The 57,671-nt window shown below is 41.8% G+C and carries 46 protein-coding genes (1 of these 46 running past the window's edge); 31 read left to right on the forward strand and 15 right to left on the reverse strand.

All coding sequences use genetic code 11. The annotated features are described in order from the left end of the window. On the forward strand, positions 1 to 209 hold a 209-nt coding region (locus RHS_RS15320), incomplete at its 5' end, for a hypothetical protein (RefSeq protein WP_047833670.1). A 91-nt stretch (positions 210 to 300) separates the two neighbouring features. On the opposite strand, the gene RHS_RS31120 is transcribed toward RHS_RS15320, so the two are convergent. Together RHS_RS31120 and RHS_RS15325 are read right to left on the reverse strand one after the other, a co-directional pair. After that, the gene (locus RHS_RS31120) at positions 301 to 423 is read right to left on the reverse strand and encodes a hypothetical protein (RefSeq protein WP_255348045.1); all 123 of its coding nucleotides are present in this window, start codon (positions 421 to 423) and stop codon (positions 301 to 303) included. 217 nt (positions 424 to 640) lie between these two features. After that, positions 641 to 1,855 carry a DNA polymerase IV gene (locus RHS_RS15325; RefSeq protein WP_395022608.1) on the reverse strand — a complete coding sequence of 405 codons (1,215 nt, stop codon included), beginning with the start codon at positions 1,853 to 1,855 and terminating at the stop codon, positions 641 to 643. 275 nt (positions 1,856 to 2,130) lie between these two features. Here RHS_RS15325 and RHS_RS15330 point away from each other — a divergent pair, with 275 nt between their 5' ends. Beyond that, complete coding sequence (locus RHS_RS15330; RefSeq protein WP_395022533.1) at positions 2,131 to 4,251, forward strand: subtype A tannase; 2,121 nt, start codon at positions 2,131 to 2,133, stop codon at positions 4,249 to 4,251. A gap of 178 nt (positions 4,252 to 4,429) precedes the next feature. Here the strand turns inward: RHS_RS15330 and RHS_RS15335 are convergent, their stop codons facing one another. Together RHS_RS15335 and RHS_RS15340 are read right to left on the reverse strand one after the other, a co-directional pair. Further along, positions 4,430 to 4,837 (reverse strand): PH domain-containing protein, encoded by a 408-nt coding sequence (locus RHS_RS15335; protein WP_044293404.1) that lies wholly within the window; start codon positions 4,835 to 4,837, stop codon positions 4,430 to 4,432. An 86-nt stretch (positions 4,838 to 4,923) separates the two neighbouring features. Next, positions 4,924 to 5,673: a GNAT family N-acetyltransferase gene (locus RHS_RS15340; RefSeq protein ID WP_047833672.1), complete on the reverse strand. Its 750-nt coding sequence runs from the start codon at positions 5,671 to 5,673 to the stop codon at positions 4,924 to 4,926. A 285-nt stretch (positions 5,674 to 5,958) separates the two neighbouring features. Between RHS_RS15340 and RHS_RS15345 the strand changes: the two genes are divergently transcribed. Beyond that, positions 5,959 to 6,162: a cold-shock protein gene (locus tag RHS_RS15345; RefSeq protein WP_027292085.1), complete on the forward strand. Its 204-nt coding sequence runs from the start codon at positions 5,959 to 5,961 to the stop codon at positions 6,160 to 6,162. Between the two features lie 86 nt (positions 6,163 to 6,248). On the opposite strand, the gene RHS_RS15350 is transcribed toward RHS_RS15345, so the two are convergent. Next, positions 6,249 to 8,738 (reverse strand): glycoside hydrolase family 2, encoded by a 2,490-nt coding sequence (locus tag RHS_RS15350; RefSeq protein WP_047833673.1) that lies wholly within the window; start codon positions 8,736 to 8,738, stop codon positions 6,249 to 6,251. A 321-nt stretch (positions 8,739 to 9,059) separates the two neighbouring features. On the opposite strand from RHS_RS15350, the gene RHS_RS15355 reads away from it, so the two are divergent. Further along, positions 9,060 to 10,142, forward strand: a complete 1,083-nt coding sequence (locus RHS_RS15355) for a helix-turn-helix domain-containing protein (protein ID WP_047833674.1) — start codon at positions 9,060 to 9,062, stop codon at positions 10,140 to 10,142. Here the strand turns inward: RHS_RS15355 and RHS_RS15360 are convergent. Both RHS_RS15360 and RHS_RS15365 read right to left on the reverse strand, forming a co-directional pair. Next, positions 10,135 to 11,325: a response regulator gene (locus RHS_RS15360; RefSeq protein ID WP_027292082.1), complete on the reverse strand. Its 1,191-nt coding sequence runs from the start codon at positions 11,323 to 11,325 to the stop codon at positions 10,135 to 10,137. The two genes, RHS_RS15355 and RHS_RS15360, sit on opposite strands and share 8 nt — an antisense overlap. Beyond that, entirely contained in the window at positions 11,300 to 13,132 is a 1,833-nt protein-coding gene (locus RHS_RS15365; RefSeq protein WP_047833675.1) for a sensor histidine kinase, read from the reverse strand. The genes RHS_RS15360 and RHS_RS15365 overlap by 26 nt, the downstream gene beginning before the upstream one ends. Before the next feature lie 472 nt (positions 13,133 to 13,604). Here RHS_RS15365 and RHS_RS15370 point away from each other — a divergent pair, with 472 nt between their 5' ends. The 5 genes from RHS_RS15370 to RHS_RS15390 all read left to right on the forward strand — a co-directional run bounded on the left by RHS_RS15370 (position 13,605) and on the right by RHS_RS15390 (position 21,378). Further along, complete coding sequence (locus tag RHS_RS15370; protein WP_044288835.1) at positions 13,605 to 14,498, forward strand: carbohydrate ABC transporter permease; 894 nt, start codon at positions 13,605 to 13,607, stop codon at positions 14,496 to 14,498. Positions 14,499 to 14,501: 3 nt separating this feature from the next. After that, entirely contained in the window at positions 14,502 to 15,335 is an 834-nt protein-coding gene (locus RHS_RS15375) for a carbohydrate ABC transporter permease (protein ID WP_044293394.1), read from the forward strand. A 40-nt stretch (positions 15,336 to 15,375) separates the two neighbouring features. Continuing rightward, positions 15,376 to 16,749, forward strand: coding sequence for an ABC transporter substrate-binding protein (locus RHS_RS15380; protein ID WP_395022538.1), 1,374 nt, complete (start codon positions 15,376 to 15,378; stop codon positions 16,747 to 16,749). Positions 16,750 to 16,813: 64 nt separating this feature from the next. After that, positions 16,814 to 18,214 (forward strand): glucosidase, encoded by a 1,401-nt coding sequence (locus RHS_RS15385; RefSeq protein ID WP_047833676.1) that lies wholly within the window; start codon positions 16,814 to 16,816, stop codon positions 18,212 to 18,214. After that, positions 18,211 to 21,378 carry a glycosyl hydrolase gene (locus RHS_RS15390; protein WP_047833677.1) on the forward strand — a complete coding sequence of 1,056 codons (3,168 nt, stop codon included), beginning with the start codon at positions 18,211 to 18,213 and terminating at the stop codon, positions 21,376 to 21,378. The genes RHS_RS15385 and RHS_RS15390 overlap by 4 nt, the downstream gene beginning before the upstream one ends. 133 nt (positions 21,379 to 21,511) lie before the next feature. Here the strand turns inward: RHS_RS15390 and RHS_RS15395 are convergent, their stop codons facing one another. Both RHS_RS15395 and RHS_RS15400 read right to left on the reverse strand, forming a co-directional pair. Further along, positions 21,512 to 22,495: a serine hydrolase gene (locus tag RHS_RS15395; protein WP_047833678.1), complete on the reverse strand. Its 984-nt coding sequence runs from the start codon at positions 22,493 to 22,495 to the stop codon at positions 21,512 to 21,514. A gap of 12 nt (positions 22,496 to 22,507) precedes the next feature. After that, positions 22,508 to 23,368, reverse strand: coding sequence for a MerR family transcriptional regulator (locus RHS_RS15400; RefSeq protein WP_047833679.1), 861 nt, complete (start codon positions 23,366 to 23,368; stop codon positions 22,508 to 22,510). A gap of 280 nt (positions 23,369 to 23,648) precedes the next feature. On the opposite strand from RHS_RS15400, the gene RHS_RS15405 reads away from it, so the two are divergent. The 5 genes from RHS_RS15405 to RHS_RS15425 all read left to right on the forward strand — a co-directional run bounded on the left by RHS_RS15405 (position 23,649) and on the right by RHS_RS15425 (position 30,704). Continuing rightward, positions 23,649 to 25,214 carry a helix-turn-helix domain-containing protein gene (locus RHS_RS15405; RefSeq protein ID WP_047833680.1) on the forward strand — a complete coding sequence of 522 codons (1,566 nt, stop codon included), beginning with the start codon at positions 23,649 to 23,651 and terminating at the stop codon, positions 25,212 to 25,214. 175 nt (positions 25,215 to 25,389) lie between these two features. Continuing rightward, positions 25,390 to 26,334, forward strand: a complete 945-nt coding sequence (locus RHS_RS15410; protein ID WP_047833681.1) for an ABC transporter permease subunit — start codon at positions 25,390 to 25,392, stop codon at positions 26,332 to 26,334. 13 nt (positions 26,335 to 26,347) lie between these two features. Then, positions 26,348 to 27,262, forward strand: coding sequence for a carbohydrate ABC transporter permease (locus RHS_RS15415; RefSeq protein ID WP_395022542.1), 915 nt, complete (start codon positions 26,348 to 26,350; stop codon positions 27,260 to 27,262). Between the two features lie 36 nt (positions 27,263 to 27,298). After that, a complete protein-coding gene (locus tag RHS_RS15420; protein WP_047833682.1) occupies positions 27,299 to 28,903 on the forward strand; it encodes an extracellular solute-binding protein in 1,605 nt (534 codons plus the stop codon). Between the two features lie 79 nt (positions 28,904 to 28,982). Beyond that, the gene (locus RHS_RS15425) at positions 28,983 to 30,704 is read left to right on the forward strand and encodes a sensor histidine kinase (protein WP_047833683.1); all 1,722 of its coding nucleotides are present in this window, start codon (positions 28,983 to 28,985) and stop codon (positions 30,702 to 30,704) included. 144 nt (positions 30,705 to 30,848) lie between these two features. Here RHS_RS15425 and RHS_RS15430 read toward each other — a convergent pair whose 3' ends face one another. The 3 genes from RHS_RS15430 to RHS_RS15440 form a co-directional block, all read right to left on the reverse strand. Then, the gene (locus RHS_RS15430) at positions 30,849 to 32,846 is read right to left on the reverse strand and encodes a TIM-barrel domain-containing protein (protein WP_047833684.1); all 1,998 of its coding nucleotides are present in this window, start codon (positions 32,844 to 32,846) and stop codon (positions 30,849 to 30,851) included. Positions 32,847 to 32,933: 87 nt separating this feature from the next. Next, positions 32,934 to 33,821 carry an AraC family transcriptional regulator gene (locus tag RHS_RS15435; RefSeq protein WP_044288832.1) on the reverse strand — a complete coding sequence of 296 codons (888 nt, stop codon included), beginning with the start codon at positions 33,819 to 33,821 and terminating at the stop codon, positions 32,934 to 32,936. Between the two features lie 240 nt (positions 33,822 to 34,061). Then, on the reverse strand, positions 34,062 to 34,859 hold the full coding sequence (locus tag RHS_RS15440) for an SDR family NAD(P)-dependent oxidoreductase (protein ID WP_047833685.1): 798 nt from the start codon (positions 34,857 to 34,859) through the stop codon (positions 34,062 to 34,064). A 234-nt stretch (positions 34,860 to 35,093) separates the two neighbouring features. Between RHS_RS15440 and RHS_RS15445 the strand changes: the two genes are divergently transcribed. After that, entirely contained in the window at positions 35,094 to 36,440 is a 1,347-nt protein-coding gene (locus RHS_RS15445; protein ID WP_047833686.1) for an MFS transporter, read from the forward strand. 416 nt (positions 36,441 to 36,856) lie between these two features. Here the strand turns inward: RHS_RS15445 and RHS_RS15450 are convergent, their stop codons facing one another. Together RHS_RS15450 and RHS_RS31125 are read right to left on the reverse strand one after the other, a co-directional pair. Beyond that, a complete protein-coding gene (locus RHS_RS15450) occupies positions 36,857 to 38,272 on the reverse strand; it encodes a sedoheptulokinase (protein ID WP_047833687.1) in 1,416 nt (471 codons plus the stop codon). A 90-nt stretch (positions 38,273 to 38,362) separates the two neighbouring features. Then, entirely contained in the window at positions 38,363 to 38,509 is a 147-nt protein-coding gene (locus RHS_RS31125; RefSeq protein WP_377140876.1) for a 4Fe-4S cluster-binding domain-containing protein, read from the reverse strand. 160 nt (positions 38,510 to 38,669) lie between these two features. Here RHS_RS31125 and RHS_RS15455 point away from each other — a divergent pair, with 160 nt between their 5' ends. The 9 genes from RHS_RS15455 to RHS_RS15495 all read left to right on the forward strand — a co-directional run bounded on the left by RHS_RS15455 (position 38,670) and on the right by RHS_RS15495 (position 46,710). After that, positions 38,670 to 39,833 carry an ROK family transcriptional regulator gene (locus RHS_RS15455; protein ID WP_047833688.1) on the forward strand — a complete coding sequence of 388 codons (1,164 nt, stop codon included), beginning with the start codon at positions 38,670 to 38,672 and terminating at the stop codon, positions 39,831 to 39,833. 107 nt (positions 39,834 to 39,940) lie between these two features. Next, positions 39,941 to 40,234, forward strand: a complete 294-nt coding sequence (locus tag RHS_RS15460; RefSeq protein ID WP_047833689.1) for a hypothetical protein — start codon at positions 39,941 to 39,943, stop codon at positions 40,232 to 40,234. After that, entirely contained in the window at positions 40,231 to 40,605 is a 375-nt protein-coding gene (locus tag RHS_RS15465; RefSeq protein ID WP_044293380.1) for a hypothetical protein, read from the forward strand. The genes RHS_RS15460 and RHS_RS15465 overlap by 4 nt, the downstream gene beginning before the upstream one ends. A gap of 817 nt (positions 40,606 to 41,422) precedes the next feature. Next, the gene (locus RHS_RS31130; protein WP_255348072.1) at positions 41,423 to 41,545 is read left to right on the forward strand and encodes a hypothetical protein; all 123 of its coding nucleotides are present in this window, start codon (positions 41,423 to 41,425) and stop codon (positions 41,543 to 41,545) included. 974 nt (positions 41,546 to 42,519) lie between these two features. Continuing rightward, positions 42,520 to 42,834, forward strand: a complete 315-nt coding sequence (locus RHS_RS15475; protein ID WP_044288828.1) for a hypothetical protein — start codon at positions 42,520 to 42,522, stop codon at positions 42,832 to 42,834. A gap of 137 nt (positions 42,835 to 42,971) precedes the next feature. Beyond that, on the forward strand, positions 42,972 to 43,685 hold the full coding sequence (locus RHS_RS15480) for an ABC transporter ATP-binding protein (RefSeq protein ID WP_047833716.1): 714 nt from the start codon (positions 42,972 to 42,974) through the stop codon (positions 43,683 to 43,685). Between the two features lie 14 nt (positions 43,686 to 43,699). Then, the gene (locus RHS_RS15485; protein ID WP_027292061.1) at positions 43,700 to 44,494 is read left to right on the forward strand and encodes a hypothetical protein; all 795 of its coding nucleotides are present in this window, start codon (positions 43,700 to 43,702) and stop codon (positions 44,492 to 44,494) included. A 34-nt stretch (positions 44,495 to 44,528) separates the two neighbouring features. Continuing rightward, positions 44,529 to 45,215 (forward strand): response regulator transcription factor, encoded by a 687-nt coding sequence (locus RHS_RS15490; protein ID WP_047833691.1) that lies wholly within the window; start codon positions 44,529 to 44,531, stop codon positions 45,213 to 45,215. Position 45,216: 1 nt separating this feature from the next. Then, positions 45,217 to 46,710, forward strand: coding sequence for a sensor histidine kinase KdpD (locus RHS_RS15495; protein WP_047833692.1), 1,494 nt, complete (start codon positions 45,217 to 45,219; stop codon positions 46,708 to 46,710). A 12-nt stretch (positions 46,711 to 46,722) separates the two neighbouring features. On the opposite strand, the gene RHS_RS15500 is transcribed toward RHS_RS15495, so the two are convergent. Beyond that, complete coding sequence (locus RHS_RS15500; RefSeq protein ID WP_027292058.1) at positions 46,723 to 47,214, reverse strand: GNAT family N-acetyltransferase; 492 nt, start codon at positions 47,212 to 47,214, stop codon at positions 46,723 to 46,725. Positions 47,215 to 47,409: 195 nt separating this feature from the next. Here RHS_RS15500 and RHS_RS15505 point away from each other — a divergent pair, with 195 nt between their 5' ends. The 7 genes from RHS_RS15505 to RHS_RS15535 all read left to right on the forward strand — a co-directional run. Beyond that, positions 47,410 to 48,297, forward strand: a complete 888-nt coding sequence (locus RHS_RS15505; RefSeq protein ID WP_047833693.1) for a LysR family transcriptional regulator — start codon at positions 47,410 to 47,412, stop codon at positions 48,295 to 48,297. A 261-nt stretch (positions 48,298 to 48,558) separates the two neighbouring features. Beyond that, positions 48,559 to 50,322 (forward strand): sensor histidine kinase, encoded by a 1,764-nt coding sequence (locus tag RHS_RS15510; RefSeq protein ID WP_047833694.1) that lies wholly within the window; start codon positions 48,559 to 48,561, stop codon positions 50,320 to 50,322. A gap of 90 nt (positions 50,323 to 50,412) precedes the next feature. Further along, on the forward strand, positions 50,413 to 52,026 hold the full coding sequence (locus RHS_RS15515) for a response regulator (protein WP_047833695.1): 1,614 nt from the start codon (positions 50,413 to 50,415) through the stop codon (positions 52,024 to 52,026). A gap of 159 nt (positions 52,027 to 52,185) precedes the next feature. Continuing rightward, positions 52,186 to 53,574: an ABC transporter substrate-binding protein gene (locus RHS_RS15520; RefSeq protein WP_047833696.1), complete on the forward strand. Its 1,389-nt coding sequence runs from the start codon at positions 52,186 to 52,188 to the stop codon at positions 53,572 to 53,574. 205 nt (positions 53,575 to 53,779) lie between these two features. After that, positions 53,780 to 54,709, forward strand: coding sequence for a carbohydrate ABC transporter permease (locus RHS_RS15525; protein WP_047833697.1), 930 nt, complete (start codon positions 53,780 to 53,782; stop codon positions 54,707 to 54,709). After that, positions 54,699 to 55,571, forward strand: coding sequence for a carbohydrate ABC transporter permease (locus tag RHS_RS15530; protein WP_395022566.1), 873 nt, complete (start codon positions 54,699 to 54,701; stop codon positions 55,569 to 55,571). Before RHS_RS15525 ends, RHS_RS15530 begins: the two co-directional genes overlap by 11 nt. A 63-nt stretch (positions 55,572 to 55,634) precedes the next feature. Next, positions 55,635 to 57,671, forward strand: partial view of an alpha-L-rhamnosidase gene (locus RHS_RS15535; RefSeq protein ID WP_047833698.1) — the 5' portion only. The gene runs 777 nt beyond the window's last position; 2,037 of the gene's 2,814 nt are visible here — the first part of the coding sequence; its start codon is at positions 55,635 to 55,637; its stop codon lies off the right edge, out of view.

Here is a 57,671-nt window from a genome sequence, read left to right on the forward strand (position 1 = left end):
TTCATTCTGTAACCAGAAAAAGGAGCAAACTTCCATCTTCTTTTACGCAAACAGCCGAAACGTACTGCGCAGCATCCAATAAAGAACAGACTGCCACAGCCCAGGGGCTCCAACCCGCTGAGAAAACCAGCTTTGTATCAACGAATGCTATCTCGGAAAGATGGGTGTGGGAAACTGGTATGGGCGGAGGAAGCGTAGAGCAGAGCTGAGTATTTACTTACCTTTCCGGAGTGTTTTTTGGCGGATAGTATTCGACTGGCTCCCATCGGATACTAAGCGGGTACTGAACCGAGAAATGCATCAGGATTTCTCGGTGAATACCCGCGTGCCGCCAAAAAGCGCTTCGGAAAGGTTAGAAAATACCAGTTCTGCGGCCAGCTGACGGAGCCCATGCCAGTTTCCCACACCCATCTTTCCGTACACTACCTACATCTACAAAGCGTCTTAATCAGCTAAAACCCAATATACTAAACCTAAAGGGAGTCTCAATTTCAAGTAATGACTCATAAGAAGTTTTGAATAGTGAGCCATAAGCCACCTATAAACTGTTCATTGTAGTACTAGGATTACCATTTATATAAATATTATTACCGGCCGCTGCACAACCTGAAATAGCATGCAACACAAAGTATGAAATGTGTTACTTACTTTTCAGGAACGATTCTGGATAGATGGTGTGTTCAGCCACCGGATCCAGGTTGGATAAAACCGGATCAGTTAACATAATTCCTCTTTGTACGGCAAAGTGTCCGAACCGCTTTCTTATGGAATCTATGGAGCGTTCTAATTCTTCCTGTTTCTGTCTTTTTACTGCTTCGTCCAGAAAGGATAGTTGTTGGAATTCCTGAAGCATAAGATTGCAGGCTCTTACACCAAGGCTTCTTACCGGATTTACAGGTCGGTTTTTACAATATAATTCGTATGCTTTATCATAAATTTCCTGCGCTGTACACGTAGGAGAATGAAGCCGTCCCTGCCTTTCATAAGAAAATAAAGTATTATCCCGAATGCTGAGCTGCACGGTCCGGCAATAAAAATGGTCTGCCCGCATCCGTTCGGCTACACTTTCGGAGAGAATCATCAGAGTAATTTTAATTTCATCATCTGAAATAAGATCCCGGGGAGCGGTTGTACTGTTTCCTATGGTTTTTATAATGCGACGTGAACTGATATGTGCCACAGCGGATGTGTCATGACCATTTGCAAAATACCAGAGCATAATACCATTTTTCCCAAGAAGCTGCTCCAGAAAACGGACATCTGTTTGTGCAAGTTCTCCGATAGTGCGAATGCCGCATTTTAATAATTTCTGATAAGTTGCCCTGCCTACATATAAAAGGGAGTCAACCGGCAGATGCCAGATCTTTTCTTTAAAATCATGGCCGATGACGGTGGTTGCATCCGGCTTTTTCATATCACTTCCAAGTTTTGCAAATATTTTATTGTAAGAAACACCTACACTTGCTGTAATTCCAAGTTCAAATTTAACTCTCTCACGAATATGATCCGCAATTTGCTTGCCATCACCGAACAAAGAAGATGTGCCGGTTACATCCAGCCAGCATTCATCCAGACCAAAAGATTCTACCCGATCCGTATAATCCTGGTATATTTCGTGTGCCATCTGTGAAAACTCAATATAGCGGTCGTAATGGGGCGGTGTAAAAAGAATATCAGGGCATTTCTGTCTTGCCATCCAAAGAGGGTCTCCGGTCTGGATTCCATATTTTTTCGCTTCATTACTTTTTGCCAGAACAATCCCGTGACGTTCTCCCGGGTCACCAGCCACTGCCATGGGCTTTCCTCTGAGAGAAGGATTATACAGGGACTCTACGGAGGCGTAAAAGTTATTCATATCTGAGTGAAGAATTACGTGATCCAATGGGTGCACCTCCAAATATCGCATACGCATATTTTATAATGTTATTATGTATAAGCAGCGGGTGTATTTATACTGGAAATTCACATTTATTTCGCTGATTTTTCACATTATTTTCATTGATTAAATGATATACTATAAACCAAGTTGAGCAACGAGAGTGTAAGTCCAGACTTCTGTATGGATTTGCGCTCTTTTTGCTTTTATATATATATCATTATAAAATTGGAATTGAGAAAAAGGAGGTTTCAATGAGGAAATTTAGTAAATTTTTAACAGTGGTAATTGTGTTGTCCATGACAGCGTCACTTGTGGCGTGCAGGAATGGGAATGCAGAAAGCAGCACAGAACAGAACACGTCGGAGAATGCAAATAAGGATACGCAAGCAGGAGGTGAAACGCAAGCAGAAGGTGCAACACAAGCAGGAGGTGCAACACAAGCAGAAGGCACAACACAAGCAGAAGGTGCAACGCAAGCAGAAGGCACAACGCAAGCAGATGACACAGGAACAATGGATGCAGGGTCAGATGCTCCGGGTCAAAACGCTGTTTTATTGACGGAATACCAGCAGGACAATCAGAATCTTACTTTTTCGGACACTGCATGGAATTACGATGCCGAGAATGACGTGTATTGGCAGATTCAGGTGGGTTATTGTTCTATGCCCGCAGCATCTGAATATGAAACAATGGGAATATATGTTCCGGGTTCATATATGGATGGCAAAGAAAATGATGACGGTACTTATACATGCACAATCAATGCAGAGAAATCGGTAAATGGGTACACAGCCGGTACAGCGCCTATTGTATTTCCAATTAATACAGCAGGGTATTCGGCTCAAAAGGCACCTTCCGCATACAGCTATGAGGGATTAGCTGATTATCTGAAAGCCGGGTATATCTATGTCTATGCCGGGATGAGGGGAAGAAATAATGGCTATGATGATGCGGGGAATTTAAGTTATAGCGGTGGTGCACCCTGGGGGGTTACGGATTTGAAGGCGGCGATTCGCTATTACAGATATAATGCTGATTTGCTGCCGGGCGATACAGAACGCATTTTTACTTTTGGTATGTCCGGAGGAGGAGCTCAAAGTGCTGTTGCCGGGGCATCGGGAGACAGCGGGTTATATAATCCTTATCTAATGGAAATTGGGGCTGCAATGAAAGATCATGATGGAAATTATATTAGTGATGCAGTATGCGGTTCTATGTGCTGGTGTCCGATTACCAGTCTTGATTATGCGGATGAAGCCTATGAATGGAATCTGGGGCAGTATGCTTCGGAAGGAACCCGGGCAGATGGTACCTGGACGGCAGCCCTGTCGGATGATATGTCGGAGAAATATGCAGAATACATTAATCAACTTGGGCTTAAGGATGAAAATGGTAACGCTTTAACACTGGAAGAGAGTGAAACAGGAATTTATACAGCAGGAAGTTATTACAATTATCTGATATCGGTTGTGGAAACTTCCCTGAATAATTTTCTGAGTGATACTACTTTCCCGTATACAGCAACAGCCGGCTTCACAAGACCGGATGGGGGATTTGCTGGCGGTGACAGTCAGACACCATCTGATGGCAAAGGCACGGACGGACCGCCTGAAGGTTTTGACGGCAGTAATGAAAAAGGAGAACTTCCTGAGGGTATAACCGGTAAAGGGGTAGATGGTGAAAGACCGGAAAAAGGTACCATGCCTGAGATGGGGGCGGATTCTTCCGATAGTGGGGGAACAACTTATGAAACCGTGCAGGATTATATTGCGTCTTTAAATGAGGAAGAGGTATGGGTTACCTATGACCAGGCATCCAACACTGCCAAGATAACCAATATGGAAGCATTTGTAAAACACTGCAAAACAGCCAGTAAGGATGTGGGGGCTTTTGACGATCTCAACTGCAGTCAGGCAGAAAACATGCTGTTTGGAAATGACGAACAGGATGCCATGCATTTTGATTCTGTGATAGCGTCACTATTAGAAGAAAATCAGGAAAAATACGCGGAACTGAGTAATTGGGATACTTCCTACGTGGAATCTTATAATAATGCTTTATTATCTTTAGATGCACTGGGGAACAGTTCTTCTTATCGCCAGAATATGTATAATCCAATGTATTATCTCTGTGATTACTATGAAGGTTATGCCACATCCAAAGTAGCGCAAAACTGGAGAATTCACACGGGCATAGAGCAGGGAGATACCGCTTTAACAGTAGAGACAAACCTGGCTCTGGCGTTAGAGCAGTGCGAAGACGTGAAATCCGTAGAATTTGAAACCGTATGGAATCAGGCGCATACAACGGCAGAACGTACCGGTAACAGCACAACTAATTTTATTTCCTGGGTGGATCAGTGTGTAAAATAAAAGATTGCAGAACTGGTATTTTTTAACCTTCCCAAAGCATCTTAGCGGCTGGGGCATTCACAGAGAAATCCTGATACATTTCTCTGTGAATGCCCCATTCTCTATCCGCACGCTACCGATCGATCTACCAAGCTTCCCATAATCAGCTAAACCTGAATTTAAGATGAAATGGTACGATCTAGAAATTCCCCCGAAAAACAATCTGCTGATTAATCTTTTTTATTTCCTCAATTAGTTTTGTTTTATCTTTGACAGAACACATAATTTCACTTCTTCTGCCTTTTATTACAATACGGTCTAAAGATGCCGCACTTGATGCAATCGGATTATGTGTTTGATATACTTCCAGAATTTCATTAACCTTTATCGACTCTTTTCCGAAGCCAAAATACAATGTGATGGATTCGTCATTCAGCAAAACATAGTTTCTTACAATAATAGGTATAAATACAAGGTTCAATATTACTCCGCCAATCACTAATGCAATAATATTGTCCCTCTTAAATATAAGATCATACAGTATCATTGCATTAGCAAGAATTTCTAAAGCCCAAAACCAAACTGCTATTTTACCTTTAAATTTCATATATTTCAACATCCTTTCACAGGCTGATTTACATCGTTGTTGAATGCCTGCAGCACCTAACTGAATGTTCGTTTAAAATTGTATTTTCATTTTTTTAGTATTCGCTTCAAGTAGGTAACATCCAGCAAATTCACTGTCTCGAAATTTCCTTTATAAAACACACCCCAGTTATTAAAAACACAAGGCAGCTCCTTTGCTTTTTGCAGTGTATCCACTTTAATTAAAGATACAGGAACGTCATTCAATTCACAATACTGTTTTATTAACTCAATTTTTTGATATACAAAGGGACATTGCATGTCATAATAAATGGTTAGCTCTTTGCTTTCAATTTCTTGTTTTTTAACGTTTGGTGCGAACCTTGGTGTGGTACCGTCAAAAGAAAGAGCAAGCAATTCATATCCATCATCGGTAGTATCAACAACCTCAAAGCCGAATTTCTTCGCGAATGCCTGGTTGGAAAGCCAGGACTTTTGTTTTTTTGCTCCAAGCATACATATGCCGGATTTACCCTTTTCTTTGGCATCAGCCAAACAATATTCCATCAGAGATTTCCCATATCCTTTTCCTTTGTGACTGCCAGAAACCCATAAACAATACAGATAATAATAGTTATCACCGGTTATGGGAACCCAAGCTGTTTCAAGGGGGGCATATTCAATAAAAACAGTTGCTTTTTCATTTAACTTTCTAAATACATGACCTTCATTAAGCCGGTCTGAGAGCCATTGCCTCTTTGCGTCAATACCTTGATGGGGCTTCTTACTGCGGATAATGCAGCATAAATGCTGATTGACAAGGTTTTCTGGTGTTAAGTTTATAAAGTCAGCACACATATTTTACTTTTCCTCTCTTGCAAATTCTAATTTACTTCATAATATCATATGGTGTAATGTAATGTCTATTTATTATTGATTTGGCAGATGAAAATAAGATGAAAATTAAATTAATATTTATCTTGACATAAGCACTATCTCATGTTATTATGAAATAGTATTTTGAATGAGATCTGGATTTCACATATTTTTGTAAGTCATTATTTCTTAATTTAATGATTTACAAAAATGTGTGATTTTTTTATTTTAATGAAAAGTATAATAAAATATTAGGAGGTATCTTTCATGAATAAAGGTACAGTAAAATGGTTTAACTCACAAAAAGGATTTGGTTTTATCACAAACGATGAAGGAGGAGAAGATATATTTGTACATTTCTCCGGAATTGCAACAGATGGTTTCAAATCTTTAGAAGACGGACAGGCTGTAACATTTGATATTACTGCTGGAAACCGTGGCGCACAGGCTGTTAACGTTTGTGTAGCATAAGTTTAAATTAAAAATTAAAAAGAGTGTTGCAGAATGATGAAATTCTTGTCATTTGCAACACTTTTTTTGTTTTGAAAATGGAATCTTTATTCCACTGTAATAACCAAGGTTTCCTTATCCAGTCCGTCTGCGCTAACCGTTATTTTTATTTCGCCCGGATCAAAGCCGGACCGAATGGCAGCCAGCAGGCGTCCGTCATAGGTATTCCATGCTGTTGTATAATAATGATTGCTGGTATGAGGATCAGCGCTGCCGAATCCCTGCAGAGTACCTGCACCGTCAACAGATATATGAATTACAGTTTCTGACTGCAGATTGAATATACCGTTTTCGTCCTGAAGCCCGATTGTAACGTATGCCAGATCATTTCCATTAGCGGTTAAGACAGGCTGGTCAGATGAAAGGGATATTTTTACAGGTGTTTTTGCGGTTTGCAGGATATCCCGTCCTGATTCCATTCCGTTTTGATAGCTGACAGCCATAAGTGTTCCTGGCTCATAGGTAATTTCATAAGAAGCGATGAACCCGGCTGCCTTTCCGGCTGGTTTTCTGCCCAGGGAAATATCATTCAGGAACAATTCCACTTCTTCGCTGGAAGAGAAAATATCTACCACAGCAGGTTTCCCTTCGTACCCATCCCAGGTCCAGCTGGCAATGTTATCTTTGTGCATCCAGGTGGTTTTCCCCGGGGTTTTGCCATAATGGTTCACTCTTTCTACGGCAAGGTAGGGTGCTGTTCTTAATCCGAACACTATTTCACGCAGATAGCTAATAGGTCTGCGGTATCCGGTAATATCTATGTCTCCGATATATGCGATACTGTCCGGATAATTGTGATCCTGGAAACCGTTGATGCCATTATAGTAGAAAATACCGATTCCGGCTTCTCCCAGATAGTCATATCCTGTCCAGGTAAAGTCACCGATGACATGGGAATTGCGTTCCACGATATCCCAAAGTCTGACGATTTCGGAAGGATAGGTCTCAGTACCGAGAACCAGCCGGTTGGGATGCAGCTGGGCCTCCAGCTCATGGCGCCCGGTTATGTAATTAAATCCGGCGATGTCCAGACCACCGCTAAACCCTTCCAGGAGATCTGTCAAGGTAGAACTGGCATCTATATAATCTTTAGCCGGACCTTCCATCAGGCTGGCAAAAGCGTTCATAACGGAAATGCCTCCTTCCCCGGCACCCGATGTCTGTTCTAAAATGTGTTCCATACCGGTAGCCTTAACGGCTTCTTCCAGCAGCGGCTGCATGTCACTTCGCAGTGCCAGAAAGCTGTTAGCGGCATTGGTGGTGTAGCGGGCAGAATCCAGGGATTTTATTCTTTCCACAATTCTGCGGTTCATTTCAGCGCCGCGTTTGGTTCCCACCTCGGGTATTTCATTTCCGGTACAATACATGATAACTGAGGGGTGGTTGTAATCCTTCGCTACCATACGCTCCACTTCATCTTCCCAGAAATCCTCAAAATAGTTTCCAAAATCATGCGGATTTTTACGGATATGCCACATATCTGACAGTTCATCCATTACTAACATGCCAAGTTTGTCACAGGCTTTCAGCATAGCTTTGCTCATTGCATGATGGGAGCTTCTCAGACAGTTAAAACCGGCTTCTTTCATCTGGCGGCAGCGGCGTTCCTCTGCCTTTTCCAGAGTAACGGCTCCAATAATTCCGTTGTCATGATGGATACAGGCACCCCGGAGTTTCACCTCTTTACCATTTATACGCAGGCCATGACGGGAGTCTAACTGCAATTTACGGATACCCAAAGTGCTGACAGCTTCATCCAGTATGGTATCCCCTTCTTTTAATCTGGTTCTGCAGGTATAGAGATAAGGAGAGTCACAGTCCCACAAATGAGGCTCCCAGACCGGAATCCGCTGCAGTGTCTGTATATTTTTATGCGGATATGCAGTGACTGCAGTTTCCTCGGAATTCACTATTGTTCCTTCTGCATCCAGAATTTCTGTAATCTGGATTAAATCGTGTGTACGAAGTGTTTCATTGCAGAATTTTGTTTTAATACACAGGACGGCGGTATCCTGATCAATTTCCGGGATATCGATCTGCAGACCATTTACCGGGATATAAAGTTTTTCACTGACATAGATATTTACATTTCGGTAAATGCCGCTGCCGGAATACCATCTGGTATTGCCTTCACTGCTGTTGTCTGCAGCCACTTCGATTTTATTCTCATGGCCGGGGATAAGGAAGCCGTCAGCCTGAATGGTAAACTGGGAATACCCGGAATGATGGCTTCCGGCAAAATCACCATTGATATATACCAGCGCACTGGGATAAACTCCTTCGAACTCCAGTACAATATTTTTATCCATCCAGTCATTGGGGACAAAGAACATTTTAGTATAGAGATATGATTTACCCGGATAGTATCCGGTCTGTTTCCCGTTTTTGGTGTCAGGGGTTTTTTGTTCCAGAATCATTGCGTCGTGGGGAAGGGTTACCGGTGTACCTAAATCCAGTTCCGTTGAAAACAGGTTTGAAAATGGCTGGTTGAATCCTACTTTGATATTCCATCCAGCGTTAAATGATTGTGATAGCATAAAGAATCTCCTCTCATAATAGCTGCCGTGTTCTGTCTTTAAAATAGACATTTATATCTGTATATGTTATATTCTATATAAAAAGATGGAAAATACAAGGTCAAAAACCGTACTGATTCTGATATTTGTATCATATACCGATTTACAAATCGATATATATATACTGATATACATATACTGATTTACATGCACTGATTTAAATGAACTGATTTACATGCAGCAATTTCCATGTGCGGTTCTCAAAATAAAGCAGATGATTTTGATAAATATTTATATATCCCAAACGGCAGATACGTTTTTTGAATCAGAAAAGGAGCAAAAATGGAGTCAATAAATCCCTATGCAAAAGCCAGAAATAAAATCGTTGCCATAAATGAATCCGGAAGGGAGGAGTCACAATTTTATCTGCTTCAGATGCCGTTTGGGCTGACTTATGAGTGCTGCAGGATGTCTGAAGAGAAAAAGCGGATGAAATTAGTGGATCTTGCATTTGGAAAGCATGCTGATATTGAAGTAGACTTGAGTGACTATGATGAGCTGGAGCCCAGCAAAAGCCCTATGCATCAGCATAATTACTTTGAGTTTATGTATGTTCTAAAGGGAGAAGTCTGCCAGCATATTGAAAAAGCAAGCTATCAGTATCAGGCGGGATATGGATGTCTGCTTAACTGCAGCACGCGCCATAATGAAGAGTTTTCCACCGATTTTGAAGCTGTATTTCTGTGCATGTCTCCGGAATTTATAGAGGATATTATGAAGAAATGCGGCAGAAAACTCTATCGGGAGGGGGAAAAGAAGGAATCCGTCCTGTTTCATTTTTTTGATGACTGCAGCAGGGAAACAAAAAATTATAAAAAAAATTATATAGATCTTGCCCCTGTGAGAAGCGATGCTATGTCTTCTGTGCACGAACAGATTTTACATTATTTTGATCAGGCGGCAGTAGAGCTTCTTAATACGAAAACAGGCAGCCTCTTTTTTATACAGGGTATCCTATGCTCGTTATTTGAACTTTTCGAAGACGGGGAAAAATTCAGGATGAGCCATATTCGTTTGGATTCAGGAAAAGAAGATCATCTGTTTGTGCGTCTGACGCAGTATTTAGAGCAGGAGCACCGTGCGGTAAGCAGAAAAGATATATCCTTAGCTTTCAATTACCATCCCGATTATCTGAATCGTATTGTAAAAAAGTATACCGGCATGACCCTTGGGGAATACAGTCAGTCCTTCGCATTAAAAGAGGCACAGAGAATGCTGGCGGAAGAAGGCAGGACGGTTACTTATGTAATGCAGGAACTGGGATTTACCAATCGCAATTATTTCTATCGTGTCTTTCAGCATAGGTATAAAATTTCACCGGGTGAGATGAGAAAAAATGGGCCTGACACGCCGGGTTTCAGCTGATCAGGTCTTTTACACGGTCACGATATTGCGTTACCGTACAGCTGAAATATTTTTTGAAGCTGACGGAGAAATACTGGCTGTTTTTATAGCCCACCCGTTCGGCAATTTCATAATTCTTTAACTGGGTAGTACGGATAAATGCGCCTGCCCTTTCCATACGGATCTGGATCAGAAAATCGTAGAGATTGATACCGAATTTAGCTTTGAAAATACTGGTCAGGTAACAGTGATTAATGTTAAAATGACTGGCGATCATGATCAGGCTCAGTTCGGAGTTTCCATAGTTATGTTCGATGTATTTTTTTATGTTTAAGAGCAGACTGTCTGCTTCTGAGTTCAGGCTTTGCTGGGCGGTCTGGTAAGACTGGTAGAAATCATTCAGGTTATGCATGGTGGTACCATAGTGAAAAACAGCCTTAGTGTGAAAGACAGAATCCAGATAAAGGTTCACAAAGGATTCCAGTTCCCTAAGATATTCCTCAAAACGGGATCTGGCATTGCTGTCGCTGTTGGTATAAACCATGAAGATTTCCATAGTATCCATGCAGAAGAAAAAACTGCCCTTATATTTTGAGGTGAGCATATTGCAAAGATCCTGGATCCGGGTGCCAATATAATCCAGGGGCTGATCCTGCCCATAGGGAAAGTCTATAAAACCCACAACGCCCAGCCCCTGATTTAAATTAATATCAAAGGCTTTAAATACGGAATCATCCATTTCCTGAAAATTTTCCCTCATCAGTTTGGAGATATAATGTCGTTTTATCAGAGGATATTTTTCCTGGAGGATAAGATCAATATTTTTTTCTTTTTCCAGCTGGGACTGGGCTTTTTTGATTATAGAAAGCAGCTGCCCGGTATCAACCGGTTTGGTTAAATAATCAACCGCGTTTAGTTTAAGTGCCTGCTGTGCATATTCAAATTCTTTATATCCGGAGAGAAAAATAAATTTAAGATCCGGGTAATAATCCTTTGCGATCATCGCCATTTCAATGCCGTCCATAACCGGCATCTTTATGTCTGAGATAATAATGTCCGGCTTATGATCCTTCATATACTCCAATGCATCTATGCCGTCTCTGGCAGAGTAAATAAGTTCCATACCATTCTGTGCCCAATGAATCCTGTTTTCGATATTACGGCGGGCAATGGCGTCATCATCCACAAATAGTATTTTCGTCATTTATACATTCCTCTTTTCTATAAGGTATTTTGATTGTTACTGCAGTTCCTTTATCTAATTCACTTTGAATGGAAAGTCCGTAACCTTTTCCGTAGGTAAGGCGGATACGGTCATGGACATTTTTCACGCCGTAAATTTTTACTGACTGATCCTTAAACGTACAGGCGGGGGCATTCAGAGAGGTTCTGATTTCCTCTAACACATTTTCTGCCATTCCCCCACCGTCATCTTCAATCCGGATATAGATATCATTTTGTTCACGGCTGACTGTGATCCGGATATGCCCATCGGTACGGTAAGGGCGAAGACCATGATAAAGGGCATTTTCAACAATGGGTTGAAGCGTTATCTTAATGATAGTGCAGTCCATAAGCTCCCGGGGAATAGTAAATTCGTAGTGGAAATCTTCGAATCTGGTTTTCAAAATACCCAGATACATATCCGTATGAGTTAATTCCTCATTCAGGCGGATGATATCCCGCCCCTTGCTCACACCGATCCGATAGTACATGGCGAGGCTGTCAATCATCTGTCCTGCTTTTTCTGTTTCTCCCAGCTCACATAATTGTTTCATGGCATCCAGTGCATTGTACATAAAATGAGGGTTTATTTGAGAGTGAAGTGCCTGAAGCTGAGTAATCTGTTTTGCCTGCATTTCTGTCTGAAGCGAATCCATCAGCACCTGGATACGGGATAAGAGATTGTTGATTCCCTGGCTGATACGCAGCATTTCTTTGCTCCCGCTTCCCTGAATGGGAATTGCCAGGGTGCTTGCCTGTATGTGGTCAATCTGTTCTAATAGGTTTACAACTGGAAAAGAAAGCATCTGAGAAATCAGCAGGTATAAAATAGCGCATCCGGCGAGAACGATAACAGCCAGAATTGCCAGGGTGTTGGAAAAATCCCGATAGTCCAGAAACATCTCATCCATTGGTATGATTGCCAAAACACCTGCACCTTCCAGACTCAGCGGCATGTAAACGGCATAATGACCGCTGAGTGCAAAAGAGAGGCTGTCAGCTTCGGGCTGCGCTGCAACTTTCTCTTTGATCTGTATCAATTCAGTTTCAGTCAGATTGTCCAGTGTATGATTTCCGAAGACTGCGGTATCCTGATAGACAAGCTTACCGTCCTGAAGGATGGTTACACTGCTGTTTTCTGTGAGCCGGCAGTTTTTAATCTGGTCCGTGAAAAGACGGTCATTGATTCCTATGAGAAAGAATCCCTTAAGATCAGTATCCGTACTGCCTAGCAGTTCAATAAGGCTGTAACCGGGAGCCTCATCCTGAGCATTTACAGCGTAAGGATAATCATTTCTGGAAGTGAGCCAGTTCAGCTGAAAAGGAGCACACCGATTATAATAATCTGAAAATTGAAAAGAGGGCTGCATTACGCAGTTAATCTTATTGGAGAGATACAAATTTACAGAGTTATCAGTAAAATATACCCCAATCGAGTCAATCAGAGTAGGATTATGTTCCAGAAAGCTGCGCAGGCTTTTGGAGAATTCCAGGTATTTTTCAGGAGTGACCGGTGCCTTATTATTTCCAATATTATCATGGATTTTATAAAATGTATGGGAAGAAGTCAATGAGTTCGAAAGATAATATACATTTTCCAGGCTGTCATTTATGGAATCCCGCGTCTGTGCAACCAGCGTTCTGGTATTTTTATCCATCATTTTAGAAAACCGGCTGGTACCAGTCTGATAGAAGACCATAAAGGTGATAGTTAGCAAAATCAGAAAGGGCAGGCAGAATATAATAATAACGAAGCGCAGGGAAAATCTGGAAAGCAGACGGTTCATATCAGGACCTCCGTTTTATCTGTTATAGTGGAACTTGTATTACTGAGAATTAAAATTTAGATTAATCATAGAGGCTGATGAATCCCTTGTCAATATATTTAAAATATTTTTGGATGCAAAAAGCAAATTCACAAAGATATTATAATATGATCTAAATTTATCGAATTTACGAACCTCAGAATGTGTGTTTAAATAAAAACATCCCGAAAAAACGTAAGTGTCATGAACTTGCGGATGTTTGTATCAAGTACTTGATTAAAGCGTGTCTGATAATAAATAACAACAGTCAAAAAATGAGGGAGGCAACCGGGGCAGGGTGTTAGCAATGTTCAGATACGTATTTACAGAATGAAAATAGTGGTAAGGGTTGAAGAAAATATGAAAGTGAAAGGAAGCAACGCAGTGATTTTCAACCTGATTTAATTGCGGCAGCATAGCAGACAGGAGCTGCTGTACTGCAAAGGGTGCAGAAATGGAAAATGTAAGAAGAAATAAGGTAGTTTGGACTCCTTATCTGTTAATATTACCGGCGGTCTGTCTTATCGCATTTGTTTTAATTTATCCGCTTGGAAAGGTTTTTTATCTGGCGTTTCAGAATTATAACCCCACGAAACCTTATATGAATGGATTTGTAGGATTTGATAATTTTATTCGTATTTTTACAAATAAAGAATTCTATACAGCGTTGGGAGTATCGGTAAAATGGGTAGTTGTGGAGGTTGGGCTTCAATTGGTTTTTGGTATGGTAGTGGCACTTATTCTGAATCAGAAATTTAAAGGCAGGGGGATATTCAGAGCATTGACTTTTGTTCCATGGGCGATGTCGGGCGTTCTGACCGCGGTATTGTTCAGTCTGATTTTTAATCAGCATTTTGGAGTACTGAATGATATTTTAATGAGGCTGGGACTGATCAAAGAAAATGTGGCATGGCTGGCAGATACGAACCTGGTATTCGGCTCTGTGGCCGCAGCAGAACTCTGGCGTGGTATCCCGTTTTTTGCAATCAGTATTCTGGCGGCAATGCAGGGACTTCCGGGAGAAGTTTACGAAGCAGCAAGGGTGGATGGCAGCAGCCGGGTAAAGACATTTTTATATGTGACGCTTCCCATGCTGAAAAATACCATTGTGCTCACAACACTGCTTCGTACAATCTGGGAATTCAATAGTGTGGATTTGATATACAGTCTGACAGGCGGAGGACCCATTGGTAAGACTACCACAATTAGTATGCTGATTGCCAACCAGGCGATTAAAACAAATAATTATGGATATGGGTCTGCGATTTCCGTTGTCAGTTTTGCACTTCTGGCAGTAGTGGCGATTGTATATATCAAAGCATCCGGTTTTGGAAAGGAGGAGGATTAACAAATGAAAGAGAAAAAAAGCGTCATCCTTTTTTTACGCTGGCTGCCCCTTATACTGATTAATATCTTTGTTATTTTTCCGATTTTCTGGTCAATTGTTACGTCATTGAAAAATGAAAAGGATATATTAAAATTTCCGGTAGACTACCTGCCTTCAAATGCCACGATTGCTAACTTTGTTGAGGCATGGAAAAATGCGGGATTTGATATTTACTTTTTAAATAGTTTGAAAATCAGCATAATCTCTGTTCTGTTTATTATCGTTATAGCTACTATGGTCGGATATGCACTGACCAGGTATAAATTTAAAGGGAAAATGGCCTTCTTAGGGCTTCTTCTGGCGATACAGTTTATCCCGGCGGCGGTGCTGCTGGTTCCGCTGTTTAACATTTTTAACAGTGTGCATCTGGTTGGAAGCCATCTGTCCCTGATTATTGTAAATATTACTTTTCAGATTCCTTTTAACTGTATTTTAATGAAAGGGTTTGTTGAGGGTGTACCCATAGCACTGGAAGAAGCCGCCCAGATTGATGGATGCAGCAGAACCCAGGGGGTATTCAAAGTAGTACTGCCTATGCTGGTACCGGGCATTGTCACTGTAGCAGCTTTTGCGTTTATAGGATGCTGGAATGAGTTTTTATTTGGTTTGATGTTCTTAAATGATCCGGTTAAATATACGGTGCCAATCGGATTGAAAATGATGCAGGGAGAATACAGTGTGAAATATGGAGCTATGGCTGCAGGTGCATTGATTGCTATGTCTATACCGGTAGGTTTATTTGCTTACCTGCAGAAATATCTGGTAAGCGGATTAAGTGCAGGAGCAGTCAAAGGGTGAGATGCGTTTGGAAATTAAGATGATGAAGGAGATAAGGAAAATGAAAAGAAGAAAAATTACAGCGTTACTTTTAAGCTGCACTATGGCAGCAGTTTTGTTCGCAGGATGCAGTTCCGGATCAAAAGATTCGGCAGATAACAATGCAGCAGCAGACAGTTCGGAAACGGAGTCGGGGAAATCTGATGCAGCAGGCGGGAAAGTGGAGATCTCTTTTTGGGATAATAATGCGGATACGGTTCGTACGGAAATTTTTAAACAGATAATTGCAGAGTTTGAAGCAGAGAATCCGGATATTAAGGTAAATTTCGTCCCTGTTCCGGCTGATCAGGCGAAATCTAAATATGATGTGGCAATTCAGGGAGGGACTGCACCGGACTGCGGCATTGTGTCCCAGTATTGGATGAGCGATTTTATTATTCAAAATGCCCTGGTTCCATTAGATGATTATCTGGCTGGATGGGCGGATGCAGATCAGCAGCTGGAAGTATTCCAGGAGAGTATCCGGGACATGGCTCCGGACGGAAAAACATATGGGCTGGCACAAACTGTTACTATTCCTGCAATTTGGTACAATACGAATATTCTAAAAGAAGCAAATATACAGGTACCAGAGGATTGGGATGAAATTATTACAGCTGCGGAAAAAGCAACAAATAAAGAAAAGGGTATTTACGGATTCTCTCTTCGCGGCGGTGCCGGAAATTCCCAGCAGTTCGAGCAGATGATGTATCAGTATTCCGGTATCACCCAGATGTTTGATGAAGATGGGAAATCCACAATTAACGACCCTGCGCATGTGCAGCTCTTAGACAGCTTTGCAAAGATTTATAATGTCTATACGCCGGAGAGTGATATTACCAACGGGGCAACGGAAATGATTTCCGCCTTTGACTCCGGATCTGCAGCGATGATCTTCCACAATCTTGGATCATATGGACTGCACAGAGATACATTGGGGGCGGAAAATTTTGATTCCCTGGTAACCCTGAATTCTAAAAAAGATACAAAAGTAATTGTATCGAATGGCTGTATGGGAGTATCCATTTTCAACAATTCCAAACACCCGGAGGAAGCATTTAAGTTTATCAGTTATTTATGTGAGAAAAATGGCAGCAGTAAGTTCAACGAAAAAATCGGTCAGGTACCTTGTAATAAAGAAGCCCTGGAGGATGACTGGGTAGCTAAAGCAGCACCGATTAAAGAGGCTGCGGATGCTTTGTTAGATGAAAATACGGAACTTGCAACACTGCCAATCAATGTAATCGGTTATTATGATCTCCATCAGAATGTTCTGGTCGAAGGCTTTCAGAATGTACTGCTGGGAAATACCAGTGCTCAGGAATTTTTGAATGATTGGGCAGATCAAATGACCCAGTTAAAAGCAGAATATGATGCCAATGTAAAAAATAAATAAACTAAGGGAAAGATGCTGTTACAATGACCTTTCCGGAATGAGTAAGAAAGGATGTTAAACGAAGATGATGTATAAGGACCATAAAATAAAAGACATGAAAATAACTTATATTGGCGGAGGCTCCCGGGGCTGGGCATGGGTATTTATGGGAGATCTGGCTAAAGAAGAGGCACTTGGCGGAACCGTGTGCCTGTATGATATGGATCAGGAAGCAGCCGGTCACAATAAAGTGATAGGTGATGCGCTCACAGCAAGAGCAGATACGCCAGGAAAATGGAAATACCAGGTGGCAGAGCGTCTGGAGGATGCCCTGACCGGAAGTGATTTTATTATTATATCTATTCTGCCGGGAACTTTTGATGAAATGCAGTCCGATGTACATGCTCCGGAAAAATATGGGATTTACCAATCAGTAGGAGATACGGCAGGACCGGGAGGAATGATCCGGGCAATGCGCACTATACCGATGTTTGTAAAAATAGCAGAGGGCATAAAGGATTTTGCACCAAAAGCATGGGTTATCAATTATACCAATCCCATGAGCATCTGTGTTAAGACTTTATATCATGTGTTCCCGAAAATAAAAGCATTTGGATGCTGTCATGAAGTATTCGGTACTCAGAAAGTATTAAAGGGAATTCTGGAGGAAACCACTCAGCTGACAGGGATTGACCGCAGTGACATCCATGTAAATGTTCTTGGTATCAATCACTTTACATGGTTTGACCAGGCATCTTATGAGGGAATCGACCTGCTGCCTGTTTACCGTGATTATGTTGAACACCACTTCGAAGAAGGGTATGAGGAAAATGATAAAAACTGGGCAAATTCTACCTTCAACTGTGCACACCGGGTGAAATTTGACCTGTTTTGTAAATATGGTCTGATCGCCGCAGCGGGTGACCGCCATCTGGCTGAGTTTCTACCTGGTGATATCTATTTAAAAGATCCAGGGACTGCGGCACATTGGAAATTCGGACTGACAACGGTGGAATGGAGAAAACAGGATTTAAAAGAACGGCTTCAAAAGAGCAGGCGTCTGGTATCCGGTGAGGAAGAAATGAAACTGGAGGATTCCGGAGAAGAAGGAATCGCTTTAATTAAAGCGCTGTGTGGGCTTACCAGAGTTGTAAGCAATGTAAATATTCCGAATACGGCAGGACAGATTAGAAATCTTCCGTTAGATGCGGTAGTAGAAACAAATGCCCTGTTCGAAAGGGATTCCATAAAGCCACTTTATGCAGGAGAACTTCCATGCAGTATTCTGGAACTGACCATGCCGCATTTGGAAAATCATGAGCGCACTTTAAAAGCTGCGCTTACCTGTGACAGACAATTGTTAATGGAAGCATTTCTTCATGATCCGCTGATTCATGGGCGGCTTTCTGGGGAACAGACAGAATCCCTGATAAATGAAATGCTGCAAAATACCCGGAAATATTTACCGAAGGAGTGGCAGTTATGAGTTGGGAAGAAGCATTTCGCAATCCGCCGAAAGAAAACCGTATCCATCCTTTCTGGTTCTGGAACGGAGATATTACGAAAGAGGAAATAGAGCATCAGATAGAAGAGATGTCAGAAAAAGGGCTGGGAGGAATGTTTATCTGCCCAAGACAGGGGCAAACGGTGCCTTACCTTTCGAAAAAGTGGTTCGAACTGATCGAATTTGCCTGCCAGAAAGCAAAAGAAAATGGGCTGGAAAGTTGGTTGTATGATGAATACCCTTATCCTTCTGGCATGAGCGGAGGAGAGGTATTGCTCCGTCATCCGGAAGCGGAGCATATGGTTCTCCATCACTATGCATTTGAAGCGGAAGGCGGTGTGGAATTCACCAGAGTGCTGGAATTTGAAGAAATTCTCTATGCAGCCGCTTTTCAGGTTGTGGATGGACAGTGTGATCCGGAGCATCGGATTGATCTAAAGGATTTCATTGGGAATCTGCAGCAGACAGAAATTTATCAGAAAACAGGACTGACAGCTTATAATAACAAAAGATTTTTCACATACGGACCAAGGGAAGTACTGGTGGTGACACTGCCGCAGGGAGATTGGAGGATTGAAATTTACGGACAGGCGCCGCTTGGGGATTTTAAATATTACGGAGGATTTTTTGATCCCTGTAATCCCCGGGCAGTCCGAACATTTTTGGAGACTACCCATGAAAAATATGCCAGGCAGATCGGGGACCGGTTTGGAGACACCGTAATGGGGATGTTTTCCGATGAAGTGGGGATGTTAAGCCCCATTCCCTGGTCCAGGCGTGTTCCGGAAGAATTTGAAAAGAGAAAAGGGTATTCCCTGCTGGATAATCTGCCCGCACTTCACAACCATACCTGGGAAAATGCTTATAAAATCCGCTATGATATGTATGATGTAGTTCATCAGATTTTTGTGGAAAGCTATCATAAACAGGTTGCGGACTGGTGCGAAGAACACCATCTTTCCTATGCTGCCGAGGTTCCTTTTATGAGATTATCCACACAGCGTTACAGTACAATTCCGGGTGGAGACACTGCTCATGAAAAAGCGGGAAAAAGCCTGGAATGGATTTATGACAAATACCTGCGGCATTTCCGGTACAGTGCAAATGCAGTTGGTTCTCTTGCAAAGCAGCTGGACAGGAAACAGGCTTTAATTGAAAGTTTTCATAGTGTGGGCTGGACGATGACCATGCAGGATGCAAAATGGATGATTGACAGATTGGGATGCAGCGGTATCAATATGTTCAACTTCCATGCATTTTATTATACCATTGATTCCATTGCGAAACACGATGCACCTCCGTCACAGTTTCTTCAGAATCCTTATTGGAAAGAATATCGTCAGCTGGCTGACTATGTAGGGCGCATGTCTGTATTTATTTCCGAATCAAAAGAGATCTGTTCCATTGCTGTTCTGGATCCGTCACCAACGTTGTGGTCCCTTCTGGGTGATCCTTTTCAGGGATTTCCTTACCGGGGAGAAGACCAGGAAGAAGAGAAGCTTTGTGATCAGATCAGGGATGACTGGGTTTATACTACCAAGACCATTCTGCTAAATCAGCTACAGTACGATCATCTGGATTCTGAGATGCTTCCTCAGTTTGAAGTGAAAAATGGCAGATTGATAATGGGCAGGGCATCTTATGGACTGGTAATTATCCCACCGGCATTTTTCTATGAAAAAGAAGCGCTCAATAAGCTTATGGAATTCCTGAGAGGGGGAGGGCATCTTCTATTTCTTGGGAAGCTTCCGGATAAATCCCTGGACACTGGAATTACTGATGAGGAGATGGAAATGAAGTGGCGTCATCTGTTAACGGAATATCCGGATCAGGTAACATTTCTGCCGTCTGCAGGTGCATTTAAGGATGCAGGTATGGAAGAAGCAATGATCAGCTGTTGCAGGAGAATTGTAGATGCCCCCTTTGAAATCTGTCTTAACGAAGAGCACAGGAAAGAATTCATAACTTCTATTCGTGCGGATGAAGAGGGCAATATCTATGTATTACTTGCAAACCAGGGGATGGATTATGTGGAAGCAGAAATAAAAAATAAAAGGAAGCATCTGTGTTTTTCGGCAGAACAGTATTGCCTGGATAATGGGGAAAAGCACCGGCTTGGTACGATAGAAGAAGGACTTACTCTGGAATTTGCACCGCTGGAAAGCAAGTGTATCTGCTTTTCGCCCCGAGAGAGCAGGGAAGCCGCATTATCATCCAAATTACCTAAAGTAACAATTGGAACGGAAGAGCCTATGCAGATAGAAATATCAGGGGGCAATATTCTTAGAATAGATCAGTTTCAGATGTCCCTGGATCAGATTCACTGGACAGACACGGAGGTAAAGACATTTGCAGAACAATGCGCAGAACAACCGGTATTGGCTGCCGAACAGTTTAAATTCGAAAGTGATTTTGGGACACCGAAGCAGGTACATATCCAATATCCGGTGAACGTTTCTTATCGAACAACGTTTCAAATACAGGAAATGCCGGAAAATATTGCTCTTTTACTGGATAAGCGGACTATTACCGGCAATTATGTGATTTGCATTAATGGGAATGAGATCAGAGAAAAAGATTTTAAAGGGGTTTTTATCAATGATCAAAATAATAGAATCTGTGATATTTCCCAATGGGTGATTCCGGATGTAAATATACTTTCAGTGGAGGTAGAAGTTGCGATAGAGTCGGACGGGATTCGTGATCCGCTGTATCTCATAGGCAGCTTTGGTGTTAACGAGAAGCGTGAATTGATTAAAAAACCGGAGACGGCTCAATTTTCTCCTGATTTTACAGAAGGATTTCCTTATTACAGCGGGACGCTTACCTTTACTAAGGAGGTTTGCTTTGTAATACAGGAAATGCCGGAAACATTCATCTTGGACTTTGATTTTAAAGATACGTGTCTGGAATGTCTGGAAGTCCGGATGAACGGACACAGCCTGGGTGTGAGGGCATATACCCCATATCAGTGGGAATGCAGACGGGAATACCTGAAAGATGGAGAAAATATTATTCAAATCAGGAGAATCAATACGCTGGCGAATATGTTGGATGGCACTTATTTCGATTATGGGAAACATGAGTTGATACCGATTTATCCGGTTTCTATAAAGCACATGCTTCCCGCAAGCAGCCTGCTGTAAGTGTCTCACCTTGGCATACTTTTTCCTGATCCGGCAACACCTGTTATCACATTTAAAAAGCCTGCGGGAATACGAACACTGACGTCCTGCAGGTTATTCACATTTCCTATACGGGGTGTGCCAATGCGAGAAATTAACAATGTTCAAAAATGGGTTCGATGTATTCTCTAATCAGTTCCAGCCTGTCCTTAGCTTTTGGTACAAAAAAGGAAGCGATGGATATTACCATATTTTTCTTTTTATGAAAGTATATTACATTCCCCCCATCGCCCATAGCAGCGCAGACATGGTCTTTTTTATCCATAATCCACCATAGATATCCATAATTCAGATTTTGTTTTTTCCACTGGCTGTGTACTTTTGTGCTCTCATCTAACCACTTAGCTGATACAATTTGTTTACCATCCCACATTCCGTCATTTAAGTATAATTGACCTATTTTTGCCATATCCAGTGGAGAGAGCGTCAGACCCCAGCCTCCTGTATTTATGCCGGTTGTGTCTGTGGCCCATCCACTGATCGTTTTAGATTTGTTAAACTCCATTTGTTCTTCTTTATTATGAAAAATCAGATTTCGCTCTACTGTAATTCCCAATGGTGCGAATAGATTTTCTGCTGCAAAATCTAATACAGACTTCCCGGTTGCCCGGACAAGAATGCCCGTCATAATATCCGGTCCAATCAGCGGTGTATATCTGAATTCTCCTATTTTACCCCTCCCGCCTAATAAATCCAGGGTAAATTTTACACAGTCGTCGCTTGTGAAATATTTTATATAGGGAGCAACTCTGTATTTATATGGAGCTGTCATGGTCAGCAGATTTTTAAGGGTAATATTCTGTATGGTTTTTTCTCTGGATTTAACGGTATAATCCGGGAAAAAATCCAATACTTTCTGATCGATACTTTTAATTTTACCCTTGTCTATGGCAATGCCAATCAATATGGAAACAATACTTTTTGTTACGGAATAAACATGGATCCGGCTGTCAGCATTGCATTCATTAAAGTAATTTTCATAGAGTATTTTTCCTTCTTTTTGTACAACGATGCCAGCTGTATTGCTATAATCTTTCTGTATTTTCTTTTCTAACTCTGTTATTTTTTCCAGGTTCATTTTAAGTTCTCCTTAATTAGAAATTTTGTTTAGCTGCAATGATTTTAGATCAAACCTTTTTTTGACAGGGTAATAAACTTCGGTTAACAGTTCACTTTCATCTGCAGCCTGGGAAGGGTCAGTTACATATACTTCATAAAGGGCATTATTGTTTTCATAGCCTTCTTTTTCCGCCCACTCACGCTGCTTCGTGTATACCGAAGACAAGTCGGAATAAGAACCGTGTACGACTGTTTTTAAACATAGCCCGGGGTGAAAATCCCTTGTCCCCGTAACATACTCTTTGATTGGGACTGCGAATTCTATATCCAACCCAAACGGGCTAAAGTCTGCACTGTGGAAAAGTACCATGGGCGGGGCAAGTACAGTTAATTTATCATCTGCTATTTTTCTGAATATTTTACCGTAGCAATTTCCATATTCTTCTGCAATATCACATTCGGTAACCATTTTTCGAATAGACAGGAGATACATCACAGGAACTTCTACAAGCTGCACATCAATGTTTTCCAAATATGACATAATGGATTTACCCTGTTTTAAAATTGTAATATCATGATTGAGCTGGTCTAACGTCTTTTGAAATTCTGTGACCTGTTGCTCAATTTCCTTTTTCTTCCGGATCAGTTCCTGATAAAGTTTTTCATCCTGCAATTCCTGCGAACCGAGGATGGTCTTGATTTCCTCTAAAGAAAAATTGTATGATTTCAGGCGGTTGATAAATAACATGGTTTCTAACTGTTCCACGGAATAATACCGGTAACCATTTTCCGGGTTGATTTCATCAGGCAGAATGAGACCGATTTCCGCATAGTAACGAAGCGTCTTTGTTGATACTTTGCATATATTAGAAAACTCTCCAATCGATAACATCGAATATCCTCCTTCCAGCGAACCTTTTCGCTTGTCTCTATCTTACACCTTGCCCTAAGGGTAAAGTCAATGTGATAAATTTGGCATGGTATATTATGAAGGTAACATGATATGAAATTGGAATCAAGTAAGTAAGCACATACACATTTGAAGACGATGTCGATGTAGAAATACCACCCATATTATGCTAAAATAGAAAAAACAATAAAAATGGTATGAAGCAGACAGCTTTTGGCTATGGCAGAAAAATTATGGGGATACTGCAGAAGGGGAGATGTTTATGGAAATAAGTATGTTGATTGTAGATGATGACAGGCTGGTAACGGAAAAGGTGGAAAAGACGGTTGATTTTGAAAGTCTTGGAATCAGTAATGTCCTCACGGCCAGTAATATCCGCCAGGCAATAAAGCTGCTTGAGGAAATGCCGATACAGATTTTGCTGTCGGATATTGAGATGCCCCAGGGAAGCGGCCTGGAACTGCTGGAGTGGATACGGCAAAAACAGCTTCCGGTGGAATGTATATTTCTGAGCAGTTATGCTTATTTTAGCTATGCACAGAAAGCAATGCAGCTCAATTCCAGTGAGTATCTGGTAAAACCCGTAACCACAGAGGAATTGGAAATAGCGCTGCAGAGGAGTATTAAGCGGGTAATGGAAAAGGCAGAGGATCATGGTGGTGAGAACAGAAATCTGACTTTATGGGAAATGTGCCTGTTATCACAAAATCCCAGAAAGCATCTGGAAGCAGAAAAGGAATTGCACCGGATTTATGGGGATACGGCGTTTAGCCTGAATTTTATACGTATTTTTCCGGATCGGGATCATAGTGGGAAAAAAGATGCTGTGCGGTTTCAGATTCTGGTAAGCAGTAATGTAAGAAAGATACTGGATCGGGGACAGGCGGAAGCGCTGATCCGCGTAGATGTCTGTGAATGGATGTTAATCTGGAAGGAGCCGCGTCCATTCCGTATGCAAGAAAAAAAACAGGAGTTATGCCGCTGTTTACAAAGGGTGCTTTCACAGCCGGTTTGTATTTATGCCGGTAATATGGGAAAGGTGGGAGAACTGCAGTCTAGTCTGGAACATTTAGAGCAGATGGAGATGGATACAGTGCCGGGGGATAATCCTGTCTTATACGAAGCAGACTGGCTGAAACAGGAATCCCGGGAGGCTGGTGCCGGGGTCTGTCTTCCGGCTGACAGTTGGTTTGCAGAACTTGAACAGTCCGCAGATTTTATGCATATACAGAAGGAAATACTGGATTGTACCGATACTAATGCGAAAGACGGCATTTTATCGGTTCACACTCTGAAGGAACTGCATAAGAAAATCATGGAACTGACAGACAGGCATCTGCGGGAGCGTGGACAGGTTCTGGAATCTATATTTGATATGCAGGAGTTAGAAAACTATGAAAAAGAGGCTTACCGGACAATTGAAAGCTGGAGGACCTTTATCCGTTTTCTGTTTGAAAAGCTGGAAGGAAATCAAAAATGTGACCGGAGACAGGAATCGGTGGCTGAGTGCCTGAAGCGATACATCGAAGAGAACCTAAAAGCAGACCTGTCCAGAAAGACATTAGCTGCACAGGTTTATTTGTCGGAAGATTATATCTCCCGCATATTTATGAATGCTTCCGGGGTGTCAATTACTTCTTATATTGCATCCAGAAGAATGGAGAGGGCAAGAAAATATCTGGTGGAGACCGGGCTTCCGGTGAGTAAAATAGCAATGGAAGTCGGGTATAGTAATTTTTCTTACTTTAGTAAGACCTTCCGGGATTTAACGGGTGTTACACCAAATGAATACAGGCTGAGAAAAGCGAAAGAAAGGAATCAGCAATGATCAAATTTCATGTTTGATTATCAAAAAAACGGAATAATAATAAAAATCTGTTATATGGAAATAGAAAGAGGTGGGAAATCCGCCTCTTTTTTGTTAGTGCACAACTTAATAATTACAGAAAAGAATCGGTGCATTTTATATAATATGTTTATCATTGAACAGGGAGGAAAGGAAGATGCGCAAATCAAAAACCGCTGTTATACCAAAACAAAGGTTTCAGGTTATGAAAAAAGGCATAAAGAGAAGCAGAGCATTATACCTGCTTATGCTTCCGGCAATTATAATTATGCTGTTGTTTATGTACTATCCCATGTACGGGGTAATAATTGCCTTTAAGAATTTCACACCGGCAGGAGGGATTTTAGGCAGTCCATGGGTGGGACTGAAGAACTTTGAACAGTATTTCAACTCTTATCAATTCTGGCCCACGATTCGTAATACCCTTGTGATCAGTCTGTATACGATTGTTGTCACGTTTCCGCTGCCAATCGCACTGGCATTGATGTGTAATCAGATCACCAGAACCAGATTTAAGAAATTTTTTCAGGTATCTATGTATCTGCCTCATTTTATATCAACCGTTGTTATGTGCGGTATGATCATTTTGTTCTTATCACCAAGTCATGGAATTATTGCCAGGCTTTTAAGCTATGCAGGGGTTACATTGCCCAACCTGATGGGGTCACCGGGAGCATTTCCCAGTATCTATGTATGGACGGAGGCATGGCAGCATGTGGGCTGGGACAGTATTCTATACATAGCTGCATTATCTGCGGTAGATCCGTCTTTGTATGAAGCAGCAACCATGGACGGTGCAAGTAAATGGCAGAAATTAAAGCATATCGATGTTCCGATGCTGCTGCCAACGGCAACGATTATGTTCATACTTCGTGCGGGCAGTGTTATGGGGATTGGATTTGAAAAGGTTTATCTGCTTCAGAATACCTTGAACAGCGGAACCAGTGAGATCATTGCTACTTATGTATATAAAATGGGATTGATCAGCAACCAATACAGCCTCTCCGCTGCAATAGGACTTTTTAATAACGTGATTAACCTTGCACTTTTGCTTCTGGTGAATCAGATTTCAAAAAAGATGAGCAATACATCACTGATATAGGAGGGAGATAACATTGACATCAAAAGGAAAAGCAGTAAAACGAATGAAGATCAAAAAATCAAAAGAGGATAAAATCTTTGATATTTTTCTATATGGGATTGCCATTATTATTTTGATTATTGTACTCTATCCTATGTATTTTATTATCATCGCTTCCTTTAGTAATCCTGCGGAAGTAGCTGCCGGGAATATCACATTTTTTCCCAAAGGACCTACATTAAAGGGATACCGTAAGCTGGCAGAATACGCACAGCTCTGGATAGGATATAAGAATACCATTCTATACACGGTTATCGGAACCTTAATAACCCTGGTAACAAATATTCCGGCAGCCTATGCTCTTTCACGCCGTGATCTTTATGGTAGAAAGTTTTTAACGGTATTTTTTCTGATTCCTATGTTTTTCACTGGCGGTTTGATACCGACTTATCTGGCAATCAAGCAATTTCAGCTTCTGGATAATTTCTGGGTCATGGTTTTACCATTTTCCGTGGTTACTTATTACATTGTTGTTGCCAGGACTTTTTTTGGAAACACCCTGCCGGAGGAACTTTGGGAATCCGCCCAGATCGACGGCTGCGGAACACTTACATTTTTTTTCAAAATGGTTCTGCCTCTATCCAAAGCAGTGCTGGCGGTTATCGCCCTGTGGGCTGCGGTAGGACAATGGAATTCCTATTTTAATGCATTAGTGTATCTGCGCAATCCCGATCTTCAGCCATTACAGCTGGTGCTCAGGAATATTCTCATCAGTAACCAGACCATTGTCAGTATGACAACCGGGGCGGCAGCAGTAGAGGCAAAGCAGACGGCAGAACTGATTAAATATGCAATTATAGTGATCTCCAGTCTCCCGATTATGTGCATGTATCCATTTGTGCAGAAGTATTTTAACAAGGGTGTAATGCTGGGGTCTCTGAAAGGATAAAGTAAAGCTGTAATTGAAAAGAAAAGGAGAAAAAGTATGAAAGCAAAAAGAGTAATGTGTATGTTGTTAGGAGCAGTCCTTGCCGGTTCCATGTTGGCAGGATGTCAGGGTGAGAGTCCGCGGGAATCAGAACAGCCTTCGGAAAGTGCAGATAATGATTTTTCAATCGTGACTGTACGCTGGACGGATACCTGGCCAATCGACTATCTTCATGAGGGAATTATGAAGGAAATGGAGGATAAGAGCGGTGTAAAGATCGACTGGAAGGTCTATTACGATACAGACTGGCAGGAGCAGAAATCGCTGCTGTTGGCTTCCGGAGAACTGCCGGATGCATTCTGGGGAAATATTTGTCTGAAGGATACAGATATTGCGCAAAACAAATCTTATTTTCTGGAACTGTCGGATCTGATTGACCAGAATATGCCTAATCTGAAGAAAGTGCTGGAAAAAGAACCGGAACTGAAAGCAAGAATTACAGATCGTGACGGTAAGATTTACAGCCTTCCCAAAAAAGCACCGCTGCGTCCAAAGGTGGATGGAAACTGTATGTACATCAATAAAAAATGGCTGCAGAATCTGAACCTGGAAATGCCAGAAACATATAAAGAATTAGAAGACGTACTCTATAAATTTGTGACAGAAGATGCTGACGGAGATGGAGATAAGGGAAATGAAATTGGAATTACCGGAAATGCCAGTCAGTATGTTGCCAGCAATACGATGCGTGACCTGATGGCTCCATTTGCAACAATCGTAAGCCGTGACAATAATTATATGGGGCTGGATTCAGAGGGAAATCCAGTATTTATTCCTACCCAGGAGAATTATAAAGAAGGTGTCATGTGGCTGAATGAGATGTACCAGAAAGGAATTCTGGATCCTGAATTTTTCACCCAGGAAGCGTCTATGGCAACCAGTAAAATACAGTCTGCTGAAGTAGGGTTAATTACCGGATGGACAGCTGATGCCGTAGCCGGTCCGGTAGCTGACCAGTATGAGGTAGTACCGGCGCTGGAGGGTCCTGACGGCGGTCATTATGTGGAATATGCACCGAGTTTTCTGGATGTGTCAGACCGTGAACTGGTGTTGACCAAGGACTGTAAAAATCCGGAAAAACTGCTTCAATATGCGGATCAGTTTTATGATGATGAGGTGTCATTGCAGACCTATTACGGATCCATACCTGATCAGATCAAGAAGAATGAGGATGGTACTTATGAAGTACTGGTTCCTACCGATGGAAGCTCACTGGATACTTCCGCCTGGTCTAATTCCATGCGTGATTTTGGTCCCAAATATATGAATGAAGATTTTTACTCCAAGGTTATTCTGCCGGAAGATCAGGGAGACGGTATCAAGCTTGCGGAAGATAAGGTCAATGAACAGTATGTGAATACAGATCGGAATATTGGACTGCCTATGTTGAAATATACGGAGGAAGAACTGACACAGCTGACTACCCTTGGAACAGATATTTATAAATATGTGGAATCACAGTTTGCCCATTGGGTTGTGGACGGCGGTATTGAAACTGAGTGGGATGCTTATCTGAAACAGCTGGATACCATGGGACTTCAGGATTTGGTGAAGATTCATGATACAGCATTTAAAGCTTACCAGGAAGCAAATAAAGGCTGATATTGTAAATAAAGTGCTTAGCGGAAACACACTTTTGTGTTGCTGCTAAGTGCTGTTTTGCGTGAATGGAGAAGGTTCAATGAAGATAACAAAATGGCTGTTTTATAAAAAGCGGGGAAGTTTTGCAAAAATGACTTTGCGAATACTGGTTCCGGTGGTTCTGCTTTTGCTGGCAGTTCTGGTTATTATGTTCCGGGGGATGCAGCAGGCAAGAACCCTGGCTTATCAATATATCAAAGATACGGCGGAGCTTTATGTGACACAGATCAACCGTGACATAGAACAAATTCATGCGGAACAGATTACACGTATGAGCCGTGAACTGGATATCGCACAAATTCCTTCAGATATCGGACCGACAGACGGGAAGTACTATAGTCTGCTGCTAAATGTTATGGAGCAGAATCAGATTCTGAAAATCAGATATGCGGAAGCGAGTAACTTTTACGTTTATGACAGTAATGCAGATCTGTTGATTCTGGATACTGGAATTTATTACCGATCCAGTCAGAAAAGTGAAAAGATTAAGCGCTTGTTGTCATTCCTGAAAGAGGGGAGGAATGAGAATATTGCCAAATGGACTTATTTTTATGATGGAGAAAAGGACTACATTGCAGGCTTATGCTATGTAGATGGGGTAGCATCCGGCTGTCTGATTCCCGTGGAATGGATCTTTCATAATCTGATACAGAAGACAAAAGGGTATCAGGTGGTACCGTTTATACAAAAGCCGGATGGGAATATTATGACGGTGGAAGATACACAGACTTACGACTATAATGATCTGATTAAAAAATCCATGGCGAAAGACCAGAGAGAATTGTATAGTTACAAAATCGGATATAGCGGAAGAATATACATGATTATCCATCCGGAGCACGGAATACTGGAAAATGTAATTCAGATGCAGATGTTTCTGACAATTTTGGCAGCGCTGATTGCAGCGGGTCTTTTGTTTGGTGCATATAATTATTATCGTAAAATTTTAGTTCCCATGAGGCAGTTTATTGATGGACTTAAGAGAACAGAAGAGGAACAGTGGATCAATGAAAACGGGAGTAACAATATTATTGAACTGGAACAGGCGAGCAATGAGTTTAAAGGCCTTCTGCGCAAGATTAAACAATTAAAAATTGAAATTTATGAAAAGGAACTGGAACGGCAGAAAATAGAACTGGACTATATTCAGGAGCAGATAAATCCACATTTTTTCCTTAATTGCCTGAGTATTATCCATGGGATTGCCGAGGAAGCAAATGAATCCAGAATTGTAACTATTACCGGAATGCTGTCTGACTATATGCGCTATATTTTTCGGGATGCTTCGTCTAAGCGGACGGTATCAGAGGAATTAAAGCATGTGATGAATTATATCCGAATCCAGAAACTCAGGTATGGAGACAGCGCATTTGCTTTTGAAGTAATACAGGATGACGATGTAAGTGCCTGTCTGCTGCCTGCACTCTTGCTTCAGACGCTGGTTGAAAACGCAGTCATTCATGCAGTTTCCCTGGATCAGCATATTGAAATCACAATGTATCTGGCGCTGGAAGAACACGAAGATGGTAAATACATGTACGTTACCCTGTCAGACACCGGCAAAGGATTCCCTGCAAAAGTCCTCAAAGCGCTGGAAGAGGGGGAAAACATTGTCTATGACGGCAGGCGCCATGTAGGACTTCAAAATGCGGTGCAGCGGCTGCGGTTAATGTATCGGGATAAAGCGCAGATCCATTTTTCAAATATGGATGAAGGGTTTGGAGCGGTGACGGAGATTATTCTGCCTGTTGAAGAATTTTGAGAATTTTGATCTTATCAATAAATAATTTTAAATAATTCATTGCTAAATTACAAAACGGCGGTATGTGAGTTTTTCTGCACATAACGCCGTTTTATTGTGGGAAACCTGTTTTTTGTTGATAAATGAAAGTTTCTGAACTACATTTTAAATCTGTCTGATCAGGTAGTCTTGTCTTCCGTCACGGAGAAATACAGGAAGCGTATCAATATCTGCTTCAACATCCAGCCACTGGCCTCCTTCAAAAACTTCACCGGTTCGTGCAAGAGTCCAGCTGCAGTTTTCAGGAAGGTATACTTTGCGGGAGCAAGCGTGAGCTTCTACAATTGGCGCCACTAAAATATCGGAGCCATACATGTATTGGGTTTTTAAATCCCAGGTAAGAGGGTCTTCTGGAAATTCATAGAACATTGCCCGCATAACGGGAGCCCCTGCTTTATGTGCTTCTTCCATCAGGCTTCGTGTATAATCACGAAGCAGTTCACGTATCTCTATAAATTTTTTCATAATATGGTAGTTCTCTTCACCGTAGCTCCAGATTTCATTATCAGCGCCGGTGCCTTCTGTTTCTTCACCGTTCGCTTTATTGAGCGGTTCCCGTGGAAGCCGGTTGCCGTGAAGCCTCATTACAGGACAAAATGTACCGAATTGGAACCAGCGGACAAGCAGTTCCTGAAAATCCGCATCGTAAATATTGCCGCCATGAAATCCGCCGATATCGGTAGTCCACCAGGGTATTCCGGAGAGTCCCATCTGTAATCCTGCAACAATCTGATTCCGAAAGTCCTGATAAGTGGAGTGGATATCTCCCGACCAGATTAAAGCAGCATATTGCTGGCTGCCCGCCCATGCACAGCGTACCAGGTTTAAGATGTCTTGCTGGTCATTGGATTTCTGTCCTTCGTAGAAGCCCCGGGCATATTCCTTAGGATAGATATTTCCCTGCTGTAATACACTGCCGGTGTAATAACGATAATTATCATAATCATAGGTACCGTATTCCGGCTCTGCTTCATCCAGCCAGAATGCTTTTATGCCATATTTATAATAATTGTCTTTGCATTTATTCCAAACATATTCTCTGGCTTCCGGGTTAGTGGCATCATAAAAAACATTATTTCCCTGAAAATTCATTTGCACATTCATACCATGGTCGGTCTTCACCAGCAATCCCTTTTGCTGCATTTCTTCAAAGTTCTCACTGCGCCAATCAACCTGGGGCCAGACAGATACCATTATTTCCATGCCATAAGAGCGCAATTCTTCCACCATTGCCGCAGGATCCGGGAAGAAGTGCTCATCAAAGCGGTAATCTCCGCAGCGGGGCCAATGGTAATAGTCAATAATGAATACATCCACCGGAATTTTACGCTGGTGGTATTCCCTTGCTATTTTCAGAACCTGTTCCTGATTATAATAGCGCAATTTACATTGCCAGAAACCTAATCCATACTCCGGCATCATGGGTGTCCTTCCGGTTGCCCCACTGTACTGTGACTCTATCTCAGCAGGATTATCGCCAACCGTAATCCAATAATCCATTTTTTTCGTGCTGTCGGCTCTCCATTCCGTTGTATTTTTACCAAAAGATACACTGCCGACCGCCGGATTATGCCAGAAAAAGCCGTAGCCTGAACTTGAGACATAAAAAGGAACAGATGCCTGTGAATTACGGTGAGCCAATTCCAGATTGCAGCCCTTTAAGTCCAGAATATCCTGCTGGTACTGTCCCATACCATAGATCTTTTCCCTGGGATCGGATTCAAAAGTAACTTTCAGGCGGTAATCACCGCCGGCATAAGGATTAAAGAACCGGGCTCTGCGGATCAACGCACCTCCGCCATCTATTTCTTTTAAAATTACATCTTTACGATCGTTGTAAAAAGTCAGGACAGCGGCGCTGTTCCAGCCACGGGTATCAACGAGCGCAGAAATTTTTCCGTTGGAAATCGAGGCAGTATCTTCACCGATTGTAATGTTCGTTTCTACTGCCTCCTGTGGGAGCAGTGCACTGCTGGAAAGATCCAGCGGTCCGTTGGGTACAGAAATTACACGCAGGCTGTTTTTGCCCCATGCCATAATCCGTAATGTTTCACCGGCATTATGATATTCCAGATAATTGTCTCCATGAGTAAAGAATGACATAGCGAACCTCCTATAAATTATATTTGCCAGTATTATATAATTTTTTCAAGGTTAATGCATTTACGATACTGTCAGAGATTATTAAAATCATGTCATCTTACGAAATTGGCTTGGGGTCATTCCGGTTGCTTTTTTAAAAGAAACAGCAAAGTAATTACTGCTTTCAAAGCCTACTTCAATTGCGATATCTATAATAGACATACTGGTTTCCTTTAACAAATCCATGGATCGGTTAATGCGGTATCTGTTTAAATAATGAACCGGTGTAGAGCGGAAAGAATGTTTAAAAAAACGGCAGAACTGTTCTTTGCTCAGGGAAATAGCTTTTGCAAGTTCATCCAGGTCTAAAGGGTTTTGATAATTTTCCTCCATAAAACTGAGAATTTTCTTTTTTCGCTCTTCATTGACATAATCCGAGACAGATTTCAGATTATGTTTTTGCTCTTTTTGCAGCAAATGATACAAAATCTGAAAGAGATAACCTTTTATGATTAGTTCCCGATAAGGTTCTGAAGATGAATAATTATATATCAGCTCGGCTAAAAGCTGCTGCACAGTTTCATTTTTTCGCTCATTATGAGACAACACATAGGAAGAGATAAATGTATTGTCAAAAAAAGGATCCAGCTGCTGGGTCTGAATGATATCCCCGTTCTTACTTGCTATAAAATCCTGGTGGAATACAATAGAGGTAAAACGGCATTTCTGATCCTGGTATTGGTAAGCTCCATGCAGAAGATTCGGTGGAATCAGCACTACGGTATTTTTCTCGGCAAATATAGAGATGCCATCTACTACAAGTTCGATTGCACCTTCCGTTACGAAAAGTATTTCTGCCTCTTCATGCCAATGATTATACAAAATCAAACCTTTTTCATGATATTCCATATCTTTATAAAGCTGTAACTGAAAATCCATATTCCCATGTGTTACCTGTTCACGGAAAAATTCACTGTTTACAGGATTGTTTTTCATTGCTCGGCCTCCTCTTTTAGAAGTACTTCAATATGTTTTGGCAATTCAAACGAAAGGTATAAACCAAACCATTCTTCCATGTCCCGTATTGAGTCACTTATAAGCAGGAAATATTAAAATATGACATTATATTAAGGATTATAAATCAAAAAGAGCAATTTGAAAACATATATTTTAACGATAGTGGAATTACACATTTATTTAGTCAATAGTGAAGTTACAAATCTGTGGAACTATAAATTATTGATCCGCTGTCCTTATCATGTCCGCATACTGAGGTGTGCCGATTCCATATCCTCCGGCTACATCAAGAATATGACCTGTAATATAAGATGAATCGTCACAGGAAAAAAACAGGGCTGCGTTGGCGATATCTTCGGGAGTGGCCATTCTGTTTAAGGGTACATGAGACAAAAAAGATTTTAAAAATGCTTCGGGCATATTTTTTAGTGCCGCATCTGTAGCGGTAAGACCGGGCAATACAGCATTACAGCGAATGTTCTGGCGTGCATACTGCATGGCGATCTGCTGGGTGATGTTGTTAACTGCCGCTTTTGAAACACCATAGCCGATTCTTGTGATATCCGGAATCATACCGCCTATGGAAGATATATTCACAACAGATCCGCCCCCGCCCTGTATCATGTGGGGGATTACCAGTTTGGTTATGCGGTAAACACTGCCCAGATTCAAGTCCATAATTTCGAAAAAAGCCTCTTCTTTGCCGTTTACCAGATCCAGATCCTCAGCGGGCCTGCCGATTCCGAAATTATTAATTAAAATATCAATCCTGCCTTCAATTTTCAAAGTTTCTTCAACCATGGATGTATAACTGGCTTTGTCAGTTGCATCAAAGTAGACGGGAAACATTTTAAATCCATTAGACTTATAATTATCGCAAATTTCCCGGGTTGCTTCTAATCTGCGTACGCCCATATAGACTGTAGCGCCGTTTTCAGCCAGTTTTAAGGCACAGGCAAGTCCGATACCCTTTGTTGCCGATGTAATCAGTGCAATTTTATTTTCAAGTTTCTTCATACTTGTTCACCATCCTAATTTTTTAAAAATCCAGATTAGTATTCGTATAAAAAAAATATTTTATTCGATTCAGGATGAGAAACAAAGAGTTAAGTTATTAATTATATAAGCGAATAAAAAAGGGAGAAAGGAGGAAACTTGTTTATGAGAGTAAATAAAGGAGAATACCGGCAGTCATGATGATGAATCAAAATGGATATAAGAATATAATAAATAATTGCCGGAAAGTAGATAATGAAAAAAATTAAATTACATTATGCATGGTTCGTTCTGCTGGGTGTTATATTGATCCGCGGATTTGCCGGAGGTGGAATTAATATGACATCCGGGCTGTTCCTGTTTCCAGTTTCGCAGGAAATTGGAGTGGGAATGGGAACTCTGTCAATATATTTTAGCATTACTTCAATTGTGATGGTTTTATGGCTTCCATTTGCTGGAAAATTGATCAACAAATATGATATTCGTATCGTCACAATTGCAGGTGCAATTCTGCAGGCGCTTTCTTTTGTGGGAATGGGATTTATGAATGCTGTATATGGCTGGTATCTCTTAGCAATTCCCTATGCCATGGGTGCTACAATTCTGGTGAGCCTGTTAGGACCAATCCTGATTAACCGATGGTTCTCAAAAAAAGCAGGAATGATGATGGGAATACAAATGGCATTTGTAGGGCTGTTCGGAGCAGTATTTCAGCCTGTGACTTCCAATATTATTTCCCAGCGGGGGTGGCGGTCCGGTTATATTTATATCGGCGGAGCCACATTTATAGTAGTTATATTAACGGCCCTGATACTACTTAAAAACAGACCGGAAGAGAAAAAAACAATGCCTTATGGAGCAGTCGATTTCCAGTCTGCAAGGCAGGAGACAAATAAGCAGGAGACAAATGAGCAGGAGACAAATGAGCAGGATCATGACAAATCAAAAGGGGATTATGAGACAGAAGGGCAGGTACATGATACGGTTGAAATATCAGAAAAGACAGCGCTTCGTTCCACTTCATTTTATTTACTGCTGTTTTTCATGATTGCAATCACCGGTATCGGAGTATTTACACAGCATATTCCAACCTACGGTTCGCTGCTGGGGTATAGCACCCGGGAGACCGGAAATGCATTGGCATTTGCTTCCGTTGGAAGTGCCATTGGATCTATTGCAATTGGAATTATCAGTGATAAAATTGGCAGCCTTAAGACATGTTATGGGATTCTGGGGATTGGTCTTATTGCAGTGATTGGATTTATATTAAGTGGAACAGGATTTCTGATTTTTAGCGTATCCACATTTTTACATGGTCTGATAAGCTCGGGAATCATGGTTCTGGCACCAATTCTCACAATAAAGTTTTATGGGCAGAAAGATTATGAAAAAATATTTGCAAAAGTTTCTATGGGTGCCCCTATTGCATCGATTATCCTGATTCCTGCGTACGGGTTTATTTATGATTTAACAGAAAGTTATCAGGTTGTTCTGGTGGGAATGATCTGCTTACTGGCCATTGCAGTGCTGTGTATATCAGTCGGATGGAAAAACAGATGTACGCAGTCGGGGTGCCCTTCGCCGTGGGGGACGAAGGGATAAAACTCAAGAGAGGGAAACCCGACATTATCAACATTATGAAAAATATAATGGTATGAAAGTACCCTTTGATGCATTAATTGTTCGCCCCAAATCACATCCTATAATCTTTCAGTTACTGTCTTTATGAAGCGCAAACTTATAGTGTGAAATCTAATTTAAAGGCTGGAGAGAGGCAGAGAACAGGTGGAAGATACTGATACAGATATTAGTAAAAACCCGTAAAGCCTATAAAATAAGGATTTGCGGACGTATAAAAAGTTATAAAGAGATAATCAGAAACTTATTTTTAGTCTAAATTAAACAGAATAAAAAAGTTGGAATTTTACAAGAATAACTAAAATAAACACAGATTCCGGTACACTTTGAAATCCTATTCAAACAAGGAATTACAGAAGTGAGCCGGAATGGTTCTTTTATTATCTTAATTTTAACCCTAATAAGCCGCAGCCGTAAGCGGCTTCTTCTTTTATGTCCGGAATGGTAAGTTCAGCTTTAAATGTACTGGCAAATAGCTGCTGGAGCATAGGATTCATCCGAATTCCGTTCCCGCTTCCAACCAGGGTTTTGATAGGTTTTACATCTTCTGGAAACTGTGTATACAAATTATAAAGTTCATCGCAGATACCCTGAAGGATCCCAAGGGTAAAATCGCCAGGATGGAAATTTGCTACCTTAAGATTTTGAATGGAGCCAGTAATAGAAGCATCCTGCCTTGTACCGCAAAATCTTGTGTCTACATTTAGTGCCTCACCATGGGCAGCTGCATCAATAGCCATACGGTTCATGACCTCATATGTGGAATTCTGAGGTATGATGCCAAACTGAGCCAGCGTCTCTTCAAAGAAATTTTTCAAAAGAGAATAGGAATATCCGCCGCACAGAGAGGAGCCCGCCAGCAGATAGGTGTCTCCCAGGTAAGGCCTGCATTCAATTTGCGCTGACTGGTAGGGAGTCCGAGTCATAATGGAAATCTGGCTGCCGGTACCTACATTTACCAGACAGGCATCTTCCGAATTCATAGATGCCAGGAAGCTAGCCTGATTGTCACCGAGGGCTGCTGTAACCGGAATACCGGTGTCTGTTTCGCCAATATAGCATTCACCGCAGGCAATTTCAGGCAGCATATCTGCTGATAAACCAAGAGAGGTGACTGCCCCAAGATCAAATTTATTGCGTTTTATATCGTACATTCCAAGACTGGCTGCCATACTTTGGTGAATCAAAGGGGTTTTCCGGTTAGCCAGGCGCATAGCAATGTAGTCTGGAATTGTGCACAGATAAGCGGCATCAGAAGGAATCAGCTGGTTCACATGATTATAAAAATGTGTTGTCATGCCGAATCCGGTAGCCATAGCATATCCTGTCCTGGCAGTTAAAAAACCTGCGTACGTCAATATATTCCGGCAAGCATTATCTCCTTTGCCATTTTGACCGTCAATATGGCCCCAGTCATCTTGCCAATCGGTATTGTCGCACTGATTCTGCCAGTCAGAACCGACTCTGTCATCTTGCCGGCTAATATCCCCTCTCCCATCCTGCCAGGTAAAGAGGGGGCTTACAGCCCGCCCCTTCTGATCCACATACAGAATTCCATGCATCTGCCCGGTGATACCGATGCTGGCAATGTCTGAATGAGATATCAGATAATGATTTGCCATTGCAATGCAGGTGTCAAGAATTTTAGCCGGATCCTGCAGGCGCTCAAAGGATTGGGCGGCTGCCAGGGTGGATTTATTCGGCTTTGTGACGGAATCTAATAAAGTTTTTGTTTCTGCATCAATTAGAACGGAACAAATGGTCGTTGTTCCAATATCTATACCAATAGATTTCATGATATTCTCCTTTTATTTTTACGCAAATTGCAGACTGCGTATCCACATGTTTGATCATATCTTAGTATTTCAGGCGAGCAAGCTAAGAAGTTAACATATGCGCAGGGGATGAACATACGGTATATGTATAGTAGGCCTTTCGGGATTACCACACCAGGGACAGCGCATATTGCAGCCTTGTAAATGATAAAACAAACGATTACCCGGACCGTCTTGAATAGTTAAAATCTTTTTCAAAATAGGCTATATCCAAGTAGAACACCTGTCTTTCTATATATGAAATATAGCATGTGAATTGGAGTTTGTCAATTGATTTGACAAACTATTGAAAATAGCTTATGATTATTGAAAAGATTGTATAATCTAATCGAAAGACAAATAAGAAAAGGGGAATACCATGGGGAATGCCAATAATATGAAGCTGCGCAACCAAAGGAGTATTATAAATTTTCTGCGGCAGCAGCCTATGTCAAGGGCGGAGTTAGCCAGGCAGACAGGACTGACCAGAGCTGCTATTTCAGTTTTAATTGATACATTGCTGGGTGAAGAAATTGTATCTGAGGACCAGCTGGTTACCGGGAAAGTAGGCAGAACGTCTATGACCATAAAGTTAAATCCGCAGAAATACAGAATTTTGTCCATTAATATTGCAAGGGATATCTGCAGCGTAGGACTTTGTGACTTTTCAGGAGAAATACTGATGGTAGAAAAGTTTCCCCAGAAAAAAGAAATATTGGCAAAACAGATGCTCAACTGTCTTTATCAGAAAGCGGTGGATTTTTTAAAAAAGGACAGAGGTGCGGACAGACTGCTTGGTATTGGGATTACAGCACCGGGTCCTTTAGACAGCATAAAGGGAACAATTCTAAAACCTTCGAATTTTGAGAATTGGCATCAGATAGAAGTTGTCAGTTATTTTAAGGAAAAGTTTGAGTGTCCTGTTTATATGGAAAATAATGCCCAGGCATTGGCTATGGCAGAACGATATTATGGAGCAGGTGTCCGGGAAGAAAGTTTTCTGGAATTAGTTGTGGATACCGGAGTTGGCGGGGGATTGATCTTAAATGGCAAACCATACAAGGGTATTCATGGATACTGCGGTGAGATCGGACATACTACGGTTAATTTGGATGGGGAACGCTGCAGCTGCGGGAATCATGGCTGCCTGGAACTTTATGCCGCAATACCAAATATTTTGCGGTCTGCCATGGAAAAAGATAAATCCTTAACCAGCTGGGAAAAAATAATGGATGCTTATGAAGCAGGAGACGCTGCCGCTGTATGGCTGGTGGAGCGGGAGTGCCGTTTACTGGCAGCATCGTTAACTACTATGATGAATCTCCTGGATGTGGGGGTGATATTTGTATCAGGAGAATTATTATACAAAGGAGCTTTCATATATCCCTGTATGGAGCAATTGATGAAGGATCAAATGCTTGGTCACAGGGGGAGATCCATAAGGATCTGTCCATCCGGTTTACCTAAAGAATCGGCTATGATAGCCGGTGCCAATCTGGTTTTAGAGAAGTATGCGGCTGGTTTTGAAACAGCAAAATCATAAATTAATATTTCAGCAACAAAAGTCAAACATATTACAAATAATAAAAAGCTATTCTCTTATCATCAATTGAAACACGGACAATGCAACAAGAAGTGGAGAATAAGAAAATGGCGAAATCAAAATTAGTAAAAACGAATCAAAAAATTGCTGAAGATGTAATTGGCGGTTACAAGAAGATTGAGACGGGAGTAGTTGATGGTTACAAGAAAATTGAGACAGGTGCAGTCGGTGGTTACAAGAAAATTGAAACGGCTGCAGTAGGTGGCTTCAACAAAATTGCCGATAAGTTCGTGGATAATTATCTTACGAAAGAAGGCGAATCGGTTGAAGAAGCACGAGCAAGGTTAACAGAAGAACAGAATAACAGAAAAGCATCCAGAAAGGCAGGTATCCGACAATGAAAAAAAGTACATTTGTATCTATGATCTTAGGAACAATTGGTGGAATTTTATTTTCTTTGGGTATGTGCATGGCGTTGATTCAGGAGTGGAATGCCTTCAGACCAGGAATTATTATGGGAACAATTGGTATAGTAGTGCTTTTTATCATGGTTTTTGTCTGGAGAAGGATGGAAAACAAGGCGCCCATCAGGCTGTCCGGTAAAACAATTGGGGCAGCGCTGATTGGTATTATGGGAGCGTTGCTTCTAGGTGTAGGAATGTGTCTTACCATGGTGTGGAGCCATATGGTGGCCGGTATTGCGATTGGTATCTTAGGAATTATTTTAATCCTTTGCCTGATACCTTTCGTGAAAGGATTAAGAGAAGCGTAACCAGCTTATAGGATAAGCTGGTTCATAACCGAAACCGGATTAAATTTTTAATGGACAGGGCAGGTTTAGAAAGCAAAAAGCAGGAAATATGTGAGAGCATATTCCCTGCTTTTTTAAGGTTGTGTTAATGAAAATGGTATATTTTAAATCTCATAAATACCGAAATGATGTGTTTATAAGATTTTACGTTAGACTGTTTCGCTATGGTTGGAATAGCCGATGGGTGAGACTTTGCTAAGAAAAAATAGTATAAAATATATGTTTGTCGTCAGCGTTAAGCAGCATGAAATAAATTAAAATAAAAAAACATGACAATGCTCTATGTGAAATAGCATCAATTTTATATTCCGGATCAACTCTGCGGCCTATTAAATGCGGAACAAATATAATATCAGATACTGTTTGTAAGACCAGGACTTGCAGCCACGCATATAAAATAAATTGTTCTGAACCATCCGAGATTAGATATAATATAATTGCTATAACAGCATTTACAGCACAACTATGCTTATATTCCATATCGCACCAGTTACGAAGTTTTATAAAGGCGAATGTGCCTATGGCACTCGTAACAGCAATTATAAAAAGTATAATCTCCGGACCTGCTGAAATTATTTTCCAGATCATAAATATACCCATTCTTATTTAAAATAATAAAGTGTAACGTATGTATTGTAATGTATTTTGGGACGTGTGGAGTAGAAATGTATTGAAAAGTAGGTTTTATGCATTAAATATATCTACTTCACGCACGACAGGGAATAGTTTCATCTTAAATTTGGGTTTAGCTGATTAAGACGCTTTGTAGATGTAGGTAGTGTACGGAAAGATGGGTGTGGGAAACTGGCATGGGCTCCGTCAGCTGGCCGCAGAACTGGTATTTTCTAACCTTTCCGAAGCGCTTTTTGGCGGCACGCGGGCATTCACCGAGAAATCCTGATGCATTTCTCGGTTCAGTACCCGCTTAGTATCCGATGGGAGCCAGTCGAATACTATCCGCCAAAAAACACTCCGGAAAGGTAAGTAAATACTCAGATCTGCTCTACGCTTCCTCCGCCCATACCAGTTTCCCACACCCATCTTTCCGAGATAGCATTCGTTGATACAAAGCTGGTTTTCTCAGCTTGGTGGAGACCCCTGGGTTGTGACGGTCTGTTCGTTTTTGGATGCAGCAGAGTTTGTTACGGCAGTTCAGTGTGAAAGGGGGATGATAAGACGAAATTTTACCTGCTTTCCTGATCACAGACTTTACCGGATGTAGGTACTATAACCACAAATATACTGTAGTAGAATTTAGAGACAGTTCACAGTGATAACATCCAGCTGGTTTATTGGTTTTTATGTGATCTAAGCCAATAACGTCCGGCATACCACACGCCCGGGGCTCCACCCTGCTGAGAAAACCAGCTTTGTATCAATAAACTGCATCCCGGAAAGAGAAGGGGGCGGACCATGGCAGGCGTTTGGAAGGCGTATAGCAGATCTGAGCATTTACTTACCTTGCCGGAGTGTTTTTTGGCGGATAGTATTCGACTGGCTCCCATCGGATACTAAGCGGGCAGTGAGCTGCGAAATGCATCAGGATTTCGCAGCGAATGCCCGCGTGCCGCCAAAAAGCGCTCTGGGAAGGTTAGAAAATGCCAGTTCTGCGGTAAGTCTTCCAAACGCCTGCCATGGTCCGTCCCCTTCTCTTTTCGCGCACTACTTCCATCTACAAAGCGTCCCCTTACTCAGCTAAACCCAAATTTAAGATGAATTTATTCCCTGCAGCTCAAGAACCTGTTTACAAATTGCTTTCAAACATAGCATTTTAAGGTTCTGTTAAGGTTAAGAATAGCTGAGGATAAGAGAGCAGGCTTATGCTATGAATATCACTTGAAAAGAAATAAAGTTAAGAAAATGGAGGATAATAAAATGAATAGTATGGTATGGCTTATAACAGGAGCAGTTTTATTGGTACCGGCAATGTTGGTCTTTTTTTATCATCTGGGAAAATGGATCTATAATGATGCAAAGAGCAGAGGAATGCGCCCCGGGCTTTGGACGGTAGTCGGACTGTCAGGACAGAACATGGGGGGATTTCTGATTTATCTTTTAAGCCGGAAAAGCAAAAAAGAGATGGAGACAGAGACAGAGCGCAGATGTGTCAGAGTCAGTTGCGTATCATTTATGATCATGAATCTGGGAATCATCTGCTGCGTGGTATATATCATTCAGCGTTTCCTGTAGTCCATAAAGGCTGCCTGCACAGCCAAACTTCGCTGCAGGAAACGGGACTTCAACGCTATGCACAGCCGGAGCATGTTATAAACAGACGTTGGCGGGGAGCAGGCAGTGGGAACATGTATGTATATGGAGGAAAGATAATGAAAAGAGAATTGATATTAAAAGTGGAACATTTGACAAAAGGTTACCGGAAACAGGAAGTATTAAAAGCAGTGGATCTGGAGGTGGAAAAGGGACATATTGTGGGTCTGCTGGGAAGAAATGGTGCAGGGAAGACAACGCTGCTAAAAACGATCTTAGGTCTGGGAGTCCATTATGAAGGGAACATTTATTTTCGGAATCAGTTGTTAGATCCTGAAGATATTGAGCAAAAAAGCAGGATTGGTTCCTTGGTTGACGTGGCATTCTTTGATGACCTGACAGCGTGTGAGAATTTAAAAATACCAATGATGATAACAAAAGGAATGGGAAAACGTGAGGCTGAAAGAAGAATTGACGAAATTCTGGAATTTGTGGATTTGGCAAATGCGAAGAAAAAGAGAGTAAGAACCTTTTCATTTGGGATGAAACAGCGTCTTGCTTTGGCGCAGGCGCTGATTACGCAGCCGGAGCTGCTGGTCTTAGACGAACCTTTTGTAGGTCTGGACCCGATCGGAATTGAGGAAACCATATGCATGCTGAAACAGCTGTGTGAAACACAGAATACTTCGATTATCTTCTCCAGCCATCAATTGATGGAAGTAGAAGAACTTGCGGATGAAATTGCTGTTTTAAGCAGGGGGAAAATTACCTGTATGGATACATATGAAAATATCAGACAGAGCGGACAGTCGTTAATTGAATTAATGAAATAGGGAGGGGCAGAAAGATGAATACGCTGCAAGTATATAAGATGGAATGTTATAAGATGGGAAAGAAAAAATCGAGCTGGATGCTTTGGCTTCCCTGTTTGCTAATAATTTTAATCTCACTTGGAATAGGGAGCGGAAATGTAACGGTTACCCAGGAGGGAACTTCCACACGTTCAGTGTTATCCTGCATGGATTATTTCATATCCGTCTGGAATATATTATCCGGATTTGGAATAATCGGCATTTTAGTTATATTAACTGCTTCGTTACAGTTATCGGGAGAAATAGAAAGAGGGCAGATTAAGACCAGCCTGCTTAGAGTGGGAAAGAGGAGCCAGGTGATTCTTGCGAAATTATTTGTGATGATATCGGTTGTGGTTATGATGACTCTGGCTATGACGGTAACAATTTTCGTCTGTTACTATTTGATTATTGTACCGGATGGGATGGGAAACGGTACATTTTCCATATCGGCAACCGGTTTGACGAATTTTAAAGCAGTTGGAGCGGCACTTAGCTGGGGGGCAAACCATATTATTTTAAGTGCAGCGGCATTTCTGGCGGGAATCTTCTTTGGGCCATTTGTAACGTTTATGATAACCTTGATACTTATGTTTGCAGAAAAATACCTGGTAACGCTGGGAGTTTTTAAAATTTTAAGATATCTGCCGGAGGGATTTGTGGATTATTTGATGGCAGGCGGATCAATTAAAATTACGGATGTGATGTTAATTGCTGCTTGTACATTTGTAATTACAGGTGTTATGATATTTATAACAATCAATATTTTTAAAAGGCAGGATATCCGATAACATATGCTGCATAATAAAGGAGACACGGCGAGATATGGGAAAGAGAATATTACTGGCAGATGATGAACGGGAGATTATCGAGTTATTGCGGCTGTATCTTGAAAAAGATGGATATGATGTACTGGTAGCTGGGGACGGCCTTTCCGCGCTGCAGATTCTGCGGAGGGAAAAAGTGGATTTGGCTGTGGTTGATATTATGATGCCGAATCTGAACGGTTACGAATTGATTAAAGCCATTCGAAAAGAGAAAAATCTCCCGATCATTGTGATATCGGCAAAAGGGGAAACCGCGGATAAAATCCTAGGCCTTGGGCTTGGTGCAGATGATTATATTGTGAAACCCTTTGATCCGTTGGAGGCTGTAGCAAGAGTGGATGCAAATATACGAAGATTCTACTGTCTGAGCCAGGCTGAAGCGGAAGAACCGTTAAAAGTACATGATCTGGAGTTGAATTTGCAGCAGTGTACCCTTTGTAAAGGGGAAGAGACAATGGAACTGACATCTATCGAGTTCAAGATACTGAAACTCTTTATGGGTGCCCCGGGCAGGGTATTTACAAAAAAGCAGATTTATGAGGCGGCATGGGAGGATCAATATATTGTTGACGATAACAATATTATGGTTTATATCAGTAAAATCAGGGATAAAATCGGAGAAAGGAACGGAGAATCTTATATCAGAACAATCAGGGGTCTGGGATATAAGATGATTTCAGAATGAAATGAGGAGAAAAGAAAAAAGTCTGAGTATTTATCTTATAAAACAGTTTATTTTATTTTCCATCCTGATTATTGCAGCCACCAGTGTTTTTGGTTTATTTGCGTCACATGTTCTTGTTAATGACAAAGATGTGCTGCATATATTCAGTGCCAGCGAAGTCATCCGGCAGGATTATGAAAATAGTGATATTTCATTGCTGGAAGATTTTGACGGATGGATAGAAATACTGGATGCCCGGAATCGGGTGATCTATACGAAAGGAAAAGTTCTGGAGAAAAAGACATCTTATACCCAGGAAGAATTACTGGAACAGAAAGGAATTGAATACCTGCTGAAGCACAATGTTACCAAGATTGCGGGGATCCTGGAAATTAATACAACGGATCCGAATGAGAAAGATCCCGGGTATGTGTGTACAACTACGAATTTTCAGGGAGCGGATGGAGAGCGGTATCTTGGAATTGTGAAATTTCCTATGGGTAAGCTGAAAGCCAGTTTTACTTTTTATAACCCTAAAGGAGATATGGGGGCATGGCTTGGAAGGACGGCTTTATACCTTAGTGCCGGTTTTATACTTATATTTATCCTGTGCGTCTGGTGGTATTCCATATCAATTAAACGGCACGTGGGAGAACCCAACAAGAAGCTTGCAGCAGGACTTTCTGAGTTAACAGCAGGCAATTATGATCTGCATCTTTCCCTCCAGGCGGAGTATGAGTATAGCGCCATTGAAGAGTCTTTTCAGGTTTTGGCTCAGGAACTGCGTCATGCGAAGGTGCAGCGCCAGCAGTATGAAAATGAAAAACAGCAGTTGTTCAGCAATATCGCTCATGATCTGCGCACGCCCATAACCACGATTAGAGGATATGCGAAAGCAATTGCAGAAGGTGTTGTGGTGGAGGAAGAGAAAAAACAGGAGTATATTGGCACTATCGTAAAAAAGACAGATCATCTCAACGAACTGGTGGAATTATTATTGATTTATACCAAACTGGAAAATTCAGAGTATCAATTTGTATTTGAAGAAACAGATTTTACAGAATTTGTACGTGAGGTAGTAATTGAATATATGGATGATTTTGAAAGAGAGGAGATGGAGCTGGAACTCGAAATCCCTGAGGGTGAAGTGAGGCTTTCAATAGCAAAGACGGAGATCAGAAGAGTAATCGGAAATCTTTTAATCAATGCAATAAAGCATAATCCTCCCCATACAAAAGTACGTTTGAAACTTTATGAAGAGGATCATAACGAGATATTATTTGAAGTTGCGGATAATGGTGAACCGATTCAAGATGAAGTAAAACTGCATATGTTCGAACCCTTTGTTAGCGGAAATGAGTCCAGAACATCCGGCAGTGGAAGCGGTCTTGGGCTTAGCATCTGCAAAAAAATTATGGAAAAGCACCGTGGCAGTCTCACTTACCATGAAACAGCAAACCATTGGAAATGCTTTCGAATCCGTTTTGATTCGTCTGCTAACAGAGAATCCTATTAAAATGGACATGGTTTAATTAAATGGAGCTGTCAAATGAAAAAAATCACAGTCCTTATAAGGATGGTCAAATTGTACTGGCAGATCTTTTTCACGAATTTTAACGAAGCCTGCTTTTTCGTAAAATTTATGTGCACGTTCCGTGTTTTTAGGTGTATCAAGAAATAGCTCCTGAAACCCGTGCTGCTTTGCAAAAGAAAGCAGTTCGGCATATAATTTCCGGCCTAAATAAAATGGTTTTCCCCGGTAATCCTGTTTTACAAAAAACTTTTTTAATACACCGATACCGTGGCTGCAATGCATAAGACCGATACTCCCTACTATATTCCCATGATCTGTGGCTACCCAAAAGCAGCCTCCTTCTGAAAAATATTTTTCCCTGATACATAGCAGTTCAGGCTGGTCATATACGGTGACGGCTGGCCTGGTTCCATCATTCTGGCATCTCAGTACAAGTGCGATAACTTGATCTCTGTCAGTTTCTTCATATAATCTAATCTGAATCATTTTCATTCCTCTCCTTGCTTTCTGTAAATGTTGTAATAATAGCAGCTTTGGTTTTTAACTGATTGGTTAACATCCTCAAACAGTTGTTGCCATAACCTGGTGTTCCATTTATAATAACATCAAACTATACTTTAAACAAATTGAAATTATAAAAATAATAGTTCAATATTTTTGAATAAAAAGCGGAGGTGGATTATGGATCTTAAATATTTACAAACCTTTCAGACAATTGTGAAAGAGGGGAGTTTTTCAAAAGCCGCTGTTAAACTGAATTATACACAGTCAACCATTACCTTTCAAATCGGTCAGCTGGAACAGGAACTTTCAGCCAAACTGTTTGAGAAAATCGGAAGGCGTATGGTTCTGACAAAAGCCGGAGAACAACTGATTCCTTATGTGGAAGACGTGATTAATTCCGTAGATAAGATGCGGTGCTTTGAACGTGATCTGGCAAAATGCCAGGATAATTTACGGATTGGAGTGGGAGAATCGCTGCTTTGCTATCTGCTGCCTTGCGTACTGAAGGAATTTCATAATCGGGCACCAAAAGCGAAACTGTATCTCCATTCCATGAACTGTTATGACATTCGTGATGAATTAATGAACGGAACTCTTGATATAGGGTTATTTTATGAAGATGTCGGAGGATTCGGATCGAATCTGGTTACCTATCCCTTTGGAAAATATCCCTTAACACTTGTGGCTTCTCCGGAAATAAAGCAGGATTATCCCGATTTTATAACACCCAATCAGAAGATTTCCCTTCCATTGATTATCAATGAACCGAATTGTATTTTTCGTCAGATATTTGAACAGTATCTTCGGGACAAAGCGATTCAGCTGGATCATACAATTGAATTATGGAGCATTCCAACAATTAAAAATCTTGTAAAAAACAATACGGGCATCTCTTTTCTCCCACGATTTGCAGTCCTGGATGAATTAGAGAGGGGGGAATTAACGGAGATTTCCACAGATATTTTGAATGTGCGTATATCCGCTGTATGCGGCCATCATAAAAATAAATGGATTAGTCCTGCTATGGAGCTGTTTATCCGGCTGGTAAAAGAAAGTACCCAATAGAATATTGGCATATAACCATAGAATTTTGACATACGAGCTGTAATAAAAATCTGATATAATTATGAAAAATACCCCTGCTTATGAGAAAGTAAAAGCAGGGGATTTCGCTATTACCAATAACTGGAATGGAATATTCATCCAGAAACGAGACGCAAATGCTATGTTATAAGCATTTTTTTATTAAGCACTTGTGCAGGGGCTGAATCATTTTACCGGCACGACATTTTCCATGGTAGAATATATCAATAGGAGGGCTTTTTCATGCGTAAGATGATTGGAAATATATCCTGGAAAAAGATTATTAAAAATCTGTCCATTCGTCAGAAGATGCTGCTGGCGCTGACACTCTGCGTTATTCTGCCCATTATTCTGCTGGGAATCATTACCACAACCAGGGTGCTGCGCCTCAGTGAACAGAACCAGTATGAGATCCAGATTAACCAGCTGACAAAATCGGGAAAAGATATAGAAAAATTATATGATACTGTGGTTCAGGAGATATCGGCTTTGGCAGGTGACCGTTCTATACAGGCAATCGCAGCAGGGAATGCATCTGTCATGGATTTTAAGAATGCAGCTAAAAGTATGCTGGAAGCAAGTGAAAAGATAAACAGCTGCAGCAGTATCGCACTGAGTAAAAATGGCCAGGTGCTGTTTCAGAGGGGGCCGCTCTATATGGATGAACGGGAAAATCTGGACTTTACCAGGCAGATTGAAGAAGAAAAGGTACCGTATCTGTGGGCAGCAGAGCATCCTGTCACATTTAAAAGGGGAATTAATGTAAGTACTTTGAGTCAGCTTTCCTACTATATGACCATTATGAAGGGGCTTACCCTGGAGAATGAAGGCGTCATCAGTGTTCACATCAATGCGCCTGAATTCATCGGTCAGTTTTCACCTTATCAGGGAGAGAATATGATTGCAGATGTATTCATTTTTGATAAACAAGGTGAGGTGCTTGTAGAAAACAGTAATAATGAGGAACTTAAAAATCTGTGCTGGGAAGAATTCCTGAATCAGGAACAGGACGGGGATTCCGGTTATTTTCCGGTTAAGACAGGAAATGAGGGATATATTGTATTATATGCTAAATGCGGTTCCGGCGGATGGTATTTATTTCAGGTTGAGAAGAAACTCTCCATTTATAATACCCAGATTATTTTTATTGTCATTGCAGTGCTTCTTTGTGTGGTGTTTGGGTTTGTTTACAGTATGATACAGAACCGGACCATTATTATGCCGCTGCATCACTTATCAAACCGTATTGATGTTGTAAAAAGCGGTGTGCTTGAGAAGCGGGATTATGAAACGGCGCACGATGAAATGGGGAATGTAGAAAAGGGATTTGAAGATATGGTTTCCCATATCAATGAGCTGATCAATCAGGTTTATATCCAGACGATCAAGACTCAGGATGCGGAAAGAGAAATGCTGCTGGCGAAGATGAATCCGCATTTTCTCTATAATTCGCTGGATTCCATGCACTGGCTGGCAATCCGGAATAAGGATTATGAGGTAAGCGAACAGCTGGAGGCGCTGGCAGATGTGTACCGCCATATCCTGCGGTTTGGAGAAGGGATGATCTCGGTTCAGGATGATATGGAGTTTATTGACAATTATCTCTTTCTGCTTGATTTCCAGATGGGTGACCGGGTAGAATTCAGGAATGATATACCGGAGGAGCTGCATTGTTATTTAATACCAAAGCTCATCACCCAGCCGCTGGTGGAAAATGCTGTCCAGCATGGACTGCGGGATGTGAATACAGGCGGAAAGGTGAAAATCAGGATGCGCAGGCAGCAGGGGGATCTGGTCATTACTGTTCTCGACAATGGAGTGGGCTGCGATGTGGAAAAGATCCGAAATCTGCTAAAAGATAAAGAGGGAAAGGAGGCATTTGCACTGCGCAATATCGATGAAAGAGTCTGGCTGCGTTATGGGGAAGGATACGGGCTAAAGATGTACAGCAAAGAAGGCAAAGGCTGTATTGTACAGGTCAAAGTGAAGCTGGAGGCAAAAGTTTGAAAGAATTGCAGGCAGTATTTCAGGCAAGCCTGCAATATGCAGAGGGTATAAGTTTGGAAGAAAATTAAAATATAGAAAGGAAGCCACGATGTGATTCTTTCAAACTGTTTTATTATGGCAGTATTGCAGGCAGGCCTGCAATATGCAGTGGGTATAACTATGAGATTAATGGTTGTGGATGACAACAGACAGATACGGGAGGGAATCCATTACGGGATTGCATGGAGTGAGTATGGAGTTGATGAAGTGCGGGAATATGCCGATGGGGAGGAAGCCAGAAAGGCACTGAACACCTATCAGCCGGATATTATCATAGCGGATATTAAAATGCCGGGAATGGACGGCTTGCAGTTGTTAGAGCATGTGAGAGAGCAAAGAAATAACTGCAGGTACATCTTATTAAGCGCATATTCTGATTTTACATATGCGCAAAAGGCAATTCGGCTTGGGGCGGATGATTATATACTAAAACCCATCAAGCCCGGAAAATTAGTTGAAATAGTGATGAAAAATGCCAGGGAGCTGCTGGAGGCACAAAAGGAAAAGAAGGCTTATTACGATGTATATGAAAAGAGCTTTCTGCATTCCCTGATCAATGGCGGGGAAATAGAGAATGTGGAAAAATTCAGGCAGATGCTGGACCATAAATACCGGCTGAAGCTGTCTGCAAATTATGCGTTCCTTGCGCTCTTCTGGCTGGAACAGGCGGATGGCTCTATTCGGAAAAGACCCATAGCAGACCAGGCTGCTGACCAGATACGGGAAAGGCTGCATGAACAGGGTATCGTGTTCGCGCTCCAGGAAGATCTGCTTTTATTTCTTGGCAGAGGTGACCGGTCCCAGCTTCTGAATCTGGATTACCAGTACCAGGTAAAAAATGTAATAGAGGGAGTGAGCCGGGAATGGATGGAGCGGAATCTGGTGATTACCACCGGAATCTCAGAGGCAAGAAGTATAAAGGAACTGCATGTTGCCTATGCCCATGCAAAAGAAGCGCTGGAACAGACCTATTACAGTCTTTCCGGTGCCTGTGTGATCTATACTCATCCCGAAAAAGAAGATAAGAAATTTCCGGAAGAACAGCAGAAAGGCTATATGGAACGGATTGCAAAAAGCGTTCAAAGGTGTGATGCGGCAGAACTTCATATCAATATGGGATCACTGCTGGAAATGGGGCTTAGGGAAAAGTATGACCGCTGTGAGATGATCAGTTTTATAAAAAAACTTTATCTTTATCTGATTCGTCATGGGGGACTGGAAGGCGATCCTGATTTTGAAAGAAGGACCCTTGAAAATGCAGCTCATTATGAAAACGGCATCCTGGAATTTGAAGATTACCTCATACAGGGTTTGCGAAGAGGGCGGGAGCTGACAGAGTCAGAAAATTATTCTGTAATGATTAAGAATATCTGTACCTATATGGATGAACATTACAGTGAACCCATCAGTGTAGATTCCGTTGCTGACGTTTTCGGGCGAACACCGAATTACGTGTCATCCAAGTTTAAAAAAGAAGTGGGAAAAAGTTTTACGGACTATCTGATTGATTTACGTGTTGGAAAAGCATTGAACATGCTGAAATACACAGACCTTCCAATTAGTGAAGTAGCAAAGAAAACAGGTTTTAGCAGTTATGCATATTTTTCCAGAACATTTCGGAAATGCACAGGAAGGAATGCCGGGTCATTTCGAAGTGGAGGCTAAAAGTGTGAAAGAAAATCGCTTTCACACTACAGATTTGGAAAACAGTGCGGAAAAATGACATGTTTGTGTAGAATATTGGCATAAATGCATATACACACAACTGCTATAATAAAGCTATCTTCTTAAAGAGAACAAAACAAATACAGGAGGTCAAAAGGGATGAAAAAGAAATTATTAGCAGTAGTACTTGCAGGTACGTTAGCATTGACCATGGCAGGATGCGGCGGAGGTTCCGACAAGGGAGCCGGGGACAAAGCAGCCGGGGACAAAGCAGCAGAGACGAAGTCAGCAGAGACCAAAACAGCGGAGTCGGAAACAAAAGCATCACAGGGAGCAGAAGCAGCAGGAACGGAAGAGAAAAAGGATACCACTTCTGCAGAGGGAAAACAGGATCTTGTCATTATGATTACAAACCCCGGTGATGTCAATAATGCGGTAGAACAGAAATTGATTGATAAGTTGGGTGATAAATACAATATTATCACCAAGACCTGGGATTCAGCATCGGTAGAGCAGACAGTAAAGACAGCATCAGCCGCTAATGAGCAGATAGATCTGGTACAGTACTGGCCGAATCAGATGAACAGCTTTACGGAGGTAGGACTTGCCACAGATCTGACCCCGTACATGGATGATAAGTGGCGGTCTTCCTTTAACGAAGGCACGCTGGAGATCGGAACTTATGACGATAAGCTATACAATGTAGCTTATAAAACGGTATACCCGGCAATGATCGTTGATCTGGAAGTAACCCGTGCTGCAGGAATCGAGGACAGTGAGATCAAAGACCAGATGACATGGGAAGAATTCTGTGATTTATGCAGAAGAATTGAAGAAAAATCAGACGCATCCGGTGCAGGAATTCCGGATACCTATGCATGCTGGCTTACAAGAAATGCAGTTATGCAGGTATGGGATACCAACGAGGAACTGGATAAATGGAATGACGGAGAAGTTTCTTTTAAAGATGACCACATAAAAAATGCATTTGAAATGGTGAAATCCGTATTTGATGAAGGACTGTTTTACCCGGGAGAAGGAGCTCTCGCAGTTACACAGGATCAGCTCTATGGAGCTATTTCCTCCCATAAAGTTGGATTTATCTTTGAGCCTACCACTTCCGTTAAGACAACGATTGATAACTCCGGATTAAAAGATTATAAGATCTGTGATTATCCTGCAATGGGTAAAAATCCAACGAATCCGGTACTTGGCGGTTGTGACGGATACTTTATTCCAACCAGTTCTAAGAATGTAGAAGGTGCTGTAGAAGCTATGAAATATCTGACCAGCGAAGAGATCATGACATTCCGTGCGGAAGGCGGTCAGGTACCCTGCGCCAGAATAGCGGAAGGTGCGAATGTAGATGAAGCGTTCATGGAATCAATTTCCAGATGTTCAGAGCAGATCTATCCTACGGAAATCATTAACGTTGGTGCAGAACTGTCTGATTATATGCAGAATCAGATGCCTGCGAACTATATCTACAATGGCGAAGCATCTCTGGATGAATTGGAAGAGTTAAGAGTGGGAGCAGTTAATAAGTAATCGGTTTTCGAAATTCACCGGTTATTAGTACTTAAAGTGTATGCTGCCTCAAAATAAATGCAGCGTTTGTTTTGGGGCAGTATTTTTGTACGCTTTTTTAGAGTTTATTTGAAAATTTAGAGCGTGTTTTAAATACATACATGATCTGGCTATCGGGAGAATCCCAGGCCTGCTTGTAAATCTAAGCTGTAAAGGAGGAAGAAAAATGGCAGAAAAATCTACGTCAGTAAAAAAGGTTGGCAGAAAAGCCATGAGCAGTACACGCAAGCTCCAGCTTATCGGGGGATTGTTCAGTCTGCCTGCATTGGTTATCGTAACATTTGCCACAATTATTCCGGTTATCTGGAATGTGGTTTTAAGTTTTTGTAACTGGGATGGAGTGTCTGCAATGACCTTCAACGGAATTGGGAATTTTATGAAGGTTTTTGCAGACAAATCCAGCATGAAAGCAATCGGCTATTCACTGGTCATTGCCATGATTGCAACAGCAACGGCCATGGTAATAGGAATTTGTCTTTCCTTACTAATCTATAAAGTAACAAAGGTGGAGGGGGCTATTTACCGCTTTGTGTTCTACAGCCCTGTTATGCTTCCCTTGTCCGTGGTTGGTTTATTATTTACTTTGGTATTAGCTACCGATGAAGGACTTTTGAATAATATTCTGGGTCTGATCGGATTGGAATCTCTGCAAAATGCATGGCTGGCAAAGAAAGGCCTTGTTCTGACCGTGATCGGACTGGTGCAGGGATGGCGCAGCAGCGGTACCGTGATGATGCTGGTGTTTACGGGAATTATCGGCCTGCCGGTTGATTTGTTTGAATCATCCAAACTGGATGGTGCAACCTACAGACAGGAAGTACGCCATATAATCCTGCCCCTTGTGAAGCCTACCATACAGCTGGCATTGTCCATGTGCGTCATGAGTGCTTTCAAAACCTATGACATCGTATTTGCAATGACCGGAGGAGGACCCGGGGATATTTCTAAAACGGCACCCCTGAAAATAATTGAGCAGGCATTTATGTTTAATAAATATGGTCTGGCGGCATCCAACAGCGTAATCTATGCAATCATCGTCATCGTTATTTTAGCCATTTTGAGAAAAGGAGTGGGAGGGGATAAATATGAGTACTAAGACAGCGGCAATTGCCTGCCGGGCACCAAAAAAGAAATTTAATACATTTGCAGTGGTCTGCCGTGTGATATTGATTTCACTGGTATTGATCTGGATTTATCCCGTGTTATTTTCCCTGCAGACCTCATTTAAAACCCTGGAAGAATTTTTTGCCAATATCTGGGCAATGCCCCATTCCCTTGGTGTTGATAACTTTGTAAAAGCATTTACCCAGGGACATATCGGGGAGTATTTTATAAACAGTATTATTATTGCAGCAGTTTCGCTGGTAAGTATAGAAGTAATATCCGTTATGGCGGCTTACTCTCTTGCCAGACTCCGCATTCCCCATACAGGTGTGATTATTATGCTGTGTTTTGCTATTCAGCTGCTGCCCACAGAGACGATCATTATCCCGCTCTACATGATGATGTCCAGGCTTGGGATGCTGGGGGTGAAATATCTGCCGATTATCATTGCCTATGTAGGCTGGTCCATACCCGGAACCACTATAATTCTGAAAAACTTTTTTGACACCATACCAAAAGAGCTGCTGGAAGCGGCAAGAATTGACGGCTCCGGTGAAATCCGCAACCTGTTTAAGATTGTGCTGCCTCTTATGAAAGGAGCGCTGGCAACCTGTATTGTAATGAACTTTACCTTCGTATGGGGAGAACTGATGTGGGCGAAAACAGCGACCATAACAACTGTCAGCGGACTACCCCTCACCGTAGGATTGATGAACTTTAAAGGTGAATTCGGAACGAACTGGCCCCTCTTATGTGCAGCGATCTGCATGATTGTGATTCCGCTGTATCTGGTTTTCTTATTTTTACAGAAGTATTTTATATCGTCGTTAACAGCAGGAAGTGTGAAAGGCTAAAGCGTGTCTGAAAAATGGTACAAGTGTTTTTCAGACACTCACAAGAAAGGAAGGTGGCATACGATGAAGATTCACAGCTTGAAAATAAACCATATCAAACGTCCGCAGGGCTATCTGTATAAGACACTGACTGCATCTTATATTACAGAGAATGATGCTGGGATGAGACAGGAAAGTGCCAGGATTCTGGTTTCCCGGGATGTAAGTTTTACGGATATCGTATATGATACCGGAAGATCTGCCGGGGTATCCGGATTAGGAACGCAGCTTTCTTTTCCCCTGGAACCAAGGACACGCTATTACTGGAAAGTCAGTGTGTGGGATGAAAATGGAAATGAAAAAGAAAGCGTTAAGGAATGGTTTGAAACCGGCCTTATGGAAGGGGGATTTACCGGACAGTGTATTACACCGGATCTTGCCCCGTCCGTACAGCCTACATTTGTAAGAGAATTTGTATTGGATAAAAAGCCGGAGTCAGCCAGACTGTATCTGTGCTGTCTCGGTGTCTATGAAGTGTATGTAAACGGGAATCGGGTGGGAGATGAGGTACTGGCGCCCGGTCTTACGGTTTATCACCATTATGTACAGTACCAGACTTATGATGTAGGGAGTATGCTTCACTGCGGGAAAAACGATATCGAGGTGATAGCAGGAGACGGCTGGTATAAAGGCTTATATGGATACCGTCAAAATAATGATTACCGGAGTGGAAAAGCATTTGAGCTGCTGGCTGACCTGTATGTGGACGGTGAGCTTGTACTATGTTCCGATCTGAACTGGCAGGTGAAAAAGAGTAAAATTATCTTCAGCGACATTTATGATGGAGAATACAGGGATGATACCCTGGATGATTCCGGGCGGTTTCCGGTAAAGGCAGGAAATCTGGATAGAAGTGTGGTGAAGGAACGGCTGGGACTTCCGGTAAAGGTGAAAGAGATCCTGAAACCCGTGGCGGTTATTGTTACCTCCAAAGGAGAAACTGTTCTTGACATGGGACAGAATATGGTGGGCTGGGTCGCTTTTACCTGCCGGGAAAAAGCAGGTACGCTGATCAGTCTGGAGCACGGAGAAGTGCTGCAGGACGGTTGCTTTTATAATAAAAACTACAGGACGGCTAAGGCCAGATATGATTATATTTCCGATGGACAGGAAAAGACAGTACATGCAGCATTGACGTTTTTTGGATTCCGTTATGTAAGAATTACTGGAATAGAAAATGTCCGGCAGGAAGATTTCAGAGGGGAGGTTCTGTACAGCGATCTGGAGGAGACCGGTACGATGAAGACCGGTAACGAGGATCTGAATCAGTTGATTTCCAATATTTTATGGAGCCAGAAGGGTAATTTTCTGGATATTCCAACAGACTGCCCCCAGCGGGATGAAAAAATGGGCTGGACAGGTGATGCACAGATCTTTGCAGGAACTGCATGTCTGAATATGGACTGCTATGAGTTTTTTCGTAAATATCTCAATGACATTTCCCTGGAACAGGCAGATACCAAAGGACTGGTTCCGCAGATCGTACCCTCTGTCGGAAGAAATGAACGGACATCGGCAGCCTGGGGGGATGCAGCCGTGATCATCCCATGGGTCCTGTATCAATATTATGGGGATTCCGGCATACTGGCGGAACAATATGAGAGTATGAAAGCATGGATTTCTTATATAGACAGGCAGAATAGTGAACACGGAACAGACCCCAGTCTGTGGCAGAACGGATTCCACTACGGGGACTGGCTTGCACTGGACGGCGGATGTTACCATATGCCTACCGGAGGAACAGACGTATACTACATTTCTTCCGCGTATTTTTACTACTCCGTAAATCTGCTGGCAAAGTCAGCCGGTGTTTTAGGAAAAGGGGCGGACTGTGAAAAATACAGCAGGAAGGCAGAGCAAATCCGAAATGCTATCCTCAAGGAGTATTTTACGGCAAACGGCAAACTAAGTATTGATACCCAGGCAGCCTATACGGTGGCAATAGTCTTCGAACTGGTCCGGGAAAAAGAGCAGCTGGAACTGATCAAAGAACAATTTCTGCTGCGGATACGAAAAGATGGCTACAGTCTCAAAACGGGGTTTGTTGGCACACCTTTTATT

The sequence above is a fragment of the Robinsoniella sp. RHS genome (assembly GCF_001029355.1).
In the GTDB taxonomy this organism is placed as follows: domain Bacteria; phylum Bacillota; class Clostridia; order Lachnospirales; family Lachnospiraceae; genus Robinsoniella; species Robinsoniella peoriensis.

Coding starts and splice junctions, on each gene's coding strand:
- RHS_RS15325 (WP_395022608.1), bottom strand. CDS start 1,855: ATGAATAACTTTTACGCCTCCGTAGAGTCCCTGTATAATCCTTCTCTC.
- RHS_RS15330 (WP_395022533.1), top strand. CDS start 2,131: ATGAGGAAATTTAGTAAATTTTTAACAGTGGTAATTGTGTTGTCCATG.
- RHS_RS15335 (WP_044293404.1), bottom strand. CDS start 4,837: ATGAAATTTAAAGGTAAAATAGCAGTTTGGTTTTGGGCTTTAGAAATT.
- RHS_RS15340 (WP_047833672.1), bottom strand. CDS start 5,673: ATGTGTGCTGACTTTATAAACTTAACACCAGAAAACCTTGTCAATCAG.
- RHS_RS15345 (WP_027292085.1), top strand. CDS start 5,959: ATGAATAAAGGTACAGTAAAATGGTTTAACTCACAAAAAGGATTTGGT.
- RHS_RS15350 (WP_047833673.1), bottom strand. CDS start 8,738: ATGCTATCACAATCATTTAACGCTGGATGGAATATCAAAGTAGGATTC.
- RHS_RS15355 (WP_047833674.1), top strand. CDS start 9,060: ATGGAGTCAATAAATCCCTATGCAAAAGCCAGAAATAAAATCGTTGCC.
- RHS_RS15360 (WP_027292082.1), bottom strand. CDS start 11,325: ATGACGAAAATACTATTTGTGGATGATGACGCCATTGCCCGCCGTAAT.
- RHS_RS15365 (WP_047833675.1), bottom strand. CDS start 13,132: ATGAACCGTCTGCTTTCCAGATTTTCCCTGCGCTTCGTTATTATTATA.
- RHS_RS15370 (WP_044288835.1), top strand. CDS start 13,605: ATGGAAAATGTAAGAAGAAATAAGGTAGTTTGGACTCCTTATCTGTTA.
- RHS_RS15375 (WP_044293394.1), top strand. CDS start 14,502: ATGAAAGAGAAAAAAAGCGTCATCCTTTTTTTACGCTGGCTGCCCCTT.
- RHS_RS15380 (WP_395022538.1), top strand. CDS start 15,376: ATGAAAAGAAGAAAAATTACAGCGTTACTTTTAAGCTGCACTATGGCA.
- RHS_RS15385 (WP_047833676.1), top strand. CDS start 16,814: ATGATGTATAAGGACCATAAAATAAAAGACATGAAAATAACTTATATT.
- RHS_RS15390 (WP_047833677.1), top strand. CDS start 18,211: ATGAGTTGGGAAGAAGCATTTCGCAATCCGCCGAAAGAAAACCGTATC.
- RHS_RS15395 (WP_047833678.1), bottom strand. CDS start 22,495: ATGAACCTGGAAAAAATAACAGAGTTAGAAAAGAAAATACAGAAAGAT.
- RHS_RS15400 (WP_047833679.1), bottom strand. CDS start 23,368: ATGTTATCGATTGGAGAGTTTTCTAATATATGCAAAGTATCAACAAAG.
- RHS_RS15405 (WP_047833680.1), top strand. CDS start 23,649: ATGGAAATAAGTATGTTGATTGTAGATGATGACAGGCTGGTAACGGAA.
- RHS_RS15410 (WP_047833681.1), top strand. CDS start 25,390: ATGCGCAAATCAAAAACCGCTGTTATACCAAAACAAAGGTTTCAGGTT.
- RHS_RS15420 (WP_047833682.1), top strand. CDS start 27,299: ATGAAAGCAAAAAGAGTAATGTGTATGTTGTTAGGAGCAGTCCTTGCC.
- RHS_RS15425 (WP_047833683.1), top strand. CDS start 28,983: ATGAAGATAACAAAATGGCTGTTTTATAAAAAGCGGGGAAGTTTTGCA.
- RHS_RS15430 (WP_047833684.1), bottom strand. CDS start 32,846: ATGTCATTCTTTACTCATGGAGACAATTATCTGGAATATCATAATGCC.
- RHS_RS15435 (WP_044288832.1), bottom strand. CDS start 33,821: ATGAAAAACAATCCTGTAAACAGTGAATTTTTCCGTGAACAGGTAACA.
- RHS_RS15440 (WP_047833685.1), bottom strand. CDS start 34,859: ATGAAGAAACTTGAAAATAAAATTGCACTGATTACATCGGCAACAAAG.
- RHS_RS15445 (WP_047833686.1), top strand. CDS start 35,094: ATGAAAAAAATTAAATTACATTATGCATGGTTCGTTCTGCTGGGTGTT.
- RHS_RS15450 (WP_047833687.1), bottom strand. CDS start 38,272: ATGAAATCTATTGGTATAGATATTGGAACAACGACCATTTGTTCCGTT.
- RHS_RS15455 (WP_047833688.1), top strand. CDS start 38,670: ATGGGGAATGCCAATAATATGAAGCTGCGCAACCAAAGGAGTATTATA.
- RHS_RS15460 (WP_047833689.1), top strand. CDS start 39,941: ATGGCGAAATCAAAATTAGTAAAAACGAATCAAAAAATTGCTGAAGAT.
- RHS_RS15465 (WP_044293380.1), top strand. CDS start 40,231: ATGAAAAAAAGTACATTTGTATCTATGATCTTAGGAACAATTGGTGGA.
- RHS_RS15475 (WP_044288828.1), top strand. CDS start 42,520: ATGAATAGTATGGTATGGCTTATAACAGGAGCAGTTTTATTGGTACCG.
- RHS_RS15480 (WP_047833716.1), top strand. CDS start 42,972: ATGAAAAGAGAATTGATATTAAAAGTGGAACATTTGACAAAAGGTTAC.
- RHS_RS15485 (WP_027292061.1), top strand. CDS start 43,700: ATGAATACGCTGCAAGTATATAAGATGGAATGTTATAAGATGGGAAAG.
- RHS_RS15490 (WP_047833691.1), top strand. CDS start 44,529: ATGGGAAAGAGAATATTACTGGCAGATGATGAACGGGAGATTATCGAG.
- RHS_RS15495 (WP_047833692.1), top strand. CDS start 45,217: ATGAGGAGAAAAGAAAAAAGTCTGAGTATTTATCTTATAAAACAGTTT.
- RHS_RS15500 (WP_027292058.1), bottom strand. CDS start 47,214: ATGATTCAGATTAGATTATATGAAGAAACTGACAGAGATCAAGTTATC.
- RHS_RS15505 (WP_047833693.1), top strand. CDS start 47,410: ATGGATCTTAAATATTTACAAACCTTTCAGACAATTGTGAAAGAGGGG.
- RHS_RS15510 (WP_047833694.1), top strand. CDS start 48,559: ATGCGTAAGATGATTGGAAATATATCCTGGAAAAAGATTATTAAAAAT.
- RHS_RS15520 (WP_047833696.1), top strand. CDS start 52,186: ATGAAAAAGAAATTATTAGCAGTAGTACTTGCAGGTACGTTAGCATTG.
- RHS_RS15525 (WP_047833697.1), top strand. CDS start 53,780: ATGGCAGAAAAATCTACGTCAGTAAAAAAGGTTGGCAGAAAAGCCATG.
- RHS_RS15530 (WP_395022566.1), top strand. CDS start 54,699: ATGAGTACTAAGACAGCGGCAATTGCCTGCCGGGCACCAAAAAAGAAA.